The organism is Cryomorphaceae bacterium, from assembly GCA_007695365.1.
In the GTDB taxonomy this organism is placed as follows: domain Bacteria; phylum Bacteroidota; class Bacteroidia; order Flavobacteriales_D; family SKUL01; genus SKUL01.
The window spans coordinates 57,672-108,317 of sequence record REDV01000078.1 but is presented as its reverse complement, the minus strand read 5'-3'; the positions used below and the strand labels follow the sequence as shown (position 1 = coordinate 108,317).

47 protein-coding genes (1 of these 47 cut by a window edge) are annotated in these 50,646 nt (G+C 51.1%); 25 read left to right on the top strand and 22 right to left on the bottom strand.

Annotated elements, in window-relative coordinates:
• Positions 1-99 precede the first annotated feature (99 nt).
• The 11 genes from EA392_06770 to EA392_06720 all read left to right on the top strand — a co-directional run bounded on the left by EA392_06770 (position 100) and on the right by EA392_06720 (position 10,275).
• Complete coding sequence (locus EA392_06770; protein ID TVR39443.1) at positions 100-336, top strand: acyl carrier protein; 237 nt, start codon at positions 100-102, stop codon at positions 334-336.
• An 11-nt stretch (positions 337-347) separates the two neighbouring features.
• The gene (gene fabF / locus EA392_06765) at positions 348-1,601 is read left to right on the top strand and encodes a beta-ketoacyl-[acyl-carrier-protein] synthase II (GenBank protein TVR39442.1); all 1,254 of its coding nucleotides are present in this window, start codon (positions 348-350) and stop codon (positions 1,599-1,601) included.
• Positions 1,602-1,715: 114 nt separating this feature from the next.
• Positions 1,716-2,354, top strand: a complete 639-nt coding sequence (locus EA392_06760) for a ribonuclease III (GenBank protein TVR39441.1) — start codon at positions 1,716-1,718, stop codon at positions 2,352-2,354.
• On the top strand, positions 2,354-2,791 hold the full coding sequence (locus EA392_06755) for an IPExxxVDY family protein (GenBank protein ID TVR39440.1): 438 nt from the start codon (positions 2,354-2,356) through the stop codon (positions 2,789-2,791). The genes EA392_06760 and EA392_06755 overlap by 1 nt, the downstream gene beginning before the upstream one ends.
• Position 2,792: 1 nt before the next feature.
• Positions 2,793-4,217: a pyruvate kinase gene (gene pyk, locus EA392_06750; protein TVR39439.1), complete on the top strand. Its 1,425-nt coding sequence runs from the start codon at positions 2,793-2,795 to the stop codon at positions 4,215-4,217.
• Positions 4,218-4,443: 226 nt separating this feature from the next.
• Complete coding sequence (locus EA392_06745) at positions 4,444-5,409, top strand: hypothetical protein (protein ID TVR39438.1); 966 nt, start codon at positions 4,444-4,446, stop codon at positions 5,407-5,409.
• Positions 5,406-6,140 (top strand): hypothetical protein, encoded by a 735-nt coding sequence (locus EA392_06740; protein TVR39437.1) that lies wholly within the window; start codon positions 5,406-5,408, stop codon positions 6,138-6,140. The genes EA392_06745 and EA392_06740 overlap by 4 nt, the downstream gene beginning before the upstream one ends.
• Positions 6,137-7,045, top strand: coding sequence for a type IX secretion system membrane protein PorP/SprF (locus EA392_06735; GenBank protein TVR39436.1), 909 nt, complete (start codon positions 6,137-6,139; stop codon positions 7,043-7,045). The genes EA392_06740 and EA392_06735 overlap by 4 nt, the downstream gene beginning before the upstream one ends.
• On the top strand, positions 7,045-9,330 hold the full coding sequence (locus EA392_06730) for a hypothetical protein (GenBank protein ID TVR39435.1): 2,286 nt from the start codon (positions 7,045-7,047) through the stop codon (positions 9,328-9,330). The genes EA392_06735 and EA392_06730 overlap by 1 nt, the downstream gene beginning before the upstream one ends.
• 35 nt (positions 9,331-9,365) lie before the next feature.
• Positions 9,366-9,896, top strand: a complete 531-nt coding sequence (locus tag EA392_06725) for a 3-hydroxyanthranilate 3,4-dioxygenase (protein ID TVR39434.1) — start codon at positions 9,366-9,368, stop codon at positions 9,894-9,896.
• A 13-nt stretch (positions 9,897-9,909) separates the two neighbouring features.
• Complete coding sequence (locus EA392_06720) at positions 9,910-10,275, top strand: DUF2200 domain-containing protein (GenBank protein ID TVR39433.1); 366 nt, start codon at positions 9,910-9,912, stop codon at positions 10,273-10,275.
• Positions 10,276-10,319: 44 nt separating this feature from the next.
• On the opposite strand, the gene EA392_06715 is transcribed toward EA392_06720, so the two are convergent.
• The 11 genes from EA392_06715 to EA392_06665 all read right to left on the bottom strand — a co-directional run bounded on the left by EA392_06715 (position 10,320) and on the right by EA392_06665 (position 20,504).
• Positions 10,320-11,180, bottom strand: a complete 861-nt coding sequence (locus EA392_06715; protein ID TVR39432.1) for a DUF4249 domain-containing protein — start codon at positions 11,178-11,180, stop codon at positions 10,320-10,322.
• A complete protein-coding gene (locus EA392_06710) occupies positions 11,180-13,555 on the bottom strand; it encodes a TonB-dependent receptor (protein ID TVR39431.1) in 2,376 nt (791 codons plus the stop codon). The genes EA392_06715 and EA392_06710 overlap by 1 nt, the downstream gene beginning before the upstream one ends.
• Positions 13,556-13,697: 142 nt before the next feature.
• Positions 13,698-14,000 (bottom strand): hypothetical protein, encoded by a 303-nt coding sequence (locus tag EA392_06705; protein TVR39430.1) that lies wholly within the window; start codon positions 13,998-14,000, stop codon positions 13,698-13,700.
• A 131-nt stretch (positions 14,001-14,131) separates the two neighbouring features.
• Positions 14,132-14,638, bottom strand: coding sequence for a DUF2480 family protein (locus tag EA392_06700; protein ID TVR39429.1), 507 nt, complete (start codon positions 14,636-14,638; stop codon positions 14,132-14,134).
• Between the two features lie 3 nt (positions 14,639-14,641).
• Positions 14,642-14,962: a DUF59 domain-containing protein gene (locus EA392_06695; GenBank protein TVR39428.1), complete on the bottom strand. Its 321-nt coding sequence runs from the start codon at positions 14,960-14,962 to the stop codon at positions 14,642-14,644.
• A gap of 10 nt (positions 14,963-14,972) precedes the next feature.
• A complete protein-coding gene (locus EA392_06690; protein ID TVR39427.1) occupies positions 14,973-15,422 on the bottom strand; it encodes a SufE family protein in 450 nt (149 codons plus the stop codon).
• 2 nt (positions 15,423-15,424) lie between these two features.
• On the bottom strand, positions 15,425-16,675 hold the full coding sequence (locus EA392_06685) for a cysteine desulfurase (protein TVR39426.1): 1,251 nt from the start codon (positions 16,673-16,675) through the stop codon (positions 15,425-15,427).
• 1 nt (position 16,676) lies between these two features.
• Entirely contained in the window at positions 16,677-17,930 is a 1,254-nt protein-coding gene (gene sufD / locus EA392_06680) for a Fe-S cluster assembly protein SufD (GenBank protein ID TVR39425.1), read from the bottom strand.
• Complete coding sequence (sufC, locus tag EA392_06675) at positions 17,927-18,685, bottom strand: Fe-S cluster assembly ATPase SufC (protein ID TVR39424.1); 759 nt, start codon at positions 18,683-18,685, stop codon at positions 17,927-17,929. The genes sufD and sufC overlap by 4 nt, the downstream gene beginning before the upstream one ends.
• A gap of 30 nt (positions 18,686-18,715) precedes the next feature.
• Positions 18,716-20,161 (bottom strand): Fe-S cluster assembly protein SufB, encoded by a 1,446-nt coding sequence (sufB, locus tag EA392_06670; GenBank protein TVR39423.1) that lies wholly within the window; start codon positions 20,159-20,161, stop codon positions 18,716-18,718.
• A 16-nt stretch (positions 20,162-20,177) separates the two neighbouring features.
• The gene (locus EA392_06665) at positions 20,178-20,504 is read right to left on the bottom strand and encodes an iron-sulfur cluster assembly accessory protein (GenBank protein ID TVR39422.1); all 327 of its coding nucleotides are present in this window, start codon (positions 20,502-20,504) and stop codon (positions 20,178-20,180) included.
• Between the two features lie 151 nt (positions 20,505-20,655).
• Here EA392_06665 and EA392_06660 point away from each other — a divergent pair, with 151 nt between their 5' ends.
• Complete coding sequence (locus EA392_06660; protein ID TVR39421.1) at positions 20,656-21,612, top strand: FkbM family methyltransferase; 957 nt, start codon at positions 20,656-20,658, stop codon at positions 21,610-21,612.
• 104 nt (positions 21,613-21,716) lie between these two features.
• On the opposite strand, the gene lysS is transcribed toward EA392_06660, so the two are convergent.
• Positions 21,717-23,426, bottom strand: coding sequence for a lysine--tRNA ligase (gene lysS / locus EA392_06655; protein ID TVR39420.1), 1,710 nt, complete (start codon positions 23,424-23,426; stop codon positions 21,717-21,719).
• Between the two features lie 38 nt (positions 23,427-23,464).
• Here lysS and EA392_06650 point away from each other — a divergent pair, with 38 nt between their 5' ends.
• From EA392_06650 to EA392_06615, 8 genes are all read left to right on the top strand, one after another.
• Positions 23,465-24,526 (top strand): bifunctional phosphoglucose/phosphomannose isomerase, encoded by a 1,062-nt coding sequence (locus EA392_06650; protein TVR39419.1) that lies wholly within the window; start codon positions 23,465-23,467, stop codon positions 24,524-24,526.
• Entirely contained in the window at positions 24,523-25,224 is a 702-nt protein-coding gene (gene lipB / locus EA392_06645; GenBank protein TVR39418.1) for a lipoyl(octanoyl) transferase LipB, read from the top strand. Before EA392_06650 ends, lipB begins: the two co-directional genes overlap by 4 nt.
• Positions 25,225-25,236: 12 nt before the next feature.
• Positions 25,237-26,388 (top strand): class C beta-lactamase-related serine hydrolase, encoded by a 1,152-nt coding sequence (locus EA392_06640; GenBank protein TVR39417.1) that lies wholly within the window; start codon positions 25,237-25,239, stop codon positions 26,386-26,388.
• The gene (locus EA392_06635; GenBank protein TVR39416.1) at positions 26,385-26,789 is read left to right on the top strand and encodes a hypothetical protein; all 405 of its coding nucleotides are present in this window, start codon (positions 26,385-26,387) and stop codon (positions 26,787-26,789) included. The genes EA392_06640 and EA392_06635 overlap by 4 nt, the downstream gene beginning before the upstream one ends.
• A 39-nt stretch (positions 26,790-26,828) precedes the next feature.
• On the top strand, positions 26,829-27,548 hold the full coding sequence (locus EA392_06630; GenBank protein ID TVR39415.1) for a 3'-5' exonuclease: 720 nt from the start codon (positions 26,829-26,831) through the stop codon (positions 27,546-27,548).
• Positions 27,532-28,134, top strand: coding sequence for a hypothetical protein (locus tag EA392_06625; protein TVR39414.1), 603 nt, complete (start codon positions 27,532-27,534; stop codon positions 28,132-28,134). The genes EA392_06630 and EA392_06625 overlap by 17 nt, the downstream gene beginning before the upstream one ends.
• Positions 28,134-29,882, top strand: a complete 1,749-nt coding sequence (locus tag EA392_06620; protein ID TVR39413.1) for an ABC transporter ATP-binding protein — start codon at positions 28,134-28,136, stop codon at positions 29,880-29,882. Before EA392_06625 ends, EA392_06620 begins: the two co-directional genes overlap by 1 nt.
• Before the next feature lie 92 nt (positions 29,883-29,974).
• Positions 29,975-31,702 carry a T9SS C-terminal target domain-containing protein gene (locus EA392_06615; GenBank protein TVR39412.1) on the top strand — a complete coding sequence of 576 codons (1,728 nt, stop codon included), beginning with the start codon at positions 29,975-29,977 and terminating at the stop codon, positions 31,700-31,702.
• 5 nt (positions 31,703-31,707) lie between these two features.
• Here EA392_06615 and EA392_06610 read toward each other — a convergent pair whose 3' ends face one another.
• The 7 genes from EA392_06610 to EA392_06580 all read right to left on the bottom strand — a co-directional run bounded on the left by EA392_06610 (position 31,708) and on the right by EA392_06580 (position 40,451).
• Positions 31,708-32,367 (bottom strand): CoA transferase subunit B, encoded by a 660-nt coding sequence (locus tag EA392_06610; protein TVR39411.1) that lies wholly within the window; start codon positions 32,365-32,367, stop codon positions 31,708-31,710.
• A 26-nt stretch (positions 32,368-32,393) separates the two neighbouring features.
• Positions 32,394-34,169, bottom strand: a complete 1,776-nt coding sequence (locus EA392_06605; GenBank protein ID TVR39410.1) for a hypothetical protein — start codon at positions 34,167-34,169, stop codon at positions 32,394-32,396.
• A 45-nt stretch (positions 34,170-34,214) separates the two neighbouring features.
• Complete coding sequence (locus EA392_06600; protein ID TVR39409.1) at positions 34,215-34,910, bottom strand: CoA transferase subunit A; 696 nt, start codon at positions 34,908-34,910, stop codon at positions 34,215-34,217.
• A 48-nt stretch (positions 34,911-34,958) separates the two neighbouring features.
• Positions 34,959-37,391 (bottom strand): penicillin-binding protein, encoded by a 2,433-nt coding sequence (locus EA392_06595; GenBank protein TVR39408.1) that lies wholly within the window; start codon positions 37,389-37,391, stop codon positions 34,959-34,961.
• A gap of 147 nt (positions 37,392-37,538) precedes the next feature.
• Positions 37,539-38,015 carry a gliding motility lipoprotein GldH gene (gene gldH, locus EA392_06590; GenBank protein ID TVR39407.1) on the bottom strand — a complete coding sequence of 159 codons (477 nt, stop codon included), beginning with the start codon at positions 38,013-38,015 and terminating at the stop codon, positions 37,539-37,541.
• Between the two features lie 3 nt (positions 38,016-38,018).
• Positions 38,019-39,290 carry a hypothetical protein gene (locus EA392_06585; GenBank protein TVR39406.1) on the bottom strand — a complete coding sequence of 424 codons (1,272 nt, stop codon included), beginning with the start codon at positions 39,288-39,290 and terminating at the stop codon, positions 38,019-38,021.
• A gap of 27 nt (positions 39,291-39,317) precedes the next feature.
• A complete protein-coding gene (locus EA392_06580; protein ID TVR39405.1) occupies positions 39,318-40,451 on the bottom strand; it encodes a DNA polymerase III subunit delta in 1,134 nt (377 codons plus the stop codon).
• A 72-nt stretch (positions 40,452-40,523) separates the two neighbouring features.
• On the opposite strand from EA392_06580, the gene EA392_06575 reads away from it, so the two are divergent.
• The gene (locus EA392_06575) at positions 40,524-41,711 is read left to right on the top strand and encodes a phosphoglycerate kinase (protein ID TVR39404.1); all 1,188 of its coding nucleotides are present in this window, start codon (positions 40,524-40,526) and stop codon (positions 41,709-41,711) included.
• Positions 41,712-41,713: 2 nt separating this feature from the next.
• Here EA392_06575 and dprA read toward each other — a convergent pair whose 3' ends face one another.
• The gene (gene dprA / locus EA392_06570; GenBank protein ID TVR39403.1) at positions 41,714-42,838 is read right to left on the bottom strand and encodes a DNA-protecting protein DprA; all 1,125 of its coding nucleotides are present in this window, start codon (positions 42,836-42,838) and stop codon (positions 41,714-41,716) included.
• 62 nt (positions 42,839-42,900) lie between these two features.
• Here dprA and EA392_06565 point away from each other — a divergent pair, with 62 nt between their 5' ends.
• The 4 genes from EA392_06565 (at position 42,901) to EA392_06550 (ending at position 47,920) form a co-directional block, all read left to right on the top strand.
• Positions 42,901-45,465, top strand: coding sequence for a TonB-dependent receptor (locus EA392_06565; GenBank protein ID TVR39402.1), 2,565 nt, complete (start codon positions 42,901-42,903; stop codon positions 45,463-45,465).
• A 2-nt stretch (positions 45,466-45,467) separates the two neighbouring features.
• On the top strand, positions 45,468-46,223 hold the full coding sequence (gene kdsB, locus EA392_06560) for a 3-deoxy-manno-octulosonate cytidylyltransferase (protein ID TVR39401.1): 756 nt from the start codon (positions 45,468-45,470) through the stop codon (positions 46,221-46,223).
• 45 nt (positions 46,224-46,268) lie between these two features.
• A complete protein-coding gene (locus tag EA392_06555; GenBank protein TVR39400.1) occupies positions 46,269-47,444 on the top strand; it encodes an SPOR domain-containing protein in 1,176 nt (391 codons plus the stop codon).
• 89 nt (positions 47,445-47,533) lie between these two features.
• On the top strand, positions 47,534-47,920 hold the full coding sequence (locus tag EA392_06550) for a hypothetical protein (protein TVR39399.1): 387 nt from the start codon (positions 47,534-47,536) through the stop codon (positions 47,918-47,920).
• 1,208 nt (positions 47,921-49,128) lie between these two features.
• On the opposite strand, the gene EA392_06545 is transcribed toward EA392_06550, so the two are convergent.
• Complete coding sequence (locus EA392_06545) at positions 49,129-50,121, bottom strand: DUF4837 family protein (GenBank protein TVR39398.1); 993 nt, start codon at positions 50,119-50,121, stop codon at positions 49,129-49,131.
• Between the two features lie 31 nt (positions 50,122-50,152).
• Positions 50,153-50,646: the final stretch of a LysM peptidoglycan-binding domain-containing protein gene (locus tag EA392_06540; protein ID TVR39397.1), read on the bottom strand. The gene runs 1,009 nt beyond the window's last position; 494 of the gene's 1,503 nt are visible here — the last part of the coding sequence; its start codon lies off the right edge, out of view; it ends in the stop codon at positions 50,153-50,155.

Here is a 50,646-nt window from a genome sequence, read left to right as displayed (position 1 = left end):
GCTGGAAGAGGTGTGTGTGTATTACGACTAAAATTTTGCAGTTATACCGAATATTTTTTTCTTTGCAGGCTCAATTTTTACCTTAAAACGCAAACGACAATGTCTGAAATTGCCGCAAAAGTAACCGCCATCATCGTTGACAAACTTGGTGTTGACGAGAGCGAAGTAACCGCTGAAGCTAGCTTCACCAATGATTTGGGCGCTGATTCTCTCGACACCGTCGAGCTGATCATGGAGTTCGAGAAGGAATTCAACATTGCAATTCCAGATGACCAGGCCGAAAAGATTGCTACCGTTGGCCAAGCCATCGAGTACATCGAGAATAACGCCAAATAATTCCACCGCGAATGGAACTTAAGCGGGTAGTTGTTACTGGAATAGGTGCGCTCACCCCAATAGGGAATAACGCCCGCGATTACTGGCAGTCTTTGATTGCCGGTAAGAGCGGTGCAGCGCCTATTACCCGCTTCAATCCCGAAAAATTTAAAACCCAGTTTGCCTGCGAGGTAAAGGGGTTCAACCCGGAAGATTTTCTGGACCGCAAGGAAGCCAGAAAACTCGACCCCTTTTCGCAATACGCCCTCGTTGTTTCAGACGAGGCCATTGCTGATGCGGGTTTAAACGACTGGGAAGAACTCAACAAAGACCGCGTAGGCGTAATCTGGGGCTCGGGCATAGGGGGGATTCAAACCTTTCAGGAGGAGATGATTGGATTTGCACACGGCGATGGTACTCCTCGCTTCAATCCTTTCTTTATTCCAAAGATGATTGCCGATATCGCGTCGGGTCATATTTCCATTCGCAACGGATACCGCGGTCCGAATTTTACAACAGTCTCAGCTTGTGCATCATCAACCAATGCCATCCTCGACGCATTCAACTACATCCGGCTTGGAAAAGCCGATGTAATTATAACCGGAGGCTCCGAGGCGGCTGTGAATGAGTCAGGCATGGGTGGTTTTAACGCCCTGAAAGCGCTGTCGGTGCGCAATGACTCACCTGAAACAGCTTCACGGCCCTTTGATGCTACCCGCGACGGTTTTGTGCTGGGCGAGGGTGCAGCTGCCCTGGTGCTGGAGGAGTACGAGCACGCTGTAAAACGCGGAGCCACTATTTACGCCGAAGTGGCCGGGGGTGGCCTGTCAGCCGATGCATATCACATGACCGCTCCTCATCCGGATGGGCTGGGGGCAAACCTGGTGATGAACATGGCTCTGGAAGATGCTGGAATGAAGCCAGAGGACATTGATTACGTGAATGTTCATGGCACGTCTACGCCCCTTGGTGATGTAGCCGAGCTCAAAGCGATTACCACACTGTTTGGCGAACATGCCTACCAACTCAATGTGAGTTCTACCAAATCCATGACGGGCCATTTGCTCGGCGCGGCCGGGGCCATTGAGGCCATAGCTACTTTGCTGGCGGTGAAAAACGATTTGATTCCGCCCACTATTAACCATGAGCACCCCGACCCCGAAATCGACGGTCGTATCAACCTTACACTCAACAAAGCGCAACAACGCGAAGTGCGTGCCGGTTTGAGTAATACCTTTGGTTTTGGAGGCCACAATACTTCCGTGATTTTCAAAAAGTATCGTTAATTGGTTTGGAGAAGGTTACCGCGTTGGCTTAAAAGGCCGGCTAAAAGGCGGCAACCCATTTCCACCTCTCTTTTCACTTTTTTACACCGCGAACTCCTCATAGAGCCTGTGGATATGAGCTGGTATGAGCTGGCTTTTGTGCACAAAACCAAGGCATCTCGTCAGGGAGGGCACAATGAAAGGCTTGAGTTTATTGGCGACGCTGTGCTTGATGCCATCATTGCCGATTGGGTGTACGACCGCTTCAACGAAAAGCCTGAGGGCTATCTGAGCAAAATCAAAAGTGGTATTGTGAACCGAAAACGGCTCAACCTACTGGCTCGTGAACTGGGACTTGAGCCCTTTATTCAGGCCCGTGTGCGAAACAGGCAAGCCATGCATGTGATAGGCGGAAATGCACTGGAGGCACTGATTGGCGCCGTTTTCAAAGACCGGGGCTATGAATACACCAGCGCCTGGGTGCTCAAAATGATCATCCCGAAGATAGATATGAACCGCTTGCAGTCTAAGCTCACAGACGCCAAAAGCTCGCTTTACGAAAAAGCACACCGGCACCGTGCCGGGTTACAGTTTGAAGCACGCGAATTCATCGAAGATGGACGGCCGCGTTTCGAAACCACCGTGTTATGGAACGGAGTACCACTTTCAAAAGGTTCTGGGGCGTCCAAGAAAGCCGCCGATCAAATGGCAGCCCGAAAAGGGTTAACAAACCTTAATGCCCAAAAGCTTGGTGGTGCGAAGGCCTCTGAGTAATTTGGCTCGGTCAAAAACCTGCTGAAAACGTGACCAAACACGTACTTGAATACGACTTTGATTTTGATTTTGACCTCGTGGGAATAAGTTGCCACCTGCGCGATTACAGGCTTTGTTGGACAGTAAACCAGCTGCTGGAGCTCAATATGGAACGCGCTGAAGAAGGAGCCAACAATGGCCTTGCGGAATTCCCCGTTTTCAGATCCTATTGCCAGGACACCCGTACCACGGTGCAGCTCTTTGTTAATCGCTCGGACGAAGGTTACCTGATTCCTGAGCAACGGCAGGCAGACTATCTGTTGATGATACAGGATAATGCGCGCTGGGAAATGGATGACCTGATTGAAATACTCCGGAGCAACCCCCATGTTTTGATGGCTTTTGAAATTGACCCAGCCAGCCTTAAATCAAGGGAGTTGTTACTGATAAACGAATAATATGCACCACAAAAAGACCAAAATAGTAGCTACCCTGGGCCCAGCATCGGCCAACCGTGAAACCCTTAGCCGAATGTTTGATGAAGGACTGAATGTGTGCCGCATCAACTTTTCACATGGGGGGCACGAGGAAGCCGCACGAACCATCGAATTGGTGAAGGATCTCCGCAAGGAAAAAGGCCTTTCCATCGCCATCCTTGCAGACCTTCAAGGCCCTAAGCTGCGCACCGGAAAAATGGATGCCAAGGGAGTGATGCTTGTTCAAGGTGAAGAGGTGACCATCACAACAACCGAGGCAACCGGAACGGCAACGAGGTTCAGCATCAATTACCTTCAGTTTCCCTCAGACGTGAAACAGGGGGAGCGCATTTTGCTCGACGATGGTAAGCTGCACCTTGAAGTGCTCGAAACCGATGGCAAGGAGGAAGTTAAATGCAAGGTGATTCAGGGCGGCGTGCTGAGCTCCAACAAGGGAGTAAACCTGCCGAATACCAAGGTTTCTCTCCCGTCATTAACGCCCAAAGACCGCGAAGACCTTGAGTTTGCTCTTTCCCACAACCTCGATTGGATCGGGCTTTCTTTTGTTCGCAGTTCACGCGACATTGTGGAACTCAAACAGCACATCAAGCAGAAAAATTCGCACGCAAAAGTGGTGGCCAAAATTGAAAAACCTGAGGCCATTAGAGAGATTGACGCCATTATCAAGGAAACAGACGCTATCATGGTTGCCCGGGGAGACCTCGGTGTGGAAATTCCGATGCAAAATGTCCCTTTGATTCAGAAAATGCTGGTTAAGAAAGCCCTGAAACACGCTAAACCGGTTATCATCGCCACGCAGATGATGGAGAGCATGATTGAAAACATCACACCCACCCGGGCCGAGGTGAACGACGTTGCCAATGCGGTGCTGGATGGAGCAGATGCTGTGATGCTCAGCGGAGAAACCTCTGTGGGTAAGCACCCTATTGCAGTGATTGAGGCCATGCGAAAAATTGTGATGGAGGTAGAACAAAGTGAATCTATATATCACCACGAACATCCACCCGCACCATCCAAACAAGAGCGATTTGTAACCGACTCAATATGCTATAATGCTTGCCGATTGGCGCATCGTGTGGCAGCGGCCGGCATAGCCACGCTCACTTTTTCGGGATATACGGCCTTTAAAATATCGAGCCAGCGCCCACGGGCACAAACCTTTGTTTTTACCGGTAATCATGCTATTTTGAATCAATTATCGCTGGTGTGGGGCGTAAAATCATACTTCTACAACCGAATGGAAAGCACCGATGCAACCATGGAAGATGTCAAGAATATTTTGGTGGATGCCAAAGAACTCAAAAATGGCGACTTTATCGTAAACACCGCAAGCATGCCTATTGCCGAGAAAGGTATGACGAACATGGTGAGGCTTTCTATGGTTTAACAAGGCTTATCGCCGGTTAACAGGAGTTGAAAGCCGAGTTATTTACAGTCGGCTGTTAGTGAAGATGAGCACATGTTTGTTCTTGCCGTTCAAAAACAGGTCGTTACGACTCCGGTGTAGGTCTTTTATTTTTTCGCTGAAAAGGGCAGGCTCAGTTGCGTTTACCGTTATCAGTAAGCGGAATGTTTAATTTCGAACGAAATTTCACCGAACCAAACCCAAGCCCATGAAACGATTCGCAGGCTGGATATTGTTGGGGTGGCTCGCACTGCCGATAGGAGCCATAGCCCAAAGCCCAGAACAAATTCATTACCAAGCGGTAGCGCGAGACGCGCAAAGCGGAGGAGAGCTTATCAACCAGCAGGTTGACGTGGTTTTCAAGGTGCGCGACGCTGGCCCGAACGGAGCGATTCTCTACCAGGAAATGCATGAAGCAGAAACCAATGCCTTTGGTTTGGTGAACCTTGTAATTGGTGGCGGATCGGTGATGACAGGGTCTTTTGAAGCCATAAACTGGGGCGATGGAACGCGCTGGCTTGAAGTTGAGATGGATCTTGGAGAAGGTTTTGAAGCGGTTTCCAACACACAGTTTGTGTCGGTGCCTTACGCGCTGTTTGCAGACCTTGCGGCCACCGCGGTAGATGTGGACGACGATGATCCGGATCCTACCAACGAGTTGATCGACCCCGACGGCACTTTCCTGGATGACACCTTGTTGGTGATATCAGAAGGAGGGATTACCCATGTAATCAACCTCGCCGGTTTGGCCAATTTTGGTCCTTGGCAAGTTGGTTCCGGTACGGTGTTCAACACGGAGGCAAACATCGGAATTGGTACCGATGAACCGCATAGTAACTTGCACACGAAGGGTTCTGTGGCAGGAACCATTCGTATAGAAAATGCGGGCCTGAGCCCCATAGAGCTTACCGATGAAGACCATATGTTGGTGGTGGACGTGAGCCTTACTCCGGGCGTGGTGATTTTGCCGCCAGCTTCAAGCTGCGAGGGCAGAATTTACTACGTTAAACGATTTAAGTCTTTCAATACCACCAACACGTTGGAAATTGCACCTTCACCCGGCGACCTCATCGACGGAAGTAATTTCAGCATACCACTCAACAACCTCACTGCACTGGAAACCCGAATGTTGGTTAGCGCAGGAAGCGCCGGTTGGTTCGTGATGTCAGAATGATGAGGCAACTGTTGTCCATAGCGTTGTTGATTTCGGGCATAACAGCTTTGCAGGCCCAGTCGGTGATTGTTGATCGACAGGTGGTGGGCCCAACCGGAGCCTTTTACAGCGGGGGCCAGCACGAGATATCGTCCACTGCGGGCGAGGCTGTGATTGCAACCGGGCAGTCTGCCAACGAGGCCTGGACACAAGGATTTCAACAGCCACTAACCAAGAATATTCTTGTTTTTGAAGTACTCACCGAACCTGAATCCTGTGCGGGTGCGCGGGATGGCTCCGCCCTTATTCCATCCATTTCAGGATGTGAGCCACCTTATAACATCCTGTGGAGCAATGGATCAACCGGTATGTCGGCCGCAGGTTTTGAAACAGGCGAACACTCTGTAAGCGTAAGCACCGGAGCCTGTCAATCCACGGTAACATTTTTCATCGGACTGGAAGACGAAACGCCTTGCGACCTTCAGTTTTATTCAGGTATCACTCCCAACGGCGACGGCCAGAATGACTACTGGCACATCGAAAACATTCACCTGCCACGGTTTGCCAACAATGAGGTGCGGGTTTTTAATCGCTGGGGCGAAGAAGTGTGGAAAGGCAAAAACTACGACAACCAACAGGTGCGCTGGGAAGGGCAGGGCAAGCGACAGGCGGAATTACCCGACGGCACCTATTTCTACGTAGCAGAGATCAACGGAACAACCTACAAGGGATATATCGAACTTACACGATGAAAAAGCTGCTGCTCATAGGGTGTTGTTGTTGGTTGGCGCAGGCAACCGCTCAGCAGCAGGGTTTGCAAAACCTTTACTTTTTCGATTTGGCATACGTTAACGCGGCCTATGCGGGCCATCATGATGCGCTGTCAGCGTCAACCATTCTGCGCAAGCAGTGGGTGGGCTTTAACGGTGCCCCCGAAACCTTTGCCCTGGCGTTGCACAGCCCGCTGCGCAACCAGAACATGGCGCTGGGACTTAACGCGCATTATGAACGCATTGGTCCGCGAGATGTTACCTCATTGGCAGCAACCTACGCATATCGCATTCGCCTGCGCGAAAAATCGCGGTTGAGCTTTGCGCTCCGGGCAGGAGCCGAAAATCACCGCTTTGATTTTGATAAGATTGAATACCGCGATGAAAATGACCCCATTCAGTGGCAAGGCTCACAAAGCAACTGGATGCCGGTATTTGATTTTGCGGTGTTGGCTACTGGCGAGAAGTTCTTTGGCGGCCTACAGGTAAGCAATCTTGCACAGGCGCGGATAAGAGACGTGGAACTCTCGGAGTCGCGCCAGTTTCTGCACGCCACCGCTGTAGGGGGCTATCTTTTTGTGCTTTCGGACAAAGTGGCCCTCAAGCCCAACGCCCTTGTACGCTATGCCGAAAACGCTCCGGTGCAACTCGATCTTAACCTGCACGCGCTCTTCATGGAGCGTTTCTGGCTTGGAGCAGGCTACAGGCACCAGTACGGAATGCTGGCCATGGTTCAGTTCAGGGCAACGGATAAGCTCGAAGTGGGTTATGCCTACGATTTTGCGCTCAACCCCATGCGCAACCAACATGCCGGGTCGCATGAGCTCTACCTGAGCTACCGGTTTAACGTGTTTAAATCGCGGTTCTCATCCCCGCGCTATTTCTGATGCTGCGAGTTGTTACATACCTCTTGCTCGTAATGCTTCCCACGGTTATGAGTGCACAGGTGAACAAGGCCAACCGCCTGTTCGAAGCCGAGGCCTGGTCGCAGGCGGCACGTTTGTATGAACAGGTGCTGGAGCGCAATCCCGACGACGTTTCAGCCATGGAGTACCTTGCACATTGTTACCGTCATGAAAAGCGCTTTGAAGACGCGATGCAACTTTACCAAAAGGTGGTCAGCAATGGCAACGCGGATGCCGACCTTCATTTTCACCTCGCTGAAATGCACTATTTGTTGGGCGACTACTCCAGGTCCGACGCCATTTTGCAGGCGCTGTTGGTGTCTAGCCCCGATCATGCCCGTGCGCGCCGTCTCCTTGCCTGGTCCGAAGCCATCAAGGCCATGCCCGCAGAACCCCGTTTTGAAATCGTTACGTTGCACGGCATCAACTCGCCCTATGCCGACTTTTCACCTGTGGTACACAACGCCGGTTTGGTGTTTACCACTGAAAGGAAGGAGGACTCCGGCAAAGATGAGTTTGCCATTGAGCACCGCCCTTTCACCAACTTGTATTACGCGCCTTTCAGTAATGAGCGTCAAACCAGCTTCTGGACGCCTGAGCTCTTTGCCCGCGAACTCACCACCCGTTACCACGACGGTCCGGCCTGCTTTTCTTCAACCAGTCAGGAAGTGTATTTTACGCGGGTTGAACGCATGAGCACTGCCCCCAACCGAAGCAACCCGATGCGCATTTTGGTGTCGCGTTACGACGGCAATCGTTGGTCGCCGCCGAAAGTGTTGCCTTTTTCCGACGGGTATCACTCAGTGGCCCACCCGGCGCTTCAAAATGATTCCACCCTTGTGTTCAGTTCAGATATGGATGGTGGGCGGGGAGGAATGGACCTTTACATCAGTCGCCTCACTTCTTCAGGCTGGAGCACCCCTGTGAACCTTGGCCCAGCCGTTAACAGCGAGGGTGATGAGGTTTTTCCGCATGTTCATAACGACTGGCTGTATTTTTCCAGCAACGCGCACCCGGGCTACGGTGGGCTGGATATCTTTCGCGTGCACCTCGATTCGCTTAACAACAAGCCCGAGAACATGGGGATGCCGGTGAACAGTGCCTGGGACGACCTTTCCATCACTTTTGTGAACGAGAACAAAGCCTATTTTTCGAGCGATAGACCAGGAGGCAAGGGCCGGGACGATATCTATGGGCTTGAACGCATTGCCAACAAGGATGTACACCGTGAGTTGAGCGGAATTCTGGAATACGACAAGCAGCCATCGGCGCACACAACGCTATATCTCAAGGATGAAGGGGGTAATGTGCTTCAGGAAACCACCACCAATCAGTTTGGTAAGTTTTCACTGTCCTATCTGCACTCCCGGGTGCCTTATACCCTGAGTATTGATGCCTTGAATAATCAGGAAATGAGGCTGTTCTCCATTTATCTTCTAAACGACCAGCAGCAAAAAGTGCAGAAAATCATTTCCAATGATCACGGCGATTTTAAGTTTGAACTGCTGCCGCCCGATGATCACGACAACCTTGAGCTGATTGAGGCTGAAGATGTAAGCCTGCTGAGTATTGACATTCATGCTCTTGTGTTTGAGCACGAGCCCGGAGATTTCAACCAGCGAATAGAGGTTTTGCTGCTCGATGCCAACGGAAATGTGCTAACCCGAACCTTTACCCGGCGCAACGGACGGTTGCTGTTTAGGCATCTTTTTCCCGACGATCAGTATGTTTTCAGGCTCCTGGCCGACAACCCCAACCTTCAGCTTGCCATTGTAGATGAACATGGTAATGTGTTGAAAGTACTCGGCCGGAAAGACATGGATTACATTTATCAGCGCATTGGTCCGAATGAGCCTGTACTCTCGGTGCGCGATGAGTACGACCGAACATTGCGCATTGCTCCTAAAGAGGCATTCTCCATCTCCAATATCTACTATGCCCTCGATGCCTACCTGCTCAACGAAGCGGCGAAGCAGCAGCTCAACAGGCTTGTGGCGCTGCTTCAGAAAAACCCCAACCTCAAGGTGCACGTGATGAGCCATACGGATTCGCGCGCATCCGACGCGTACAACCTGAAACTCTCGGAGCGACGCGCCGGGGAGGTGCTGCGCTACTTGCGGGAGGCCGGAATTGCCCAAAACCGCTTGAAAGCAACCGGTTTCGGGGAACAGCGACTGATCAATCACTGCAAAAACAATGTGCCCTGCTCCGAGGAAGAACACGCCCGCAACCGGCGCACCGAGTTTGCCTTTGAAGCGATGGATTGAGCGGGTTTTGTACCTTTAATCCCAAATGCAGCAACATGAATATTCGACTTCCCTTTAACCTTCAGGCGTGGATTGACGAAAACCGCGACTTGCTCAAGCCACCGGTTGGCAACAAAAACCTCTACACCGAAGCAGGCGATTACATCGTGATGATTGTGGGTGGCCCCAATGCCCGCAAGGATTATCACTACAACGAAACCGAGGAGCTTTTTTACCAGCTTGAGGGCGACATTCTTGTGAAAATTCAGGTGGATGGTAAAGCGGTGGAGGTACCGATTAAAGCCGGAGAAATGTTTTTGCTTCCGGCCAAAATTCCGCACTCACCCATACGAAGCGAAAACTCCGTGGGGCTCGTGATTGAGCGCGTACGCAAGGGCACCGACATGAAGGACGGGCTACTTTGGTTTTGTGATAATTGCAACCACAAATTGCACGAAACCTATTTTCCGCTCACCAATATTGAGCAAGACTTTTTACCTCGTTTCCGCGAGTTTTACGGATCCGAATCGCTCCGAACCTGCAATCAATGCGGCACCGTAATGGAGACGGATGCGCGGTTTGTGTAGTCCCATTGAGCCTATGAAAACCACCCCCGAGCACAACGCGCGAATGGCCGCCATGACCTTTGCATCGGTGTATCCGCACTATGTAACCAAGGTTGAACGCAAAGGCAGGAGTGTAGAAGAGTTGCACCAGGTAATTGAGTGGCTCACGGGATTTGACGAAGCGGATATTCAAAAACTGATTGATGAGAACGTCTCCTTCGAAACCTTCTTCGAAAGGGCCAGACTGAACCCCAGGGCTGAGCAGATTACTGGCGTGATTTGCGGATATCGCATTGAGGAAATCAACAACCCTGTAACCCGGCAGGTGCGCTACCTCGACAAGCTTGTGGACGAGCTCGCCAACGGCAGGAAAATGGAGAAAATCCTTCGGGAAGCCTGACCTAAGTGGAGGGAGCCGTCAAATTTTGTGGTTGGCCTGATAGGTTAATCCACACCAACCACCACCTCGGCTTCGCTCGTTGCCGAAACGCTGAAGAACCCCAGCGCGGTTCGGTCGCTATCCATAAACCGAACATTCCCCACAAGTGGTGCGGGCGGCGTATCAAACGGAGAGCCGATAAAGGCGGTTTGAAAACGCAGTAGCGACAGGAAATCGTAGGCGTTTTCATTGATGCGGCTCTGTACAATACGCACGCGTTGCCCAAAACGATAGCGTGTGCTGGTTACAGAGAACTTGGGTAGGTTCATGCCGTCAACAAGCAGGTCGTTCTGAACGTAGATATTGAAAGGGGCATTCTGAAATTCTCCATCTACGAAAATGAACCAACGATAAAAGTCGCCGGGGCCCGGAAATTCAAAAGTGGAGATAAACACGCGGTAAATGGCCAAAGAATCCTGAAAGTCAGGAGAGGCCTCTTCCCAGAAAATGTCCAGAATGGGCGGCACTTCGAGCACTTGCTGAATGTCGCTTATCGCCGGCGGAAAAGGCGGGGCATCAATTTCAACCTGGTAGCCTTTGCCGATTTCGGCCGGAAAAGGAAATGGGTAGTGACCCGGCTTATTGGGGTCTTCGGGCATGCCAGTAGATTCAATAAGGGTTTCGCCCTCGTAGGTGTGAATGGTTACGTTGGCACTGGATACACGCGGCGTAGGCTTGTCTTCAAAATAGGGAGCTGTGGTTGTGAGAATGAGGTATTGAACCGTATCTTCATGGTCTGTGAGCCAGCCATCCACCACAAGTTGTACCTCGCCTTCGGGCACATCCAGATCAATCACTTTTTCGCAGGCTGTTTGCCCAAAAGCCACAGCCATCAAAAGGCCAATGAAAGTAATTTGCGTCTTCATCAGAAACTGAAATTATAGGTGATGGCCGGAATAACCGAGCCGAAAATAGAGAGTTGAACAGCCTCTGTAATCATGGGGTTTTCTTCGTTCTGCCGGAAGAAAACGCTGTAGGGGTTTTGCCGCCCGTAGGCGTTGTACACGGTAAACACCCATGATGATGTCCAGTCTTCGGGTTTATTGAAGAAGAAGAATATCTTTTTGGCTTTGTCCTTGGGCTTAGTGTAGGTCACCGATAAATCCAAGCGGTGGTAATCGGGGGTGCGGGCCCCGTTGCGATTGGCGAAATTGGGCACGATAATACCGTTGAACTCATATCGTCCGTCGGGAAAGGTGATGGGCCGCCCCGTCATGTACGCGAAATTGGTGGATACATTCCACCTGTCGTCAAAGTCGTAGCTTAGCACAAGACTCAGGTCGTGGAGCTTATCCCAGTTACTCGGAAAGGGATTGCCGTTGTTGATGCCCGGGATGGTGCGATCGGTGCGGGAAAGGGTGTAACTCAACCAGCCTGTGAGCTTGCCCTTGGTTTTGCGGAGCATGAACTCGATACCGTAGGCTTCACCCTCACCGGGAAGGAGGTCTGTTTCAAGCTTGTCGTTCAGGAGCAGTTCTGCGCCGTCGCGGTAATCAAAAATATTGCTGAACTTCTTGTAGTAACCTTCAACGCTCAGCTCAAACATATTGTCCTTGAAATTTCGGAAATAGCCCAGGGCCACCTGATCTACGGTTGAGGGCTCGATGTAGGTGTCGCTGGGTGCCCATACATCAATAGGAGTGGCAGCCGTTGTGTTGGAAATCAGGTGAATGTACTGCCTCATTCGGTTGTAACTGGCTTTTACTGAGTGCCGGTTGTTGATGGTGTAGTTTACCGAAAGCCGGGGCTCAAGCCCATCCAGCCCGCTGTAGGTTTTGATGATATCACCGCGGCCGTATTCAAGGGTGTCCACAATGTTTTCCGGGCGAAGCGGCATACCCTCTGCGTACTGATACACCGTTTGCGGGCCGTAGTTCATAAACATGGAATAACGCAGGCCGTACTGCACCGTAAGCTGATCGGTTACACTCTGGGTATTGCTTACATAGATGGCGGGTTCAACGGCGCGTTTGCGATCTACACCCACTTCGGCAAAGATGGATTCAGGACTGGTGCCTCGGGTAGCCCCGGGGTCGAAAACATAAAACAGTGCATTCCAGCCAAATTCTATGGTGTTGTTGGGATTGGGAAAAAAGCTAAAATCCATCTTGGCGTTGTAGTTCTGGATGCCGGCTTTCCATTCAAAAGCCTGAAAACCGGTAGGAACCCCCAATGAATAGTCGTACTTGCTGTAAACCAGTGTGGTGTTGAGAAACAACTTGCTGTTGAAGATGTGATTCCAGCGGGCACTACCGGTGCCGTTTCCCCAGCGTGCAGCGAAGTTTCCGTCGAAATCAAAGACATCATCGCCAAAATACCCAGAAAGGAAGATGCGGTTGTTATCGTTGATTTTGTAGTTCACTTTCAGGTTGAGGTCATAGAAGTAGAATACGTTGCCGCGCAAATCCTCAAACAGCGGAAAAAACAGGTCGGCATAGGAGCGCCGCCCCGAAACCATAAACGAAGCTTTGTCTTTGGCAATAGGCCCTTCAAGCATCAGTCTGCTCGAAATCAAACCCACGCCCCCCGAGCCTTTGAATTTCTTGAGATTTCCTTCGGTTTGGCGTACGTCGAGCACGCTCGACAGGCGCCCACCGTATTTAGCCGGAATGCCTCCTTTGTATAGTTTGAAATCTTTCACCGCGTCGGCATTGAACACCGAGAAAAAGCCAAACAGGTGCGATGATTGGTACACAGGCGCCTCGTCAATCAGAATAAGGTTCTGGTCAATGTTCCCCCCCCGCACGTTGAAACCGATGGCTCCCTCGCCCACAGTGCTTACACCGGGCAAAAGTTGAATAGTACGTATTACATCCACTTCGCCCAAAAACTGCGGAACCTTTTTCACGGTCTTCATTTCGAGCCGTTCTACACTCATTTCTATGCTGCGCACGTTTCGATCTTCCCGCTCAGCCGTGATTTCCACTTCCTGAAGCTCGAGGTCTTTGGACGATAGCTCTACATCAATGCGCATATCCTGGTTGAGTTCAATGGTCATTTTTTTGCTGGCAAACCCTACAAAAGTGTACTCAAGATTGTAGGTACCCGCAGGAAGGGTCAGTGAATAAAAACCGTAGAGGTTGGTAACCGCTCCTCCCCTTGTTTCTTGAATGAAAAGGGCAGCGCCAATGAGTTCTTCACCGCTCGATTCATCGGTAATATGCCCACTGAGTGTGTATTTCTGTGCAAAGACGTTCGTTAAAATTGCCAGAAAGAAAAAGATACTTAGTGCGCGTTTCATGCGGTGGGTGAGTTTGTGCCAAAATTCAGGTTTTGAACGTTGATAGCCCTCTTTTTTTGACAGACGAATAATCAGTCGTGTAAGCGGTTAGCCGCAAACGTTCGGTGAGAAAACGCAGCGCATCACAGATTGTTTAAAACGGCTATTGAAGAGATTCTGCGGCGATGATATCATCTGCATTCACCACCTGAGCCCATCGGTGATTTCTGGCCGGCTGCTGCAGCGCAATGGTTTGACGGTAAGCTTTGTGGTCGCCGTGGCTTGCAAAATAGAGTTTGTCTTCGTCGCTGTCGTGCTCCCAGATTACGCCAAAAACCTCCTTGCCCGACTTCAGTTTGAGGCGGCAGTGACGATTATAGTATAGCGATAAATCGTGGCGGGTCATGTTAAACACTTTTGAGTGCGTGTCCAAGATACGCTGTTCGGCCTTATTTGTTGTCTGCATTTTATTAACAACCCGACACTGCCTAAGCCGGAAAATCAGAATTAAAGCGGGTTTGAGCCCGCCTGAATCGTGAAAAAATCAGTTGAACAGAACTTTGGTTCAACCTCGGACCAGGTGTACTAAGGGTCTGCTTATTTGCGCTTGTAAACCGGCACGGTTGAGCAAGGTTCTCCATACATCAAGGCCTTTACAACGGGTTGCAGATGACTTACAACTGCTGCAAATGCCGCCGGAGGCACCTTTACATCTCCACAGCCTTTTACCACTAAACGGGCATCGCGGTATTCATCGGGTTTCAATGCGCGAATGACATCGAGAAACAACATGCTGCGAAAGGCTTCAGGAGTTTCAATCTCCACACGCTTGGCGTAAGGCTGAAGGGCTGAGGCAACGAGCATGTAGGCCCAATCCTGCACAATGGCATCGGCCGAGCAGAAAACCGCCACATGCTGATCCTGGTACTGGCTCCAGTCGTGGGTTTTTATCATGTCCCGAAAGTCTTGCTCTTTCAGCACCAAGCCCTGCCATAGGTGCTCGGCCAGGTCGAAAGATACAATGTCGGCCTTCGGAGCGAGTTCCCCAAGATCAAGGGTAATCAGCCCGCTTTTGGCTACTTTATTAACGATTTCTTCTGCCATGGCCTACATAAATCCGAGTTCCAACTGTGCCTCCTCGCTCATCATGTCTTTGTTCCACGGTGGTTCAAATACAATCTCCACCTGTGCCGATGGAACCTCCTCAATGCTTGCTACTTTTTCTTCAACCTCGCGCGGCAACGACTCGGCAACCGGGCAGTTGGGCGAGGTAAGGGTCATGGTTATGGCAACCCCCCGATCCTCGCCAAAATTGATTTCGTAAATGAGCCCCAGCTCGTAGATATCCACAGGAATCTCGGGGTCGTAGATGCTTTTCAGCACTGAAATCACCTTTTGCTCAAGAATCTGTTTTTCCTGGAAATCCATACCTCTCGGTTTAGTCGTTTTTGGCCTGAAATGCCAATGCGTATATTTTCATTTGCTTCACCATGGCAAGCAGGCCGTTGCTGCGCGTAGGTGAAAGGTGTTCCTTCAGCCCGATGCGGTCAATAAAGTACAAATCCGTTTCGAGAATGCCGGCCGGTGTGTTGCCGTTGAGCACTCGCACCAGCGTAGCAATAATTCCCTTGGTGATGATGGCATCGCTGTCGGCAGTGAACTGCACTTTGCCGTCTTCCATTCCGGCGTCGAGCCAAACTTTCGACTGGCAGCCGCGTATGATGCGGTCGTCGGTTTTGAGTGATTCGTCAATCAATGGCAATTCCTTGCCCAAACTAATCAGGTGGTCGTATTTATCCATCCAATCGTCAAACAGGGCAAATTCTTCAATGACCTCGTCCTGACGGCGGTTGATTTCTGATATTTCGTTTTCAACTGCGTTTCCCATGGTTAACTCAGCATTTGTTGGGCTTTGCGAAGTGCCTCCACCAAACGGTCAATTTCTTCAAAAGTGTTGTAGGGCGCAAACGAGGCACGCACGGTACCTTCAATGGCGTAGCGATCCATCAGCGGTTGGGTGCAGTGATGGCCTGTGCGCAGCGCCAGCCCCATTTTGTCGAGCAGCACGCCCACGTCGTAGTGATGTACTCCTTTCAGGTTAAAGGAAACTACTGCGGCCTTGTCAGCCGCCGTTCCAACCGGAACAAAGCCCTCGATTTCCGAGAGGGTCTGGGTGGCATACGCAAGCAACTCGTGTTCGTAGGCCTTCACTTGATCAATATCTTGCTCCAGCAGCCATTGGATAGAAGCTCCCATGCCAATGATTCCTGCAATATTTGGAGTTCCGGCTTCGAATTTAAACGGAGGGGTGTTGTAAGTGGTGCGATCAAACGTAACGCGGTCAATCATTTCTCCACCACCTTGGTAGGGGGGTAGTTTTTCCAGCAGCTCATAGCGCCCGTATAGTACACCCATGCCTGTGGGGCCATAGTGCTTGTGGGCGGAAGTCACGTAAAAATCGCAGTTAAGGTTTTGCACGTTTACCCGCTCGTGTGCCAGTGCCTGGGCTCCGTCCACGAGCGTGAGTGCCCCCACATTTTTAGCCATGGAGATAATCTCAGCAGCAGGGTTAATCGTGCCCAGGGCATTGGAAACGTGCACAAAGGCTACTACTTTGGTGCGGGGTGATAAAAGTGTTTGGCAGGCCTCCAGGTCGAGTGTGCCGTCTTCGAGCACCGGAATCACTTTGATGATGGCCCCGCTGATTTCTGCTGCCAGTTGCCACGGAACAATGTTGCTGTGGTGCTCCATTTCGGTGAGCAGGATTTCATCGCCGGGACGCAAATAAGCGCGACCCATGATGTGCGCTGCAAGGTTAATACCCCCCGTGCAACCTGAGGTGAAAATGATTTCTTCGTGCCGCGATGCTCCCAGAAAACCGGCCATCTGGAGACGCACCTGCTCCATGGCGTCGGTGGCTACCTGACTCAGGTGGTGCACACCGCGGTGCACATTGCTGTTGTACTCGCGATAATAGCGATTCATGGCCTCAATCACCTGCACGGGCTTTTGAGTGGTAGCAGCGTTGTCGAAATACACCAAAGGGCGCCCGTTTACCTGCTGATTGAGCAGTGGAAACTGCTTGCGGATACCTTCCGCGAATGCTGTAAATGAACCGGGTGCCTCCAGGGTGTGTGCCATATTATTGGGTGAACTTGTCGTAAAAATAGCTTCGAATGGCTTCGTTCTCTACCTGATCTATGACCTCTGCTGCAAAGGCCGCCACCAGCATACGCGTGGCTTCGGTCTTGTCAATAGCACGTGATTGAAGGTAGAAAATAGCTTCTTCGTCCATCTGGCCCGTGGTTGAGCCGTGGCTGCATTTCACATCGTCGGCATAAATTTCCAGCTCGGGCTTGGAGAATTGCTGCGCATTTTCTGACAGCACCAGGTTGTTGTTCTGTTGAAAAGCATTGGTTTTCTGCGCGTCCGGACGCACAATCACTTTTCCGTTAAACACAGCAGTGCTTTCGTCGTACAGCACGCCTTTGTACAATTCCGACGAGTCGCAATGCGGCACGGCGTGATCTACAAAAGTGTTGTTGTCCAGGTGGCGATTGCCCTCCAGAAGGTACAATCCGTTGAGGCGCGCAAAAGCCTGCTTGCCGTCGAGGCGTATTCTGAGGTTGTTGCGGGTCCAGCCGCCGCTTTCGGGTGCGGTTACAATTTCGAAGTGACCACCATCGAATATCCTTGCGTAGTCTGCGCTGTGGTGGAACCATTGGTTGCCCTCGTGCTCCATTTTGAACACATTGAGTCGGGCATTTGCTCCTACGTGTATTTCGCTCAAGCTGTTGGTAAAACCCGTTGCTCCATTGGGTGAGCTGTATCGCATCAACACGGTGGCCGATGAACCGGCTCCGGCGTCAATCATCACACGGGGTTGATGCACGCTTCCGTTGCTGGCGGTAAAACTGAGTTCAATGACATCCTCAATCTTCTTGTTTGGGGCAATGCGCAGCACAAGGATTTCCGGGCAGAAGGCGGTGTTCATGGCTTCCATCACGTGGTGCCTGGGTTGCGCCAGGGCACCGAACGACTCCGGTAGTTCAGCTCCCGCACCCAAAACCCTAACATCCACACCGTCGGGCAGACTGGTATTTTGCCCTGCGTGTCCGTTGCGGATGTGTATGCGCACCGCATTCAGTCCTTCAATCGCGGGAGCATCTTCGGCGCGCTCATCCGGCTGAAAGGCCACGTCCTGCTTGAGGAGTCTGTTCACACGGGTGTACTTCCAGAACTCTGTTTTGGATGTGGGGAAGGCGAGCTCATCGAGGTCGTTGAGCGAAGCGAGCCGCTGCTCCTGCTCTACAGGGCCATAGTGCTCTCCATAGGAGGCGTGCAGGCTCTGAACCAGCGCTGAATCGGCTGCTGCTGTGGCCAGTCGCGTTGTCATACTCCTACGTTTTGCTCGTTGATAATCCAGTCGTAGCCTTTTTCCTCAAGCTCCAAGGCGAGTTCTTTCGGGCCGCTTTTAACGATGCGTCCGCCCTGAAGTACGTGCACGTAATCGGGTACGATGTAATCGAGCAAACGCTGGTAGTGAGTAATCACAATAAACGAGCGCTCAGGGCTGCGCATGCTGTTCACACCTTCGGCTACAATGCGAAGGGCATCAATATCCAGGCCTGAATCGGTTTCGTCGAGAATGCAAAGCGCAGGCTCAAGCATGGCCATTTGAAAAATCTCGTTGCGCTTCTTTTCGCCGCCCGAAAACCCTTCGTTGAGCGAGCGGTTGGCAAGTTTTCCGTCGAGCTGCACCAAGGCTGATTTTTCCTTCACCATTTTGAGGAAATCGCCTGCGGAGAGTTTTTCTTTTCCGTGGTGGTTGCGAACGGCGTTTACGGCTGCCTTCAGGAAGTTGATGTTACTTACTCCGGGAATTTCAACAGGGTACTGAAACGCCAGAAAAACACCCTCGCGGGCACGCTCTTCGGGCGCCATTTCCAGTAGGTCCTGGCCTTTATAGTTTACCGAGCCATGGGTTACCTCGTATTCTTCGCGGCCGGCCAAAACCGAGGCCAGGGTGCTTTTTCCTGATCCGTTGGGGCCCATAATGGCGTGTACTTCGCCGGGTTTAACGTCCAGATTGAGGCCTTTTAAAATGCCGTGGCCTTCAATTTCGGCGTGCAGGTTTTTTATTGAGAGCATGTTGCGTTGTCTTTTTAGGTTGAATTTGATTTATCCCACGCTTCCTTCCAGCGAAATGGCGAGTAGTTTTTGGGCTTCCACGGCAAATTCCATGGGAAGCTGGTTCAATACTTCTTTGGCATACCCGTTTACAATCAAGCCAATGGCTTCTTCTTCATCTAATCCGCGTTGCTGGCAGTAGAAAATCTGGTCCTCACCAATTTTGGAGGTGGTGGCTTCGTGTTCTACTTTGCCCGTAGGGTTGGCTACTTCGATGTACGGAAAAGTGTGTGCGCCGCATTGGTCGCCCATGAGAAGGGAGTCGCATTGCGAAAAGTTGCGCGCATTGGTTGCTCCTTTGTTGATTTTAACAAGGCCGCGATAGGAGTTTTGGCTTTTTCCGGCGGAGATTCCTTTGGAGATGATGGTGCTTTTGGTGTTTTTACCAATGTGAATCATCTTGGTGCCGGTGTCTGCCTGCTGAAAGTTGTTTGTTACGGCTACCGAGTAGAACTCCCCCACCGATTCATCGCCTTTGAGCACACATGAAGGATATTTCCAGGTCACCGCCGACCCCGTTTCAACCTGTGTCCAGGAGATTTTTGACCGGAATCCGTCGCACAAGCCGCGCTTGGTTACGAAATTGAACACACCGCCTTTGCCCTCGGCGTCACCCGGAAACCAGTTCTGCACGGTTGAGTATTTGATTTCAGCGCCTTTTAGGGCTACCAGTTCAACCACGGCTGCGTGAAGCTGGTTCTCGTCTCGCGAGGGGGCAGTGCAGCCCTCCAGGTAACTCACAAAGCTGTCTTCGTCGGCAATTACCAGCGTTCGCTCAAACTGCCCCGTTCCTGCTTCGTTGATGCGGAAGTAGGTGCTCAACTCCATGGGGCATTTCACGCCTTTTGGAATGTAGCAGAATGATCCGTCGGTAAACACCGCCGAGTTGAGGGCTGCGTAAAAGTTGTCGCGGCGCGGCACTACCGAGCCGATGTACTTTTTCACCAGCTCCGGGTGCTCCTGAACGGCTTCGCTGAAGGAGCAGAAAATAATACCCAGTTCAGCAAGTTTGGATTTAAACGAGGTAGCCACCGACACCGAGTCCATCACAAAATCAACGGCCACGCCGGTCAGGCGCTTTTGTTCTTCCATGGAAATACCGAGGCGCTCCATGGTGCGGCGCATTTCGGGGTCTACCTCATCGAGGCTGTTGAGTTTGGGCTTGCTCTTAGGCGCTGCGTAATAAGTGATGTCCTGAAAATCGGGCTTTTTATATTGTACGTGTGCCCACTCTGGCTCCACCATTTCCGACCAGACTTTAAAGGCCTCAAGGCGCCATTCAAGCATCCATTCGGGTTCGTTTTTCTTAGCAGAAATCAACCGGATGATGTCCTCGTTGAGTCCTTTGGGAACCTTGTCGGACTCTATATTGGTGGTAAACCCGTATGCGTACTCGCGCGAGGTTACCTCTTCTAATATTTTGTCGTCTTCAGACATGTTTTGTTTGATTTTATCAGATTGAAAAACTCTCTCCGCAACCGCATGTTCGGTTGGCGTTGGGATTTCTAAACACGAAGCCTTTTCCGTTGAGGCCTCCTGAGTATTCCAGCTCCGTTCCTACCAGGTAGAGGAAACTCTTTTTGTCAACTACCACTTTTACGCCGTTGTCTTCAAAAACTTTATCGTCTTCCTTCAGTGTGGTATCGAAGCTGAGATTGTACATGAGTCCTGAGCAGCCGCCTCCCTGTACCCCTACGCGAATGAACGCCTCCTCTGGGTGGGCTCCTTCGCCTTTGATTTTCAGCACCTGATCGCGTGCACTGTTATTCACTTTGATCATGAGTAATCCGTTTTTGAGTATCGCTTAATTTAGACTAAATCTAAATAAGGCTTGTTTTGTTCGCAAATGTAAGACTTTTTGGAGGATTTTTTTTGCCCTTGCAGTCCGGAAATCCTGATTTATTGCTTTAAGATTTGCTCAACCAAAGCGCATGGACATGGGGTTTATTTATCCGGTTTGCCGCTCCTTGAACCACCGAAAGCTGACCATTGCTCGGGAGTTTTTCTTCATATTTGTTGCACCGGGTAGGAAGCATTCTCCTGAAACAGCACCATTCCTCATGAAAAAATTACTTAAGACCATTTATGCGGCCCTTCCCTTTAAACGTCAGATTTATTCAGGCATTCGGGCTATCTGGACGCCGCCTGAAAGCATCTACAAACACATGCACTTTAAGGGTGTTTTTTCGGTTCCGATCAATGAATCTCGATCCTTTCAAGTGAATCACTTTGGACTAAAAATAGAGAATGACATTTTTTGGAATGGACTGGTCGGCAAGTGGGAGAAAGAGTCGCTCAAGTTGTGGGTAAAGCTCTGCGAGAATGCGCAGGTTGTGCTTGACGTGGGTGCCAATACAGGCATTTACGCACTGGTTGCGCAAACACAGAATCCTGAGGCGAAGGTGCATGCCTTTGAGCCGCACCCGGTCTTTTTTAAGATGCTGAAGCAAAACGTTGCCACCAATAAGTTCGACATTGGTGCTTTTGATTTGGCCGTATCAGATGTGGACGGGGATGTGGTGATCGAAGACTACACCGGTCAGAACGACTCAATGACCGTAAAATCCATAACCCTGGATACCTTTGTTGCTCAACAAAACCTCGCCAGGGTTGACCTTGTTAAAGTTGATGTTGAAATGCATGAACTACAGGTGCTTCGCGGTTTTTCGGAGTGCTTGAGAAAATACAGGCCCACGCTGATCATAGAAGTCTTAACAGCGGAGCTAGCCCATTCCATTCAGGGTGAGGTTGGTGACCTGGGCTATGTGTATTTCAATATCGACGAAAAAGGGGGTGTCCGGCAAACCCCAGGCATTGAGAAAAGTGATTACTTCAACTATCTCATTTGTGCGCCTGACGTTGCGCGCAAGCTTGGATTGCATTGCTGAGACCAACACCCACATCGGTTTCCCGAGTTGAGAATATCCGGTTGGTTGTTCATTGTCTAATCCGCTAATTGGCCCACCGCCCAATGATCAGATCACCTCATCATCTAATCAGCTATCCACCGCATCACATCCTCAAGCTGAAGCGCGGGAATATCGAGCTTGTTCTTTTTGCGGTAGCCGTTCATTTTCTGGTGAATGGCCGTGGGTTTTTCGGTGCGTAGTTTTTCGGTATCGGTATATCCGGCGGCTTGCACGTATTCCAGCCAGGCCTCGTCCACACCCATGGCGCGCAACGCGTCTGTACCTGATGCACTTTTGACAAACTTCTCAGGGCGCATTTGTGGAAAGAACAGTACCTCCTGAATAGAGCTTTGTCCGGTCATTAGCATCACCAAACGGTCCATCCCGATGCCCATGCCCGAGGTGGGAGGCATGCCATATTCTAGGGCGCGCAAAAAGTCGTGGTCAATAAACATGGCCTCGTCGTCGCCTTTTTCGGAGAGCTTGAGCTGGGCTTCAAAGCGCTCGCGTTGGTCAATGGGGTCGTTCAGCTCAGAGTAGGCGTTGGCAATTTCGGTGGCGTTAACAATCAACTCAAAACGCTCGGTGAGCTCCGGGTTGTCGCGGTGCTTTTTGCACAATGGCGACATCTCCACGGGGTAGTCCATTACAAAAGTGGGCTGTATGAGTTTGGGCTCGCAGTACTGACCGAAAATTTCGTCAATCATCTTGCCCTTGCCCATGCTTTCATCCATCGGCACATTGAGTTTTTTGCAAACGGCGCGCACCCCGGCTTCGTCCATACCTGTAAGGTCTTGGCCCGTGTACTCCTCAATCACTCCCAACATGGTTACCCTGCGGAAGGGGGGCGTAAAATCAATCTCATGATTGCCCATCTGCACTTTCATCTTGCCGTGTACCCTTTGCGCCACCTCGCCAATCATCTGCTCGGTGTAGTCCATCATCCACTGATAGTCTTTGTAAGCCACGTAGATTTCCATAATGGTGAACTCGGGGTTGTGGGTGCGGTCCATCCCCTCGTTGCGGAAGTTGCGTGAGAACTCATAGACACCCTCATAACCCCCAACAATCAGACGTTTGAGGTACAGTTCATTGGCAATACGAAGGTACAACGGAATGTCGAGCGCGTTGTGGTGCGTAACAAAGGGCCTTGCGTTGGCACCACCCGGAATGGGTTGTAGTACAGGGGTTTCAACCTCCACATACCCGCTGCGGTTAAAAAAGTCGCGCATGGCGGCAAAAACTTTTGAGCGCGTTTCAAAAATGCGTCGCACATGCGGATTCACGATCAAATCCACATAACGCTGTCGATAGCGTGTTTCGGGGTCGCTCAGGGCATCGTATACCTTTCCTTCGCTGTCGCTTTTCACTACCGGAAGCGGTTTAAGCGCCTTGCTCAGCAATTGAAGTTTGGTAACGTGTACCGTAACTTCGCCTACCTGCGTCTTAAAGAGGGTGCCCTCTACGGCCACAAAATCGCCGTAGTCCAGCAATTTCTTAAACACCTCGTTGTAGAAGGTTTTGTCCTCTCCGGGGCAGAGATCATCGCGCGTAATGTAAATTTGAATTTCGCCTTTGCTGTCGCGAAGCTGAGCAAACGAAGCCTTACCCATAATGCGGCGGCTCATCATTCGCCCGGCCAGCTTTACCTGTTTGCCCTCTTCGTACTGCTCCTTCAGCGAAATGCTGTAATCACTCACTTCTACTTCCTCGGCAGGAAAGGCATTGATGCCCAGTTCCTGAAGTTTTTTCAGCGCCTCGCGGCGGATGATTTCCTGTTCGGATAACTGCACAGACTTATGGGTTTTGAATTGTGCGGCAAAGATAGGAGATGCCTTCAATAAGAGGTTCAAGCGCTGCGGGGCTAATTTTCGTAATTTCACCGCCCAAAATCTGCTGCAAGATGTTCGAATACATGGAAAAGCTCATTGCGGGATTTCCGCAGGATATGCATCAGGCCATTGACAGGCTGCGGTTCATAGGTGTCATGCCTACCGATATGCAAAACGTGCTGATCACGGGCCTGGGTGGTTCGGGCATCGGAGGCACCATTGCCGCTGAGGTTTTGGCGCGCAGATGCAGTGTTCCGGTTTGTGTTAACAAGGATTACGGCATACCCGCCTGGGTGAATACCCATACACTCGTAGTGGCTTGTTCATACTCTGGCAACACCGAGGAGACCCTTGCTGCCGCCCACAAAGCGAACGAAGCCGGAGCGTCTATTGCGGCCATTGCATCGGGCGGACAATTGCTCGCCACAGCTGAAACAGAGGGCTGGGTAAGCGCCAAATTACCCGAAGGCTATCCCCCGCGAGCAGCCTTTGGACATGGACTCATTACCCTTCTGGGCTTGTTGCAAGGGGCAGGGCTGTATAATGACTGGGACGCTACAGATCTGCACCGCGTGGCCGACGTGCTGGAGCAATCGCAGGAAACCATTCGCAATACCGCCCGCGATTTGGCAGAAAAGCTCCAGAACCGTACCCCCGTAATCTACGCAGCTACCGGACTTGAAGGCGTGGCTGTGCGTTGGCGTCAGCAAATCAACGAAAACGCCAAGATGCTCTGCTGGCATCACGTACTGCCCGAAATGAACCACAATGAATTGGTAGGTTGGGCTGGTGGCGACAAGCGCATGGGTGTGCTGATGCTTCGCAGCGAAGACGATCATCCGCGTACCGCTCTGCGTATGAACCTGAATATGGATTTGATGCGCAAGCAAACAGATTGCGTACTCGAGATCAATGCAATCGGAACATCCCGTATGGAACGACTTTACTACCTGGTGCACCTGGGCGACTGGCTCTCGTATTATCTGGCCGTGCAGAGGCAGGTTGACCCCATAGAAGTAAACGTCATTACCGAACTCAAAAACGAACTTGCGCGGCATTGAAACCAGCGGTAGCTTTTCAGAACCTCGGGCTGATGGATTACCGGCAAGCCTGGGATTATCAGGAGCAGCTTTTCAAGGGGGTGGTGGATCAGAAGATTTTTAACCGCAATCACCCCGAAGAGGCCAAAACCCCACCCAATTACCTGCTTTTTTGCCAGCATCCACATGTGTACACGCTTGGCAAGAGCGGTGATGTGCAGAACCTGCTGCTCGATGAAGAAGGGCTTGAGCGTTACAAGGCATCGTTTTACCCCATCAATCGCGGGGGAGATATTACCTACCACGGTCCGGGTCAGATTGTGGGCTACCCCATATTGGATCTCGACCAGTTTTACACCGATATTCATCGCTACCTGCGCGAACTGGAGGAAGCTGTTATCCGCACGCTGGCCGAATACGGTATCAGTGGAGATCGCTACCCCGGCTATACCGGGGTATGGCTCGACCCCGATGATCCCAATCGCGCCCGAAAAATATGTGCCCTGGGAGTGAAGTGCAGCCGCTGGGTCACCATGCACGGGTTTGCGTTTAATGTGAATACCGACCTGTCTTACTTCGGGCACATCATCCCGTGTGGAATTGACGACAAGGCCGTCACGAGCATGGAGGTCGAGTTGGGCAGCCGGCAAAATTTCGATGAGGTGAGCAAAGTTCTGCGCGGACATCTTTCTGCTATCTTTGGTTGGAACTACGTTTAAAACCTCCACACTATGATACGGCGCCTCTTTCTCGGATTCCTCCTGCTCATTATTCTCATCGCATCCGGACTTTATTTCACCGGAAACGGACATGTGCTTGTGGCTGTTTCCAAAACGTATTTCGTGGGGCAGAAGGGCCCTTCCATTGATGACTTCCGGCTGTTTGACCACCGGCGTATAGAAGCTCCCGGAGGGCCGTCACTGCCCAATCACGCGGCATTCAATCGCCCGCTCTCAGCCGACGACATAAGCTATCTGGAGTCATATGGAACCGCAGCCTATCTTGTGGTGCATCGCGACAGCGTGTTGACTGAGCACTTTTTTGACGAGTACAGCGCACAAAGCTACCTCAACACCTTTTCAATGGCCAAGTCATTTGTGAGCATGGCTGTGGGTGTGCTGCTTCGCGAAGGGATGATTAAAAGCCTGGATGAACCTGCGTCAAACTATGTTCCCGAACTGGCAGAGCGCAATGAGCATGATGTTACCATCCGACACCTGCTTCAGATGGCCTCCGGCTACGGCTTTGACGAAAACTACAAAAACCCGCTGGGCTATCAGGCCCGTGTGTACTACGGCAATCAACTGCGTGAACACACCCTTGCTTTTGGCCCGGAAAAACCCGCCGGAAGCGAGTTTTACTACGCCGGAGGAAATACCATTTTGCTCGCTATGATTGTGGAGGCCGCAAGTGGCGAATCACTCGCCAACTTTTTTTCGCGTCACATCTGGAAAGCCATTGGTGCTGAAGCCGACGCCTGGTGGACTACAGACAAACCTCATGGTATGGAGCGATCGTCGTGCTGCTTTTACGCCCAGGTGCGCGACCTCGCCAGATTGGGCCTACTCTACATGCACGGGGGTGAGTGGAAAGGTAAAACGGTGATTCCGCCTGATTACGTGGAGGCCTCCGTAAGCCCCATCCGCATCCCCGACCGATACGGCGAAACCGTGATGCACTATGGATTTCAGTGGTGGCTGGGCAATCACAATGGCACACCCTTTTTTCAGGCGCAGGGTATGCTCGGCCAATACATCATTGTGGTGCCCGATTACGAATTAGTCGTAGTGCGTCTGGGCCACCAACGCTCCGACGAAAAGTTGAACCACTTGCCCGCCGATGCCTACCAGTACATCAACATCGCACAACAACTTATGCCATGATTAAGGACATTCACGTGCCCAAGGTTGAAGACATTGCCCTGGCTGTGATTCTGCAACCCGACGAGAACGGAGTGCCTTCGTGGTACAGCTTTCTCATCAACCTCAAAGACGAGCCCATAGAGGGAGTGTTGGTGAGGTCGAGCGGTTATGGTCAGCAAAACGATGAATCGGTAAAAACCAGTGAGCTGCGCTATTTTCTTGACACCATGGAACCCAAAAGCTACCGTAAAATTGAGCTTATCCCCGACAGCCTGCTCGGTCTCACCAACCAATATTGGGTGAGCTTTTACCAGCAAAATGTGATGTACGATAAAAAATACATTTTTGTGCCGGGCAGTATCACGGAGGAAAACATGGGTAATGTTCCGGTTATCAATACGCGTGGCGTTTTGATTATTTAAACGGTTTGTGCAACTTTAGGCCAACCAAATTATCCTAATATGCTACAACAAATCAACTCCGACCGTATTCTCTTTATCGATATCGAAACCGTTCCTCAGTACTACACCTTTGAGGAGCTTTCGCCCGAAATGCAGCAGCTCTGGGCCGACAAAACCCGCTTTTTTCAGCAGCGGGAGGAAAAGACCCCCGATGAGGTGTACGAACGGGCCGGGGTGTACGCTGAGTTTGGCAAGGTGGTTTGCATATCCATGGGATATTTGCACCATACAGCCGGAGAAAAGAAGTTCCGGGTAACCTCATTTTCGGGCAAGGATGAGCGCGTCTTACTGGAGGAATTTGCCGACCTGATGAGCGGGCGTTTCAGTGGCTCCAACTACTTGCTTTGCGGTCATAATATCAAGGAATTCGATATCCCGTATCTGTGCCGCAGAATGCTGGTTTTGGGCATTCCATTGCCTGACTTGCTCGACCTGAGCGGGAAAAAGCCCTGGGAGGTTCCGCACCTCGATACCCTCGAATTGTGGAAGTTTGGCGACTACAAACATTATACATCGCTCAATCTTCTGACCCATATTTTTGGCATTCCTACGCCCAAAGATGATATCAGCGGTGCCGACGTAGCGCGGGTATATTACGAGGAAGATGATCTGGAAAAAATTGTGCGCTACTGCGAAAAAGACGTGCTGGCCGTGGCCCAATTGCTCTTGCGCATGAAAGGCGAGCCGCCTATTGCCGAAAAAAATGTGGTGGTGGTTTGAGGGCTACATGGGCTTTCCTACCTTTAACCCCGCTGCTCAAACTGCCATGCCCATCCAACCGCATCCTTTGTTAGTGCTCTTTTTTTTGCTGCTTTTGTCCTGCTCGGGAGAAACTGAAACCCGAACAGCCGAGGCCCCCATGGTGCATCACCCCGCGCTAACCATGCTCGGTAAGGCAGGGCATTTCAGAACGCATACCATTGGCGACGGATACCGCAAAGTGCTGGAACGCGACAGGGATTTTCTGTTCAGGCGCAACCACGATGAGCTGATGTATTCCATTCCCTTTTCCTCTACTGATAGCGCCTATTTTGACGTCCGATACTTTTTTACCCACCATGAACTTACTGAAATCATGGTTGATGTGTACCTCAACAGTGATGAGGAAGCCACCGAATGGTTCGTCGAGCTGAAACAGGAATTACAAAAGCGGTTGGGCGAACCTGTATCGCGCGATCGCTTTGCCTTTTGGGAGTGGACGGAGAACCGCCGAAATATCGAGGCCACCCTTGAACTGCGCAGCCGTGAATGTGGCCGGCCCTGCCTGTGGCTTTTTATTGATCAACCCTATCAATTTAAGCATTGATGAGCGAAGCCCGACCCTTGCTTCATATTGAGAACCTGTTGGTTACTTTTCGCTCTGAGGAAGGCACTGTGCGCGCTGTCGATGATGTCAGCATCGTGCTGCACCGCGGTGAGATTGTGGGTGTGGTGGGAGAGTCAGGATCAGGAAAAAGTGTGACCAGTCTATCTGTGATGAGGCTCATTGCCGACCCTCCCGGGAAAATTGCCGGCGGTAAAATAACATACACGGGCCGCGGCGGGGAAGTTGATTTGCTCTCACTGCCCGAAAGGGAAATGCGTACCTACCGGGGTAATGACATTGCGATGATTTTTCAGGAGCCCATGACGTCTCTCAATCCGGTGATGAAATGCGGCAAGCAGGTGGCCGAGGCCATCGTGGTACACCAGAAATGCTCCGTAAGCGAAGCCCGCGAAAAAACCATTGCCCTGTTCAAAGAAGTAAAACTACCCCGGCCTGAAGCCATGTACGATTCCTATCCACATCAACTCAGCGGGGGCCAGAAGCAACGCGTGATGATTGCCATGGCGCTGAGCTGCGAGCCTTCGGTGCTTATTGCTGATGAACCCACCACCGCCCTGGATGTAACCGTGCAAAAAACCATCCTTGAGTTGTTGCGCAATCTGCAGAAGGATCGCGGTATGGGGGTGATTTTCATTACACACGACCTTGGCGTGGTGGCCGAAATTGCCGACCGCGTGGTGGTGATGTACCGCGGCAAAGTAGTGGAAGAAGGCCCGACCCAAAGCATTTTCTTCCACCCACAACACCCCTACACCAGGGGACTGCTCGCTTGTCGGCCGCCGCTCGACCGCCGCCTTAAGCGCCTACCGGTGATTGCCGATTTTGTGGATGCAGAGGAGAAAAAATCGGTAGAAGTGGCACAGGCACAACTGGCCTACACTGTTGAGGAGATCAGCGCACACCACCAAAAGCTCTACGCGCAGGAACCCATGTTGGAGATTCGCAATCTGCAAAAGTGGTTTCCGGTTCGCAAAGGCTTGTTTAAGCGCACTATTGATCACGTGAAAGCGGTTGACGATGTGACGTTTTCAGTCTATCCCGGCGAAACCCTCGGCCTTGTAGGTGAATCGGGATGTGGAAAAACCACCCTTGGCCGAACCATCCTGAAACTGACCGAGCCTACCGGAGGGCAGATCCTGTATCGCGGCAGAGATATCACCTCTTTCAGCGCGGCCGAAATGAGGCCCTTGCGCAAAAATCTGCAAATCATTTTTCAGGATCCGTATTCCTCGCTCAACCCCAGGCTAACGGTAGGCCAGGCCTTGATGGAGCCCATGCAGGTGCACGGAATCGGGGCCAACAACCGCCAACGACGGGAAAAGGTCATGGAGCTTCTCGAAAAAGTGGGGCTTCAATCTGCTCACTATAACCGCTATCCACACGAGTTTTCGGGAGGTCAGCGGCAGCGCGTGGTGATTGCGCGAACGCTCACCCTCAATCCGGAGTTTATTATCTGCGATGAATCGGTTTCAGCCCTCGACGTGTCTGTGCAGGCACAGGTTCTCAACCTGCTCAACGACCTGAAGAAGGAGTTCAACTTCACCTACATCTTTATCTCTCACGATCTCTCTGTGGTAAAATTCATGAGCGACCGAATGGTGGTGATGAACCAGGGTCGCATAGAGGAAATGGGCAACGCCGACGAGATTTACCGCAATCCGCAAAGCGAATACACCCGGCAGTTGATTGAAGCCATTCCGGCATCCAACCCTGCTGTTGAGCGCTAAGCCAGGTTTTGTACCTTTGCGCCCCGAAAAACAGGCCGTAACCCGATGGGTACGGTTTTGGTATAACCAGTTCCGTGTCAGAAACAGCCCCTATGAAGAAAACCTATTTGCTCCGCCATGGCATGGCTGTGCTTTTGGCCGTGTTTTGCGGGCAAATAATGGCGCAGACCCTGCAATTGGGTAGCAATTGGTATGGAATAGATCACGAACGCGGCCTGATTGTGAGCAATCAGGACACCTACCTGTTGAATCTGATACACAGCGAAGGTGTGAATGTGTTGTTGCTCGATGACTCAGAATATCAGTTTACCATTCCGCCCGATACACTTTTGGTAGGTTACCCTTACACAGTGAATCGTGGCGGAAAGCAATATGTGTTTTACTTCACAGAGCTTCCGCTGATTCATATCGACATGGAAGCAGAAATGGATATTGACGAGCGCCGCCCGGCCCGTTTCCGAATGACCGAAACCAATGGCAACGAGGTGAATTCCAACGCCGGCCTCAATTACCGCGGGGCTTTTTCTCTGATTTTCCCCAAGAAATCTATGCGGCTGGAATTTTGGCTCGACCCTGAAGGCAGCAAAACCCGAAACATCAAACTGCTTGATTTGCGCAGTGACGACGATTGGATTCTTCTGGCACAGTATAATGAACCGCTGCGCATCCGAAATCGGTCGTGCCACGAACTGTGGGGTGAAGTTCACACCCCTCATTATGCGGCTCAGCAGCCCGATGCACTGCCGGGGTCCCGGGGCAGACATGTGGAAATCTTCCGAAATGGCAGCTACATGGGAGTGTATCTGCTTACTGAACGAATAGACAGAAAACAGCTCAAAATCAATCATTGGGAGGGAGGCAGTGACGCTTATGGTGAGCTTCACAAAGCCAAAGAATGGGGCTCTGGTACGGTGTCGTTCAGATTTTTGCCCTTTTACAACAACCAAAGCCGCTGGTTTGATGGATACCAGAAAAAGTATCCCCGCGAAGAAGAACACACAGATTGGTCAGACTTCTTCGACATGAAGGCCTTCGTGATGCAGACAGAAGACAGCCTGTTTACCTATGAAATCAACAGCAACTTTCACACGGGTAATGCGGTGGATTACTTTCTGTTCCTGAACTTTCTTCGAGCGGAAGACAATACCGGTAAAAACATCTTTGTTGCACGTACTCAGCAGGGAGCCCCGTACTTTTATGTGCCGTGGGACCTCGATGCTGTATTGGGTTACAATTACGATGGAACTGTTTTAGAAGAGACCGAAGACATTTTGACGAATGGCCTGTACGACCGTTTTCTGGATGCCTGTGAGGAACACGAGTTCGCATCACTGGTTCAGGAGCGCTGGTTTGCCTTGCGTGAAGGGGTATTTCATACAGACTCAATGATGACCAGGTTGCAGCGCCACCACAACAGCTTGTATTCCAATGGTGTATATCATCGCGAGGAAATGGCCTGGCCTGAGTACAGCTATAATCCCGATGTACTTCAATACACACGTGCCTGGCTGGAGGAACGGGTGGCCTACCTGGATGGTTTTATCGCCGAGCTTTGTGAGCAGGCAGCCTCCGTGGAGAGAAGAGAATCACACGGCTTTCGCTTGTATCCCAACCCCACCAATGGTGCTCTGGGAGTTTTCCATTTCGGAGCAGGTGATTACAGTGATTATCAATTGCGAGACATCTTCGGGCGACTGGTGAAAGAAGGCCGCCTGAACCTGCACACTACCTTTATTCAGTTGGATGACTTGATTCCGGGAACGTACTTGTTTACAGTGGACGGAGACCCATCCACCACACAAAAGGTGGTTCGTTTCTGAGAAAATCAGTCAATCTGCATTTCCGGCACATGGTCGGGAACAATGAGGCGTCCCTCGGTAGCAGCTTTGATTTCTTCCACGCTTACATCAGGAGCCCGTTCAACCAGCAGAAAGCCCTTTTCGGTTACGTCCAGCACGGCAAGATCGGTCACCACTTTTTTCACGCAGCCCACACCGGTAAGTGGTAGTGTACATTGGCGCAGCAGCTTGGATTCACCGGCCCGGTTGGTGTGCATCATGGCCACGATGATGTTCTCGGCAGAGGCTACCAAATCCATGGCACCACCCATTCCCTTCACCATTTTGCCCGGAATTTTCCAGTTCGCAATGTCGCCGTTGTCGGCTACCTCCATAGCACCCAATACCGTAAGTTGTACGTGCTGCCCGCGGATCATTGCAAAGCTGGTAGATGAATCGAACAGGCAGGCACCGGGCAATAAGGTTACCGTTTGCTTGCCGGCGTTAATCATGTCGGCATCTTCCTCGCCTTCGTAAGGAAAGGGGCCCATGCCCAGAATACCGTTTTCAGATTGAAACTCCACATACATTCCGTCGGGTACATGGTTGGCAACCAGGGTAGGAATACCAATTCCGAGGTTTACATACCAACCGTCTTTCAATTCCTGTGCAATGCGTTTTGCGATGCCGTGCTTGTCGAGTGCCATGGTTTTGTGAATGTGAGATTAAGGCGCTAGTCCATACAAAGTTTGCGGGTTACTGCCGAGTGTTCAACTTCAAACTCGTTTTCACCGATATTCCACAAATATACAATTGCGCGGGTAGCTCCGGGTGGAAACCGGTAATAGCGGTGAACGAGTAGTTCGTCGTCCTTCCAGTGCTTCCGAACCCAGTAAAGTGGAATGATTTCATAGCTTAGTTTCTTTCCTTCAGCATTTTCTGCTTTGATTACAATCTGCACATGCATGGGATTTCCCATAGAGTTTGCGGACAGTCCAAAGTTGAGAAGGCCGCATTCACCAGCAATTGAATCAACTTTCCATTCGGCCAGATTGAAGTAGGTCGGGTTTCCCAAAGCTTTTGCCGCAAGTGAAAGAGTGTCGGGCAGGGTTTCGAATGCCTGAGTTCGTTTGGGTTTAATGAGTGAAAAACCGGTGCATGGACTGGTGAACAGAATGGTGTATTCAAAATCAATGGGCTCATTTGAAGATTGATGAATGAGCACCAGATCGGCACCCGGGTCAGGGTGGTGTTTGGTCTCCAGCAGGGGTAGTTGGCTTTTGTTGATGATATTCAAGTGTGCCCAGGACAACTCGTGAATTCTACCACCGCTTATTCGCAAGGGAGTGTCTTGCGCGGATTGCTCCTTTAACACAACGCTGTATATCTGCCGGTCTATGTGCTGGTCAAACCAAAGCTGACTTGTGCAGAAATTCAATGTGAGCAGAAACTGCAACGGAAAATAAATCAACGGAAGCCCCAATAATGCAAACCTACGGTTCCAGCGCATTCCCTCGCTGGCGGCGAACCCTGTTGCAAGCAGGGTGAGCGTTAAAAAATAAAGGCCTGTGCGCTCCTCAGGGTAGTTTACGTTCAGCAGCATCTCGAGCAACACCGAACCAAGAGCATTCAAAACGAGCAATCCGCCAATGATGCCGCCCATATTCCAGACCAACCGATTTTGAACCCACCGAAGCACCAGCGTGAGGCAAACCACAAGCCCGAAAGCAAAAATCAACCAGGCCAAGAGCATGCTTGCTGCATCAAATTGAAAGCGGGCAAATGAAAACACAGTAACCTGAACAAAGCCGTCCAGTGAGCCGGTGTAGAGTAGTCCCATGGCCCGCATCTTTAGTGCGTATAACGATGCAATCAACAAAACACCTCCACCAATTGCAAGTAATAGCAAGCCGTGTTTTGGCAAGTGTTTTTGTTGCCTGGAGAGAAGTACGAAGGCAAAAATCCCCATCAATGCAATTTGCGTGTTCAACAAACTCATGTTGGCCAGAAGTGCCAGTGTCATGAAAAACCACACTTTCAATTGCTGCATTACAGTGGGGGTTTTTACATATCTGGAGGCGCTGTATATCGCTGCAATCAAGAATGCCGTTCCCATGCCATAGCCGCGGGCCTGCGAGAAGAAGTCGAGCTGAAAGGTGGCAGTGAGCAACGCAATGAGCGTGAGCCAACGAAGTAAGGTCTGCGGAATTTCAGCACAAATGCGTTGCAGGTAGTAGGCAAAAATCAGAAACGTCAGAGCGTTAGGTAGACGCAGCCAAAAAGTGTGATCAGAAAACAGGTTTACAAAAAAATGGCCAAAGGCGGTGTTTAGTAGATGGTTGTTGGCATCCCACATTGCAAAGTAGGGGATGAACTGATTGAGCTGGATGTAGTGGAGAAAAGTTGCTGCTTCATCGTGCACAATGGGCACCAATGCTGCGCGTATGAGCACATAAACCCAAATGGCTAGAACAAGAAAAAGATAGGTCCGCTTTTCAATTTGGCTCATGACCTTCTGTAAGAACACTCTTAGCCTATGTGGGCTGTAGCTGCCCTAGCGCGCACGCACTGTGCGCTGCTCAATGCGCTTTTCGTAGTTCTGCCCCTGGAAGATGCGCTGCACAAAAATGCCCGGGGTGTGAATGTAATTGGGATCCAGTTCCCCTGGTTCAACGAGTTCTTCCACCTCAGCGATGGTGATTTTACCGGCCATGGCCATGGGGGGGTTAAAATTTCGGGCGGTGCCTTTGTACACAAGATTTCCGTAGCGGTCTCCTTTCCATGCTTTCACAATGGCAAAATCGGCAGTGAGCGCCGACTCAAGAATATGGGGTTTGCCTTCAAAGTAGCGCACTTCCTTGCTTTCAGCCACTTCGGTGCCGTATCCGGCGGGGGTAAAAAAGGCGGGAATTCCGGCACCTCCGGCGCGGCAACGCTCTGCCAGTGAGCCTTGTGGTATAAGGTCAACCTCCAGTTCACCACTTAACATCTGGCGCTCAAATTCATCGTTTTCGCCTACATAAGACGAAATCATTTTCCGAATCTGACGCTTTTGAAGCAGCAGCCCAAGCCCGAAGTCATCTACACCTGCGTTGTTTGAGATGCAGGTCAGATCGCGAACGCCCTTTTTTACGAGCGCAGCGATGCAGTTTTCTGGAATTCCGCAGAGTCCAAATCCGCCGAGCATCAGGGTCATGCCGCTTTCAATACCGGCAATGGCTTCTTCCGCATTGTTGTACACCTTGTTCATGGAAACAGATTATTCAATGGAGCGCCAAATTAACCAAAAGTGCCCACATCACCAATTGGGTGAGTCGCCCCCGAAATGGCCTTTCTGCTGTTGTTTGTACTTCTCGCAGTCCAGCTCTACCCCGAGGTCACCGGGCGGGCGCTCAAAATCGTCGGTAGAGATGTTCAGGCTCGGGTCTGCATACACCGACTTCATGAAGTAACCCCAGATGGGCAGTGCCATATTGGTTCCCATGCCCAGCTTCAGGGTTCGGAACCGCACGGCCCGGTCCTCGGCGCCCACCCAAACCCCTGTTACAAGATCGGGCGTTAAACCGATAAACCAACCGTCGCTTTGGTTTTGCGTGGTTCCGGTTTTACAGGCAATAGGAACATTTCGGATGTCGTCGTACGCCCGGTTGGGTACGTTCATCCTCAAGCGAATGGCGGTTCCTTCAGGTCTACCCCTGGTTTCATTGTACACGCCATCAATCGTACCCTTCATGAGATTGAGCATCACGTAGGACGTTTTCTCGTCCATGGCTTCGTTGGTTTCGGGCATCACATCGTAAATGGCGTTGCCGTTCATGTCTTCTATCCGGGTAATGATAATCGGTTTGATGTGCACGCCTTTGTTGGCAAATGTGGCATTGGCCGAAGTGATTTCGAGCACCGAAAGATCGGCCACACCAAGCGCTAACGACGGTACAGGCTCAAGCTTGCTTTCAATGCCTAAATCGCGCGCCAGCCGAATGACTGCTTCTGGTCCGAATTGTTTCATCACCCAGGCGGTCACAGTATTTACCGAGTTGGCCAACCCCCATTTGAGCGATACCATAAATCCGTATTCCCGGTCGGAATCCTGGGGCGTCCAGTCCTTTATCAAACCAAAAGTGCCTTTGTGAAAGGTGGTCGGTGCTTTTACTACCTCGTGGCAAGGTGAGTAACCCTCGCGAATGGCGGTGGCATACACAAAAGGCTTGAAGGTAGAGCCCACCTGACGTTTTCCCACGCGCACGTGGTCGTACATGAAATGCCTGAAGTTGATGCCTCCTACCCAGGCCTTAACAAAACCGGTGTGGGGCTCTATTGAAACCATTCCGGCCTGCAAAAAGCTTTTGTAGTAGCGAATGCTGTCCATGGGCGACATCAGCGTGTCTATTTCGCCGCGCCAGGAAAATACGCGCATGGGAGTAGGTTTCTCAAAGATGATGGGCACCGAATCTTCGGGCACCGCGCGCCACGAATGTCCGCAATCTGCTGCCTGGCAAACAAAATGTTCTTTACCATCTACAGGCTCACGTACAATGTTGACGCGGCGGTGACAAATACTGCATTCTTTGCCCATAAGCACCCTGTAACGTTCAGTTCGCCGTACGGCGGTTTGCATGATCTGGTCAATTTCCTCTTTGTTCAAATCATTGGAAAATGGTGGGTTTCGCCAACGGGCAATGTCTGAAAAGAACTCTTCCTGCAATCTGCTGGGGCCGCCAAGGTGGGCTGTCACAGCTTGCTCCGCATAATGCTGCATGCGCGAGTCGATGGTAGTATAAATGCGCAAACCATCGCTGTACAAATCGAAAGGGGAACCATCTGGCTTGTGGTAAATGAATTCACCGCGCTCGTCTTTTGCGGCAAGCATTTCGCGTAAATCAGAGCGCAATACCTCGCGAAAATAGGGAGCCGGGCCTTCGGTATGATCCACGCGCTGGTAGTCGAGCCCGAGGGGCAACAATCGCAATGAGTCGTACTCAGCTTTGTTAATGAGCTCGTTGCGCATCAACTGACCCAGTACTACGCTGCGGCGGTGTAGGGTAGAGTCAGGACGGCGCAAGGGGTTAAAAATCCGGGGGTTTTTAAACATGCCTATGAGCATGGCCGATTGCTCGATGTTGAGAGAATCGGGGCTGCTGTTGAAATACACCGAAGCCGCCGACTTGATGCCCACAGCGTTGTTTACCCAATCGAATTTGTTGAGGTACATTGTGATGATCTCTTCCTTGGTGAATTGACGCTCAAGGCGAACAGCAATAATCCACTCCTGAAATTTCTGAAAAATGCGTTTCACGATATTGGGCGAGCGGTCGTGGAAGAGCATTTTTGCGAGTTGCTGGGTAATGGTGCTTGCGCCTCCTTTTTTGCCCATGAACACAATGGCGCGACCTGTGGCCCGCACATCCACTCCGGAGTGCTCCCAAAACCGTTCGTCCTCCGTGGCAATAAGGGTTTTTACAAGGATAGGAGAGAGCTCCTCGTAGGTAGCATTCACCCGGTTCTCCCGGAAATAGCGGCCCAACACCTGCCCGTCAGAGGAAAGAACCACCGTGGCGAGATTGCTTTTGGGGTTTTCCAGTTCGTCAAAACCCGGCAAATCACTAATGGATGCAAGGTAGAGCATGAGCGCCAGGCCCAAAAAGGGCGAGAGCAATACCAGCCAGAAAAGCGCAATCAGCTTTCCGAAGCGCCGTGGCTTCTTCTCATTCGTCTTTTTCTCCGCAGTCATGTATTGTGGTTGATGAACTGAAAACACCGATGGTATGCAAATCTACTTCTTTGCTCACTACGCGAATGGTTTTCTTTTGCGGGCTTTCCACAGGCCATGGTGAGTTCCGCAACGAACTATCAACGCAGGAGCGGGGCGATTCGTGCCTTATTTGGCTTTTTCAATCCGAATTCCCACATCCAGCACTTCACGGAGCGTGTCTGTACGCATGGCATGTTCGAGTTCAATGCGGTAGGTGCCGGCTAGCGGAAAGCGCTTTTGGTAGTTGTACATGATTTTATTGGAAATCACTTTCTGATCTACGATAAAGCCGTTACCTGAGCCGAGCCATCTGCCTGTGCGGTCGGCAAGCACGCATTCAATGGTGTCGCGCGATTTACGTCCGTTGGGAAAATGTGTATGTACAAACAAATAGAGATTGCTGTAGGGATAGTCGTTGGTGTTGCGCAAGGTGATAAAGAAGTGGTGTGGGTTCAGGGTATCGCGCACTTCAAAATCACCCCCCACACGCATCCTTGCGGGCCATCCTTCTGCTGGTAGTTCGCGCACAAAAGCGTGTTCAGCGGGTGGTTGGCAGGAGGCCAATATCGCGGCAATCAGAACCGACCAGATGAAACTGCGCATCGTTTAGTCGTTTTTGGGCCGACGCGGTTTTCCGCCTTGTCTGTTTTTCCGCCGCTTAGGTCGATTTCCGCTCGAAGCCCCGTGTTGGGCTTGCTTGTCTGCAGGCTGTGTTTTTGCCTGCTGCTGGCCGGGCTTTCCTGCACCGCCCTGAGCAGGTTTTTTTCGGCGCTTCTTTTTTCGCTTCGGTGTGTCAAATCTATTCAAGCTGTCCTGACCTACCACGTTTTCGTAATCGGGAAGCACCTCTACCTCCTCCACATATTCAAACTGCTTGAGGTCATGCGGAATAACGCCTTTTTTGTTTTGCTCAATCACACTTTTCACTTCCTCCACCATTAAGCAAACCGGATTGGCTCCCGGCTCATTTTCGTAGAGGAACCACATTTTGCGCTGAAAAATGTCAGTCTTGATACAAAAAGCGTTGGCTTTCTTGGTTTTCAGTCGGGTGCTGCTATCCGGAAAATCTTTGAGAGCATCCAGGTAGCTGTCCAGCTCATAGTTCAGACAGCATTTGAGTTTACCGCACTGGCCGGCCAGCTTTTGCGGATTGATAGAAAGTTGCTGATAGCGCGCAGCACTGGTAGATACCGACCGAAAATCCGTAAGCCATGTTGAGCAGCACAATTCGCGTCCGCAGGAACCGATTCCACCTACACGGCTGGCTTCCTGACGGGCACCAATCTGGCGCATTTCAACACGCACGCCAAATGTATCGGCAAATTCACGTATCAGTTGGCGAAAATCCACCCGGTCATCAGCGGTGTAGTAAAAGGTGGCTTTGGCGCCGTCGCCCTGAAACTCCACATCACTTATTTTCATATCGAGCTTCAGAGAATCGGCTATGCGGCGGGCTTTAAACATGGTTTCGTCCTCCCGCGCACGCGATTCGCGCCAGCGCTCCATATCTTCGGTTGTAGCACGGCGGTATATGCGCCGGATATCGCGGTCGTTTTCGTCAATGCCGTGCTTGCGAAGTTGCAGCCGCACCAATTCTCCCGAGGCCGATACCACGCCTACGTCATGGCCGGGGTTGCCTTCAACGGCTACCACATCGCCCACTAGGAAACGCTCTGTTTCGGAATTGCGGTAAAACGCTTTTCGTATGCCTTTAAAACGCACTTCAACAACTCCAAATCCGCTCTGCCCTGAAGGCGGAGCAATGTCGGCCAGCCAGTCAAAAACGTCCAGGTTGTTACATCCATAGGTGCCACACGAGCCGTTGCTTTTACAACCGGCCGGTATGCCTCCACCCTTCGAACAACTGCTGCATCCCATGTTATCGGCTTTCTTAGGCGGACAAAGTTAGCTATTCCAAAACAGATTCTTGATTTGTATTGAAAGGTCCACAAAGGTGATTTTTCCGTGGGCGTTCCGTTCAATGTGGTATATGGCTTCATCGATGGCTTTGGCCATTTGAGGCATGGCCTGCACCGGTATGGCTTTGGCAAGGTTGACGACAAGCTTTCGGGCGTTACCGTCAACGGTTAGTAAATCTTCTCGCCCATTGGCGACTAGCATACACTGCCGCAGCATTTTGAGCGAGAAGGCAAGAAAAGACTTTTGACCTTCGCGCTTCAGGTCTGAAAACCTGTCGGACAGGGCAATGCGATTTACGCCATCGCTTTTTTTGTAGCACGCCCTGAACCAGTCGCCAAAGAGAGCAACAAAGTCTTCCTGCCCCCCTTCTTCCTGCATATGAAGCAGTGCATCCCTGAGGTTTCCCGCGCTCATCAGTGCAATGTGCCGGGCCTTTTCAGGAGCAGCGCCCATCTTGTCGCGCAGCACTGTTTCAACCTCGTTATCTGCCAACGGAGGAACCTTAACTGTTTGAAGCCTTGAAAGAATGGTTGGAAGCAGGGTGTCACGCGAATTTCCAACGAGTAGAAACAGTGTTTTGGCGGGTGGCTCTTCAATGACTTTAAGCAGCTTGTTGGCCGCTGGTGGCTTCATGGTTTCGGGCATCCAGATAAGCGCAATCCGGTAACCGCCTTCAAAAGATTTCATGTTTACCTTTTGTTGGATTTCCTGGGCCAGATGAACCGAAATAATGCCCGTTTTATTCTCGTCGGCAATAACCTGCATCCAGTCTTTGTATGTGAACAGCGGGTTGGTAAGGAGCATTTTGCGCCACTCGGCCATGAACACTTCGACGGATTTGTTGGTGTCGGGTTTCACAACCGGAAAAAGAAAATGTAAATCAGGGTGCTGCAGGCTTGCCATTTTGATGCACGACGGACATGAGCCGCAGGCATCGTGCTCACCGGGTTGGTTGCACAAGAGGTACGCAGCAAAAGCAAGTGCCAGGGAGAGGTTGCCGGAGCCTTCAGGGCCCACAAAATGAAGCGCATGACTTACGTGGTTGCGCTGTACTGCACCCAAAAGCAGATTTTTCACAGATTGTTGTCCTACTACGGATGCAAAGTTCTGGGCGGCCATTTTTTGAAGGGTTGTTTCGCAGGGAAACGAATACTGAATTAGTTCTACTTTTGCTCCAAATATACGGTGGAAATGACGATCAAAGACTACGATTTTTCAGGTAAGCGGGCACTGATCCGCGTGGATTTCAACGTGCCGCTCAATGAGCGCTTTGAAGTAACCGATGATACCCGCATCAGGGCCACCTTGCAAACGGTAAAATTGATTCTCGAAGGTGGGGGCTCTGTGGTACTCATGTCGCACCTTGGAAGGCCCAAAGAAGGTCCGGAGCATCGTTTTTCGCTGAAGCATATCGTGCCCACCCTTTCATCATTGCTGGGTCGGGAGGTGGCTTTTGTGAATGATTGCAAGGGCCCCGATGCGCTGGCAGCTACATCCGGCATCAAACCAGGGCAGGTCATACTGCTCGAAAACCTCAGGTTTTACAAAGAGGAGACTGCGGGTGATGAAGGCTTTGCCGCAGAGCTGGCCAAACACGGCGATGTATACGTGAACGACGCCTTTGGAACGGCTCACCGTGCCCACGCTTCCACGGCGGTTATTGCCCGTTTTGTGAGCGATAAAATGTTCGGCATGTTGATGCAGGACGAGCTCGAAAACCTTGACCGCTTTATGCAATCGCCAGCCTCACCGGCAGTGGCTATTGTAGGAGGAGCCAAGGTGAGCTCCAAAATCGGGGTTATTCAAAACTTACTGCCCAGGGTAGATTACATGTTGATTGGAGGAGGCATGACATACACCTTTGTGCGCGCCATGGGAGGTGAAGTGGGTAACTCGATGGTGGAGGAAGACAAGCTCAGCATGGCTCTGGAGGTGATTGAAGCGGCCAAAAAGCACAAGGTGACATTGCTCCTGCCACCCGATTCAGTAATAGCAGATGAATTTCAGAACGAGGCCAATCGCGACAGCTGCCCGAGCGATGAAATTCCGATGGGGTGGATGGGATTGGACATTGGCGAAGACAGTATAAGGCATTACCGCGAGGCGATTTTGGCCTGTAAGAGCATTCTCTGGAACGGACCGATGGGGGTATTTGAAATGGAGAACTTTGCCCGCGGCACCAAAGAGATTGCGTTGGCCATTGCCGAAGCTACAGATGGGGGTGCCTTTTCGCTGGTGGGCGGAGGAGATTCGGTAGCAGCGGTTAATCAGTTTGAACTTGCCCAAAGGGTGAGCTACGTGAGCACCGGTGGCGGCGCTATGCTTGAGTACCTCGAGGGAATGGAACTGCCCGGAGTGGCAGCTATTAAAAACGGATAAGTCTAGCCGAAGCTCGCCAGCGGCTTTTTCAGGCTGTAACGCTTGCCGGGCATGGCTTTTACAACACCTTCCATTTCGAGGTTGAGAAGCAGATGTGACACATCCTGCATGGGTTTGCCCGAAAGGTCTGCCAATGCATCAATGGATACCGGTCCCGACTGCTGAAGACACCGGGCCAGTTCCAATTCATCTTCCGATAAGCTCGGAAAAACCGATAGCTGAACCGGAGCGGGTTCGGCTTCGCGGCGTTCCCAGCCCATATGGCGCAATACGTCTTCGCCGGATTCAACCAGTGCTGCGCGGTGCGTTTTAATCAGCCAATTGCAACCGGCTGAGCGAATGTCGTCTGCCCTTCCGGGAAGCGCCATCACCTCCCGGCTGTATGAGTTGGCAATATCGGCGGTGATGAGTGAGCCACCTTTTTTGTCGGATTCAATCACCAATACTCCGTCGCACATTCCGGCAACAATTCGGTTTCTGCGCGGAAAATAGTGGCGGTCAAGGGCGGTCATGCTTCTGAATTCGCTCACCCAGCCACCGTTTTCGAGCATTTGGTTGGCAGTTTTCCGGTGCACCGAGGGATACACGGTGTCCAGGCCGTGCGCAAAAACAGCCGCGGTTGGTAAGCCGTAGCGAAGAGCTGCCTGATGGGCACAAAAATCCACACCGTAGGCCATACCGCTCACGATGAGCACAGATTCCTGGCTCAACGATTCGATAATCCGTTCGCAAGCCGCTTTTCCGTGGGGTGTGGCCTGCCTCGTTCCTACTACAGCCAGCACCCGCCCTGAGTCAGGGTTGAAATTGCCGCGTGTGTACAGGATAACAGGAGCGTCGGGGCATTGACGAAGACGCAGCGGGTAATCATCATCGCTGGCCAGTTGTACGCGTACATTGTGTTCTTTCACGAAACCAGCCTCGCGCTCAGCTTCTGGCAGGCAAGTGCCGGATAGAATTTGATTCACCACCTGTTCGTGAACCCCAGGTATTTTGCGGAGTGCTCCAACCGGTGCTTCAAACACCTTTTCGGGAGAGCCAAAGGCGCGAACAAGCTTACGAGCCGTGGCCGGTCCGATGCCTTCAATGAGGCTCAGTGCTATCTTCCAGAAATCAGTGCCGGTTTTCAAATCCTGCTATATTTGCGAGGTGAACCGATCCCCGTAGGGAATCGCCTTAAGCAGCCAAATATATGAGAATTTTCCTTGTCTTGGGATTGTTGCTGGGTGCCATTTGCGCTCATGCACAGTTGGGTATTTTGCGCGGTACAGTAAGCTCTTCCGATACCAAAGACCTACTTATTGGTGTAAATGTAATTGCCAAAAATGGCTCTGGTGTTACCACAGATATCGATGGTAGGTTTGAATTCTCTCTCTCTCCCGGTACACATACTATAACATTCCGCTACATTGGGTTTGAAAACCTCGAGAAAACCTATGAAATAAAAGCCGGAGAAGCTACCGAAGTGAAAGTGATGCTGACGCCCAGCGTAAGCCAGCTCGAAATGGTGGTAATAAGCGCGGGGCGCTATGAACAGCGACTGGAGGAACTTACGGTTTCCATGGAGGTTATAAAACCTTATTTGATTGAGAACCGGAATAATACCAATATTTCTCAGGTGCTGGATCAAACACCGGGTGTAATTCTTGTGGATGGTGAGCCGCAGATTCGCGGAGGTAGCGGCTATAGTTTTGGTGCAGGAAGCCGTGTGCAGGTGTTGCTCGATGACATACCCATGCTTTCCGGCGATATCGGACGTCCCAACTGGGGCTACCTCCCGACGGAGAATGTAGAACAAATAGAGGTCATCAAAGGAGCATCGAGCGTGCTTTACGGGTCAGCGGCACTGAGTGGAGTGATCAACCTGCGCACCGCATACCCCCGCGATGAGCCCATTACCAAGGTGAGCATATTTAAAGGGGTATACAGCGCACCGCGTACCAGCCCGGACTTGTATTGGCGCGACCCGGATTACCGGCATGAGTTGGGTGTGTACCACCCTGTGCAGAATATGGTGGCTGCACCGATGCAAGGAGGCGCAAACTTTTTTCACTCCCGCAAGGTGGGGCAACTGGATGTGACTTTCGGAGCCAACCTCTTTTCTGACATGGGTTTTACAGGCCCCGAGATACCCGATAAATTCGATGAAAATGGCCGCCCGTTGGTATGGGACAGCATTGAGGAATCGGGTGATACCTTGTTCAGAAGACCTGCGCAAATGTCAGAAAACCGCGCCCGTGGAAACCTCAATTTGCGCTATCGCTTTAAGAACATCGAAGGCTTGAGTGTGGGAGTTAATTCAAACGCCATGTACAGCCTCAGCAGCTTTGCCTTGCTCTGGCTCGATGCGGATACTGGTCTGTACCGTCCGCGAACCCGCGGAATTACCACAACGGAGCAACTTAACTTTAATATAGACCCATACGTAGAATACATTGGCAAAAAGGGACGAAACCACAAACTTAAAACGCGGTACTTCCACCTCGATAACGAGAACACCAACAATCAATCTAATTATTCGCGCACTTACTTTGCTGAATACACAGTAAGTCAAGACTTTAGTCATTACGGCATTGAGGGCCTGAATATCACGGCCGGGGGTATGACCACCTACACGGATGCGTGGTCGAATTTGTATGTGGCCAATGAGCGCGGAGACGGCGAAAACTTTGCACACAATTCTGCGCTATTCATGCAGATTGACAAGCGCCTGTTTCACCGGCTCACCCTGTCGGGAGGTGTGCGCTATGAGTGGTTTCGCATCAACAATGACTTTAGGGAGGCACCCATTTTCCGCGCGGGGGCGAATTACCGGGTGCTCGATGGCACCTTTGTGCGGGCCTCTATCGGTCAGGGTATTCGGTTTCCAACCATCGGCGAGCGCTTTATTGTAACTGCGGTAGGCGGTCAGAACATTTTCCCGAATCCCAACCTTCAGTCTGAGCGCAGCTACAATGCTGAGTTTGGAGTGAAGCAGGGATTTGAAGTGGGTGGTTTTCGCGGTTTTGTTGATGCAGCTGTTTTCTACCAGGAGTTTGATAACTTCATCGAGTTCACTTTCGGCACCTGGGGGGTGCCTGATCCTTTGGGCCCGGGTTTAAATATTCAGCAACTGAACGAAATCCTCGGTTTCCGGTCGGTTAATACTGGCCCCGCGCTTGTTCGCGGCCTCGACTTTTCAGTAATGGGTCAGGGCAAAATCGGAGGCGTTGAGCTTAACCTGCTTTTGGGATACACGTATGTGCAGCCACTGGTGCTTGACCCGGAGAATGTGTACATCGTGTCGGATTTAGAAACGGCAATGGGAGACAATTACCCGATAGTGCCTGAAAATCCGGCAGATCAGGTGGGTCTTCAGCCCGTATTTGCTCCCATTACCTATCAAAACACAAGCTCTTTTGGAGACGGCAACCTGCTGAAGTATAGGGTGGAGCACATGGCCAAACTCGATGTGGAAGCCACATACAAAGGTTTCAGCTTGGGCACCAGTGTAAGAATGATGACACCCATTCGCAATATAGACCGCGCTTTTATTGTGCTGGATACAGATTTGTTTCTGCCTTCGGGTGTAACGCAGTGGATGGAAGACAACCAAAACCCCATTTATGTGATGGATCTCCGCGCATCGGTTAAAGTGTCGAAACGAAGCAAAGTGGCTCTCATTGTCAACAATCTGTACAATACGGAATACGCAATCCGCCCGTTGAGTATAGAATCACCGCGTTTAACCATGCTGCAATATTCGCTCGAGATATAACCATGAAAGCCCTCGGCATTATTCCGGCCCGCTATGCATCCTCAAGGTTTCCCGGCAAACCATTGGCAGATATCGCGGGTAAACCCATGATACAGAGGGTTTATGAGCAAGCCTGTAAGGCCCAATTGACCAAGGTGGTTATCGCGACCGATGACGAGCGTATTGCAGAGGCTGGCCGTGCTTTTGGGGGAGAAGTTTTGATGACTTCCGCGAATCATCCCAGCGGCACAGATCGTTGTCAGGAGGCTTGTGCCAAAGTGGATGAGGACTTTGATGTGGTGGTCAACATCCAGGGAGATGAGCCCTTTATTCAACCCGGTCAGGTCAATAACCTGATCGGTTGTTTTGAAGACCGTAATACCCAGATAGCCACGCTTGTAAAGCGCGCAGAACGCACGGCCGACCTCTTCAATCCCAACCGTGTAAAAGTGCTGTTGAACCAGCGGATGGATGCCATGTATTTCAGCAGGGCACCGCTTCCCTATCGCAACGGAATAGAGGCTTCCGAATGGCTCAAGGACCATGTTTACTTTCTGCATATTGGGATGTATGCGTACAGACCCCATATTCTGGAAGAGATTACGCGGCTTGCACCTTCATCGTTGGAAAAGGCCGAACAACTTGAGCAACTGCGATGGCTGGAACACGGTTATCGTATCCGCACTGCCGAAACCGATTTGGAATCGGATTCCATTGATCACCCCGACGACTTGCGCCGGATGCTTGAGCGATACCGGGAGGGAGATTACGGCTATTGATTCGAGCGCTCTTTTTTCGGTATTCCAGCTGTGTTTGGATTACTTTTGTACTTTCGTACAAAGCCCGGCGCATTGGCCCTTCAAAATCACATAGGCGATTTACTATACCACTATGACTGCGTAATTATTCCGGAGTTTGGCGGTTTTGTTACCAATTACAAACCAGCTTCGCTCAACAAGCGCCTGCATCTTTTTCAACCCCCTTCCAAGGAGGTGTCATTTAACCGCAGCCTGGTGAAAAACGACGGTCTTTTGGCCAGCCACCTCGCAGAATGGAACAACTGCACGTTTGAGGAGGCCAACGATAAAATACGTACAGAGGTAGAAGACTATTTTACCCGCCTCAACAATGGAGAGCGGATCACCTTTAAAAAGGTGGGCATAGTTTATCGCGATACGGCCAGACAATTGCGGTTTCAACCATCGCAGGAAGAGAACTTCTTGAAAGACGCCTTTGGGTTGGAGCAGTTGTTTGCCATTCCGGTGATGCAACCGGAAAAAGTACCGGAATCAACCGGCTTGCCGCAATCGGCTCCGGTTAAAAAGGTTCCTGCTCCTGAACCAGCAGAGGCTCCCGTAGTTCCCATTACCCATGCAGCAAACCTGGAGAATGATGCCGCAGAAGCTCAGGAAAGTTCGGGTAATCGCAGGGCGCGATGGATATGGGCTGCGGCAGTTGTGTTGCCTTTTCTTCTTTACTCAGGGTGGTTGGTATCATCAGCAGATGTGCTTCGCCCGGCCCATCTTACCATTGCAGACCTTAACCCCTTCGCCCCCAAGGATCCCCCGGTATATACAGCCCGTGAGCACACTTTTTTGTGGGTAGATCATTCTGAAGATGATGCCTTGCTGGAATTGCTCGACTCCGAAAAAGAGGTTGTGCGCATAGCGTTTACTGATGTATCCAATGAAGAGGGCGTTGCTGTGCGATTGAGGATGCCCGAACCGCCACCTGCACCAGCGGTAAACACCTATGTAGCCACTCCTGAGCTCCTTGCCATGCGTTACCATGTGGTGGGCGGGTGTTTCGCAGAGCTGTCCAACGCACACAAGCTGGTAGATCGATTGCGTGCAAAGGGCTATCCAGCCTATTTGCTCGATCAGCACAAAGGGCTTTACCGGGTTACATTCGGTAATTATGCGCGCCGACAGGAGGCGCTGGATGCGCTGCGCGATATCAAGCGCGATGAAATGCCTGCTGCCTGGTTATTGCTGCGTTAAATGATGCCCGTAATGAAAAGCAGTTCATTGGCCCTACGTGGTATTTCTTTCTACCTTTGCTGCAGAAGCAATGAATTGAGCAACCGGGCATGTCAGACAAAACTTTCGATTTAGGTAAGTCAACATTGACCTTTCAACCCGACAACATTCTTCATCTCCACATGAAAGAAGGTCAGGTGGTTGAACTAGAGGAGGTGAAACGAATTTTTGAGACCATCAACAGCGAAGCCAATGGGCAGAAATTTCGTTTGCTTGTTACCGCCGGAGAAAAGGCCTCTCTCAGTCAGGACGCCCGAAATTATGCGTCTTCAGCCGGGTCAACCGATGCTATAGTAGCAGATGCGGTTGTGGTGCAGAGTTACTCGCACGAAATGACTGCCAATTTCTTCATTCGCTTCAACAAGCCCAATCGCCCCACGCAGCTCTTTAAGAACCGCGAGGATGCCTTGGAGTGGCTGATGTCCTTTCCGGTTTAAATCAGGTTCGCTGAAAAACGACGTAAGTGTTGAGTCTTGATGTCCTCAGCGTTTCGTTCCGCAGCACTCCGGCCGAAATGACAAAAGGAGTGGGGTTGGAAAGGATTTGGTGCGGATGCTCGCGGCTTACAATCGGAATCAAAAGAGCAGGCGGGGACGCCTTGAAGATGTCAGTGTAGCGAGACGCTACGCTGACCTGAGCTTTTATTTCTGATTAGTAGCATTTTGTCATTACGAGCGAGAAATCCCAAAATTGAAACGGAGGCCTTGTCTCCTCCACCGGAGGGGTGGCCCCGACAAACGCGGGTTTCACAAGACCTTGATGTTGAAAGTCGGGGTTGGGGTGGGTTTTTCACCCACCACTTAACGTCAAATAGATCAGACTTATATCAATGAAAGTCATCCAGCGGTTACTATGATTACTGGATAGCGATCTCGAGTTGGGTAGCGATTTCATGAAATGCGCTTGGCTTAGCGTGTGCGTAGGTTACTTCGGTAATTGGGGTTTGACGAGTTGTGCTAAGCGTCTCTTTCAGGCGTCTGCGTTTGAGATGCACCCTAATTTAAAATCATAAGGGATTGAAATATAGTGTTATTGCATGTTTCGGTGGACATTCGACCCCTTCGGGGTCGCACTTCTATCTTCGTTGCTTTCTCTTCAGACATTTGACCCTTTCAGGGTCTATGCTGAATCGTAGCGGTTATCATCAATCAGAGTCGCAGCCGGGTGATGCTCTGATTGTCGTGTTCAAGGTGTGATTGCTTTTTTGTTTTGATTATTGGCGTTTTGTCATTTCGACCGAAGCAGCGACAACAGGAGCTGCGCCCCGAAATTCTTCGGGGGGAGAAATCTCTAGGGAGACGACGTGTGAACTGAATGAGATTTCTCCACTGCGTGCTTCGTACCTCAGCACTCCGGTCGAAATGACAAAGGGGTGTGATTGGGGGTTCTTATTTCAGGTTATGAGTGTTTTGTCATTTCGACCGAAGCAGCGACGGCAGGAGCTGTGTAGCGGAGAAATCTATTATGAGATCAAAGTGTGAACTGAATGAGATTTCTCCCCCGAAATTCTTCGGGGCAGGCTACTTCACGCCTCGTTCCTCGGCGTTCCGGTCGAAATGACACTAAGGGGATGCATCGGGTTTTTTCGTCCCATTACAGACTTTGTTTCCTCAAATGAATGACGGTCATTTCCGCAGACCTTAAATCAGCTTTTTTCAGAGTCTTCAACGTCGGGCCACTCGATACTGTAAATCATGGCCTCTACTTCGCGCAGGTACTCACGTTTGCTGAATTTTGGAGCAAAGACAAATCCCTCGGCGGTTACAATTCTTCCGCGCTGCTCGTCGTGCACTGTTAAGCTGATGAAAGGGCCTCCCATAGGGGCTCCCAGCGCTACTTTCCACAATCCACGCATTTCAACGGCGTATGCTCCGTTGTGCTCAACCACCCGATATGCAGGTTCTACAAGGTATTCGGTGGTCATGTACGAGCCCTCAACGGATCCGGGAACGTAACGCCTCAACACGGAGTCGCGCACAGCAAGTATATGACCCGCGGTGAAAGAGGTATCGGCCGTGTATGGATAATGATAGACCAATACACCTTGCAGTACATCGTGTAATGAGCCGCCCGAAGGTTTTTCGCGTTTGCGCTCAATCCACGTAAAATTCTTTTCCTGTCGGGCAATGCTGCAATCACGAGGCACGGTAATGCTCAGGGCTTCTTGAATACGAAGTTCATCGGCAATGTTGTGGTTCTTGCGGAAAGCAAAATTCCCTTTCAGCCTTTTGCGCTCGTACTCGTTGAACTTTTCGAGTAAAGCCGGCCCGTTATCGGCCATCAGTGAATCGAATGCATCAATGGACGGCGCATAGACATTCACCACGAGTTGTTCGGACGCCCATTTGTTTCGAAGGGCCTCCACCCTTGGGGTTTCTTCTGATTCGGGCTTGATGTTTACAAACAGCAGATTGCGGTGCTGTCGTGTTATGTTGTTTACTTTTTCCGGGCTGAGGTGCACCAGGTTGAAATAGGGCTCGGCCTGAGGTAGCATAGCCTGGTATGCGGCAAAGTGGTCGTAGAGGATATCTCCCGGGCGCGACTCATAAAGCGCATCTGGTATAATTACCAGCAATTCGCCCGGAGCACCGGAATATCTGGGCAGCACATGCGATGCATCTTCATCGCAGGAGACCATAACAACGGCAGCCAATAGGACTGCAAAGTATTTAACCAGCTTGACCAATCTTGATTTTTTGTCCGGGCTTGAGACGATTAAAGTTCAGTCCGCTGTTTAATTGCTTCAGCTGATTTACGGTAACCCCATCGTACAGTTTGGCGATGTCCCACAGTGTATCACCGCTCCGTACTACGTGGTAGCGATAAGCGCCCTCGTCGGTAACAACGGCCGGCTGAGCGGGTTTTTGGGTTTGTTGGGTTACAGTGGGTGTGCTGCCTGTGGTGCTGGCGACACCAGCCGGAGATACCGTACGGTGTACCACAAGGTTCTGACCGGGGTAAATGTTGGTGTTTCGCAATCCATTCCACTCCATTAGTTCATTAACCCGCACTCCGTAGCGGTTGGCTATTGAGCCCAGAAACTCACCGCTGCGCACCCGGTGGTACTCGGTAACCTCCTGTGCGAGCATCGGAGTGGTGGGTTCGGGTTGGTGATGGTAAATGCTGTCTTCGTTGGCAAGAAACACACCGATTGCTTCTGAAG

Bases quoted from the DNA above. Each gene is read 5' to 3' on its own strand.
- EA392_06770 (TVR39443.1), top strand. From the start codon at position 100: ATGTCTGAAATTGCCGCAAAAGTAACCGCCATCATCGTTGACAAACTT.
- fabF (TVR39442.1), top strand. From the start codon at position 348: ATGGAACTTAAGCGGGTAGTTGTTACTGGAATAGGTGCGCTCACCCCA.
- EA392_06760 (TVR39441.1), top strand. From the start codon at position 1,716: ATGAGCTGGTATGAGCTGGCTTTTGTGCACAAAACCAAGGCATCTCGT.
- pyk (TVR39439.1), top strand. From the start codon at position 2,793: ATGCACCACAAAAAGACCAAAATAGTAGCTACCCTGGGCCCAGCATCG.
- EA392_06745 (TVR39438.1), top strand. From the start codon at position 4,444: ATGAAACGATTCGCAGGCTGGATATTGTTGGGGTGGCTCGCACTGCCG.
- EA392_06740 (TVR39437.1), top strand. From the start codon at position 5,406: ATGATGAGGCAACTGTTGTCCATAGCGTTGTTGATTTCGGGCATAACA.
- EA392_06735 (TVR39436.1), top strand. From the start codon at position 6,137: ATGAAAAAGCTGCTGCTCATAGGGTGTTGTTGTTGGTTGGCGCAGGCA.
- EA392_06730 (TVR39435.1), top strand. From the start codon at position 7,045: ATGCTGCGAGTTGTTACATACCTCTTGCTCGTAATGCTTCCCACGGTT.
- EA392_06725 (TVR39434.1), top strand. From the start codon at position 9,366: ATGAATATTCGACTTCCCTTTAACCTTCAGGCGTGGATTGACGAAAAC.
- EA392_06720 (TVR39433.1), top strand. From the start codon at position 9,910: ATGAAAACCACCCCCGAGCACAACGCGCGAATGGCCGCCATGACCTTT.
- EA392_06715 (TVR39432.1), bottom strand. From the start codon at position 11,180: ATGAAGACGCAAATTACTTTCATTGGCCTTTTGATGGCTGTGGCTTTT.
- EA392_06710 (TVR39431.1), bottom strand. From the start codon at position 13,555: ATGAAACGCGCACTAAGTATCTTTTTCTTTCTGGCAATTTTAACGAAC.
- EA392_06705 (TVR39430.1), bottom strand. From the start codon at position 14,000: ATGCAGACAACAAATAAGGCCGAACAGCGTATCTTGGACACGCACTCA.
- EA392_06700 (TVR39429.1), bottom strand. From the start codon at position 14,638: ATGGCAGAAGAAATCGTTAATAAAGTAGCCAAAAGCGGGCTGATTACC.
- EA392_06695 (TVR39428.1), bottom strand. From the start codon at position 14,962: ATGGATTTCCAGGAAAAACAGATTCTTGAGCAAAAGGTGATTTCAGTG.
- EA392_06690 (TVR39427.1), bottom strand. From the start codon at position 15,422: ATGGGAAACGCAGTTGAAAACGAAATATCAGAAATCAACCGCCGTCAG.
- EA392_06685 (TVR39426.1), bottom strand. From the start codon at position 16,675: ATGGCACACACCCTGGAGGCACCCGGTTCATTTACAGCATTCGCGGAA.
- sufD (TVR39425.1), bottom strand. From the start codon at position 17,930: ATGACAACGCGACTGGCCACAGCAGCAGCCGATTCAGCGCTGGTTCAG.
- sufC (TVR39424.1), bottom strand. From the start codon at position 18,685: ATGCTCTCAATAAAAAACCTGCACGCCGAAATTGAAGGCCACGGCATT.
- sufB (TVR39423.1), bottom strand. From the start codon at position 20,161: ATGTCTGAAGACGACAAAATATTAGAAGAGGTAACCTCGCGCGAGTAC.
- EA392_06665 (TVR39422.1), bottom strand. From the start codon at position 20,504: ATGATCAAAGTGAATAACAGTGCACGCGATCAGGTGCTGAAAATCAAA.
- EA392_06660 (TVR39421.1), top strand. From the start codon at position 20,656: ATGGACATGGGGTTTATTTATCCGGTTTGCCGCTCCTTGAACCACCGA.
- EA392_06650 (TVR39419.1), top strand. From the start codon at position 23,465: ATGCCTTCAATAAGAGGTTCAAGCGCTGCGGGGCTAATTTTCGTAATT.
- EA392_06640 (TVR39417.1), top strand. From the start codon at position 25,237: ATGATACGGCGCCTCTTTCTCGGATTCCTCCTGCTCATTATTCTCATC.
- EA392_06635 (TVR39416.1), top strand. From the start codon at position 26,385: ATGATTAAGGACATTCACGTGCCCAAGGTTGAAGACATTGCCCTGGCT.
- EA392_06630 (TVR39415.1), top strand. From the start codon at position 26,829: ATGCTACAACAAATCAACTCCGACCGTATTCTCTTTATCGATATCGAA.
- EA392_06625 (TVR39414.1), top strand. From the start codon at position 27,532: ATGTGGTGGTGGTTTGAGGGCTACATGGGCTTTCCTACCTTTAACCCC.
- EA392_06620 (TVR39413.1), top strand. From the start codon at position 28,134: ATGAGCGAAGCCCGACCCTTGCTTCATATTGAGAACCTGTTGGTTACT.
- EA392_06615 (TVR39412.1), top strand. From the start codon at position 29,975: ATGAAGAAAACCTATTTGCTCCGCCATGGCATGGCTGTGCTTTTGGCC.
- EA392_06610 (TVR39411.1), bottom strand. From the start codon at position 32,367: ATGGCACTCGACAAGCACGGCATCGCAAAACGCATTGCACAGGAATTG.
- EA392_06605 (TVR39410.1), bottom strand. From the start codon at position 34,169: ATGAGCCAAATTGAAAAGCGGACCTATCTTTTTCTTGTTCTAGCCATT.
- EA392_06600 (TVR39409.1), bottom strand. From the start codon at position 34,910: ATGAACAAGGTGTACAACAATGCGGAAGAAGCCATTGCCGGTATTGAA.
- EA392_06595 (TVR39408.1), bottom strand. From the start codon at position 37,391: ATGACTGCGGAGAAAAAGACGAATGAGAAGAAGCCACGGCGCTTCGGA.
- gldH (TVR39407.1), bottom strand. From the start codon at position 38,015: ATGCGCAGTTTCATCTGGTCGGTTCTGATTGCCGCGATATTGGCCTCC.
- EA392_06585 (TVR39406.1), bottom strand. From the start codon at position 39,290: ATGGGATGCAGCAGTTGTTCGAAGGGTGGAGGCATACCGGCCGGTTGT.
- EA392_06580 (TVR39405.1), bottom strand. From the start codon at position 40,451: ATGGCCGCCCAGAACTTTGCATCCGTAGTAGGACAACAATCTGTGAAA.
- EA392_06575 (TVR39404.1), top strand. From the start codon at position 40,524: ATGACGATCAAAGACTACGATTTTTCAGGTAAGCGGGCACTGATCCGC.
- EA392_06565 (TVR39402.1), top strand. From the start codon at position 42,901: ATGAGAATTTTCCTTGTCTTGGGATTGTTGCTGGGTGCCATTTGCGCT.
- kdsB (TVR39401.1), top strand. From the start codon at position 45,468: ATGAAAGCCCTCGGCATTATTCCGGCCCGCTATGCATCCTCAAGGTTT.
- EA392_06550 (TVR39399.1), top strand. From the start codon at position 47,534: ATGTCAGACAAAACTTTCGATTTAGGTAAGTCAACATTGACCTTTCAA.
- EA392_06545 (TVR39398.1), bottom strand. From the start codon at position 50,121: ATGGTCTCCTGCGATGAAGATGCATCGCATGTGCTGCCCAGATATTCC.